This is a genomic window from Flavobacterium sp. FlaQc-52, from assembly GCF_044007495.1.
Taxonomy (GTDB): Bacteria; Bacteroidota; Bacteroidia; order Flavobacteriales; family Flavobacteriaceae; genus Flavobacterium; species Flavobacterium cupriresistens.
This window is the reverse complement of the sequence record NZ_JBIPCV010000014.1, coordinates 114,969-165,952: the sequence shown is the minus strand read 5'-3', so window position 1 is coordinate 165,952 and position 50,984 is coordinate 114,969. Positions and strand designations below refer to the sequence as shown.

Here is a 50,984-nt window from a genome sequence, read left to right as displayed (position 1 = left end):
AATCTCGCTTTCCTTTTCTTCATAAAAAGGCGTTTCCTTTTTTTAAATTGACATAACGCTATGTGTCAAATTGTGATATGTTATGTATTCTTCTTAGCGCATTTTAAATCCTATATTTCTATGTGTTAAATTTTTTAGCACGCAGATTAAGCGGATTTATAGCGTTACGTTTTATGCCTTTTTACAGTTGCTTTTAGGTATATTTTAACTTCGCCGAACCGAATCTATTAAAGCAACAAACCTACTTTCCTCTTCCATTCCTCATAAAACGGAGGGTTGGTCAACATTAAATTTCCTTCTTTATCTAAAAATACCTGAACGGTTTCTCCGGTGCAGGCAATTTCGCCTTTGGCATCAATTATTTTAAAACGATAAATCATTTTGGCGGCAGGAGTGTCTACTACCGTTGTTTCTATTGTTACCACATCGCCATAACGAAGCGATAATTTATGTTCGCATTTTGATTTTACAATTGGAGTCGTATAACCCGTGTTACCAATATCCAAATACGTAAGCCCATGTTGACGACCAAATGCTTCTCTTCCGTCTTCAAAATAGGTAATATAATTGCCGTGCCAAACGATTCCAAGCGGATCAGTTTCGTTAAAACGAATTCTGATTTCATGTGAAACGGTTAGGGCAGAAGCCTCCTTAAACTGTTCTTTTCTTTTTGTCATAGAATAATGCAATCGAGGTTGTGATGATAAAAAACAAAAACAATAAACTTATTTTTGGAATGATTTCTAATAGAGTTACGTTGCGTAATAAAACATCGTAAAAGGCTTCCAGTCCCCAATTCATAGGAGACGATTTGGCAATAAACTGCATGATTTTGGGCATTGCAAAAACAGGAACCCAAACCCCGCCAATGGCAGCTAAAATGATAACACTTGTTGCGCCAAAAGGAGCCGACTGTTCCTGAGTGCTGGCAACAGTGCCTAACAAAATTCCGAATCCGATGGCTGCAAAACCGGAGAATAGGGCAACAACACTCATTAATAGTAAATGGCCTTCAACATTTAACGGAGGCAGACCGATATGCGGAAATAAGAAAATAGCAACAGCCACCATCATATAAAACTGAATCATGCAAATAGCAGAGTAAGTGATCGTTTTGCCTATGATAACAACCAAATTAGAAACCGGATTGGTTAACAATCGCACAAAGGTTCCCTGTGATTTTTCTTTTACAATATTAATAGACAACGGAATTACAATAAAAAATATTGCAAAAAGAGTCCAGGCAGGAACGTTATGTTGTACTGAATTTGGACGAACTTCTTTGTTGTTGATTTTCGGAATTATTTCCTTGAAAGTAATGAAACTCTTTTGCTCAAATTTAGCACTCCCTTCTCCCAGTTGACTTTGAAAAGTAGTGTAAATAGATTGAGTTTCGATTTGTGAAATCATCTTGTCAATCGAACTCATCACCGCATTCTTGAAACTCATCTGAACCGCCGGATCAAAATACAATTTGACTTCTTTCTCTTTGATGACTGTTGCAGTTTGCGGAGCAGCCACACTGTCTGTTAAACCAATACTGCTTACAATATTTTGTACGTTCTGATCAATTTTGGCCTGTAGATCGGTGCTTAATTTTGCCGGAATTACAATGGCCAATTGGTATTTTCCTTTGTATACATTTTCTCTGGCAATGTCTTCGGTAATAGGTTTGTTGTCGATTTGAGTTACAACGGTAAACAGATTGCTCTTTTCTAAATTGTCAAAAACGGTTTTAGACACAGCTCCTTTATCTTTGTCTACGAGTAAGATCTGAATTTTAGTATCGCTAACCGCTTTAAACGTGCTGTCTTGTATTAAGGTTACCGTGATGACAAGGACCAATGGCATGATAAACAAAATAATCAAACCACCTAAATCTCGTTTAAGAAGTAAAAATTCTTTTACAACCGACATCCAAATTTTATATAGCATCTCTTAAGTTTTTACCGGTTAATGAAATAAAAACTTCTTCGAGATTTCTGGCTTCAGCAGTTGAAGCGATCAGGCTTGATGGGGTGCCTTGCGCGTAAATTTTACCTTGATCTACAATAGCAATCTGGGTACAGAAATCTTCTGCTTCGGCGAGATGATGGGAGGTATAAATAATCGTTGTTCCGTTTTGATTCAGGAATTTCAAATAATCGATTATGGCATTTTTAGATTGAACGTCAACACCAACGGTTGGTTCATCCAAAAACAAAACTTTTGGATTGTGCAGAATTCCCGCAATCAGATTGACTCTTCGTTTCATTCCGCCCGAAAAGGTTTCGATGCGTTTGTCTGCAAATTTTAGAAGCCCCAAAAGATCTAAAGTTTCAACCACTTTGTCTTTGAGATGTGACCCTTTCAAACCATACATACTTCCAAAATAATGCAGATTTTCTCTGGCAGTTAAGGTGGGGTATAAAGCGTATTCCTGAGGAACTACACCAATAATTTTTTTAATTTTTGAGGCATGATTTGCATAGTTCAGCTCCTGAATGGTAAAATGACCTGATGTTGGTTTTACCAATCCGCAAAGCATGGAAATCAAAGTTGTTTTTCCGGCACCATTTGGACCTAATAATCCAAAAATCTGACCTTCGTTTATGTTCAACGAAAAATCATTCAAAGAATACAATTCTGCATCTTTGTACTTTTTCGAGAGGGATTCTATTTTAATTATGGGATGCAAAATAGTTTAGCTGATTGCTTTTTTTAGTTTTTTGAAAAATACTTCTTCTCTGTTGGCAATGTCCAAAAGTTCATCGGCAATGGTATTGTAGGCGTCTTCTTTGGCGCTTCTGTTTTTATAAATTCGGGAAGCTTCTACGGCAAAATCACGCCAGGAATCTCCAATCTGAGTCATTTCTTTAGAAAGTACTTTCAACTCTTCATTGTTTAAAATAACCGAAGCTTCTTGTAAAAATGCGGCATAAATAAAACGGAAACCACCGCCTCCGGTACCAATCTCTTCCTGCATTCGTACCATTTGCGCCAGATAATGATTAGCTTTTTTAGTACCGTGTTTTACAGGCCATTTTCTAATTTGTCTGGACACAAATTTAATACCGCGTACCCCGACAATTGGCATTGGTGCCAACATATCACGGCACGTATTCTTGATTCCCTTAAGGATAGCACTTTTAAGATCTACCTCTTTTGGAATCTGAATCGGATAGTACATTTGACCTCTTGGAGCAAAAGCGCCTTTGGCAAAACGTACTTTGTCTAATTCGTCATGTGTTAGCGTCGTAACGGTTTCCATTACAGGATCGCTAATTAGATAATCGGTTTCGGTTTTTCCGTAAACGACTAAATTATGAGCGTTAAAATGAAAACGATATTCGTCAGGAAAGTAACTCAAATGATAAACACCAACTTGTAATCCGGTTGGAATATTATTTTTTAAGTTCGCCTCTAAAGCCGCATTTGCGTTGGCAACGGAGGAGAATTTTTGTCTTTTTATTTTTAAATTTAGACGGCTTGCCAGTTTATTAAAAATTTGCCCAGGTAAAGTTCTGTAACTTATGGCTGGCGCATGATTTACTTTTATAAAAGGAAGATATACAAAGAAAAGTCCGGAGCCAATACCAAAAACCATCGGTTCGCTGATGTTCAGTCCGTTATTTTTTAACAAATTCGAAGCTACTCCATTCTCACAATGAGCAGATTGATGATGTGTAAAATTAGTTTGCATTAGTCTGTTTTGCTATTTTTTAGTTCGGCTATTGAAATGTCAAAAGCGTCGGCATATTTCTGTAAAAGGGTATCGCTTAATTTTGCAAAAACGGCTGGTTTAAAATGTCTTTTTACACGCCATTTCCACATTCCGACATAACTGGCAAGGATCGTGAGGTCCATTTTGTTCAATTCCATATAATAACAAATCGGACTGGCTTTTCCGGCTTCCACCTGTTGTTTTGCTTCGGCAATTCTTTCGTTAATATCATCAATAGAATTAGAAAGGGCAATTGTTTTGGGCTCCCAACCTGTGCTTAAAGTCGTAGTGTAATTACCGTTTTCATCGGTGGCATACAGTAATTCTTTCAGGTTATTTTGGGTTAAATTACCTTTGTCTTGTGGTACTTTTTCTTTTTCCATGACCGTTTGGTTTTCGATTGAAATGATTATAATACAGTCGAAATTGTTTTTTGAATGAACAAATTAATTTCGCATTCTAAAAGTATTTTGTCTTCAACTAAGCTTTCGCAGCTCATTGTGCATAAAGTGTAATCGTCGCCTTCAAACTTGGAAACCAGATTTGCTCTGGTAACAATGCTCTGTCCAACGTGTGGTAACGAATGGATTTTCAGGTTTTTTATGGCGCTGATAAAACCAATTACATTTACGTTTTCGTTTTCTGAACCGTCATCGGCAAAAAAATATTTTTTCCCTACAATAGACGAACAGGTTTGTGCTGTATTTTCGATTAAACCGGCTTCAATAAAAGTATTGTTCGCCACAAAGATATTGTCTTCTTTGATCAAAAATACGGTTTCTACAAAACTGGCATTTACATCCAGAATTAAATCGACCATAAGCATAGGTGCCCGGTGTGGTAAATAATTTTGAATGTCTACTGCAGTTCTCATACCAGTATTATTTTGCCAGGACCGTTTTCATCTGTCCGTTGGCGATTTCTTCGTTGTTCAGAGTTGTTACGATTTCGACCAAAGTGATTCCTGCAAATTCCTGTATAATGGTTACAGTCGATTGAATCGTATCATTGATTTTAGGTAACTTTTTAATTTGAATTTCTTTGATGGAACCAATATAACCCGTTGGAGCTTTTTGGTTTTTCAAGAAAAAATCATATCCGGTATGCAAGGCTACAGATTGCGCCATGTGCTCAATTAAACCTGCTTCCAGAAAAGTATTTTGATTAAAAAAGATATTGTCGTCTGTAATATTTAAACCCGAAACCAATGTGTTTTCGGTAAACGAATACATTTTATCTACCATTACAAAAGGAAACTTTTGTGGTAATAAATTCTCGACAGCTTCTTTTTCTAAAAGTAAAGTTGTGTTCATTAGCAAACGGTTAAATAAGCATATGCAAAGGAGAATCTTCCGCTTTCGGGAACAGATAAAAGAATGCGGTCTCCTTTTTTCAGGCTTCCGGAATTCATTAATTCTTCCAAAGCCAGATAAATAGAGGCTGAGCCCACATTTCCTACTCTGGAAAGATTCATAAACCATTTCTCATCCGCCATTCCGATTCCTCTTTCTGTAAGTCCTTTTTTTAATCCTTCGACAAAAAAGTTAGAAGAAACATGAGGAATAAAATAATCAATATGGTCAGCGGTAATGTTGTTCTTGTCCATGGCGTCTTTCATACTCTCGGCTCCTTTAGAAAGAATGAATTCATCCAGTAATTTCACATCCTGTTTGATGGCAAAAACAGATTCGTTTAACCATTCTTCAGGCGCGTAATCACTCCATGATTTGATTTCACCAGTTTCTAATTTATCCCCTCCGGCATACATGCAGGTCTCTAATTCGTATGCGTACGAAAAAGCTTCCATCCATTCTATCTTTAGTGAAATTGGGCCTTGAGGTTTATTTTCTAATAGAAAAGCACCAGCTCCGTCAGACAACATCCAGCGTAAAAAATCTTTTTTGAAGGCAATAATAGGTTGTTCTTCCAGATTTTTCAGATTGGTTGTTTCGTGATTGTATTTTTGAGCTAAAAGCCAGGTAGATACTTTTTCTGATCCTGTGCAGATAGCATTTTTTGAATTTCCTGATTTTACCGAAAGAAAACCGAATTTTAAGGAATTCATTCCGGCACAGCAAACACCCGTTGACGAGTTTAATTCTACCGATTTGTTTTTTAGTAAACCATGTACCATTGCCGCATGTGAAGGAAGAAAAAGATCCGGTGTTGAGGTTCCGCAAGAAAGTACTTCCACATCTTGAGCCGTAAAGTTCTCGTCAAACAGTTGTACAATAGCGTTTTGAGTTAATTCGGCATTGCTGTGTGTACTTTTTCCTGTTTTGTCAACTGCGTAATATCGGCTTGTAATTTTATTATTGCGCAAAATAATACGTCTTGCTTTTGAAGCGGTATCGTTGATAAGGCCTAAAAAGCTTTCCATTTCGTCATTTGAAACGGCATCATTTGGCAAATATTTTGCAGCTTTGGTAATATATACTTCAAACATAATCTAATTTCGTCTTCTAAACTCCCTGATAATATTGAGTTTCTTTTTTTATGGTATTTAACTTAACGGGATAGGTAATAAGGTGCAATATATATACTATTGGCGAGATTAACCAGATAGCAAGGAATAAATAAACATTAAATAGCTTTAGCAGCATTTTTCTGTTTTTTTGATTCTTATAAATCAGGTTTGACCATTTATTGAAAATTTTATTGGCTGTTTTGTCAACGGTTACCAGGTACGGACTTATTTTGACTGCGCCAATAGCTACCAATTTAGGTTGTAAATCGGCTAGATTGTTCTGGTTAAACCCAGAAAGCATAAGCGTTCCGAACTTATCTGATTCCTTAATATCTTTATCGGAAACTCCCGGTAACGGGAATATACCCAAGTATTTTTTCTTTACTCCGGAGAACATCCATTCTACAATAGTGATTACACTGATTAGATTTCCAACACGGTCCACCAAAGCTACATTTCCGACCAATTTTGCATTGGCTTCCTGTAACAATACTTTGATTTTTTCCTGAGCCATGATCCACATATTTCGGGAACCACTGATGGTTATTACGGGGGTGTTGTTTAGTAATTTTTTGGCCGCATCACTTTTCAAAAATGAATTTATCGGAATTGAAGGGGATAAATACCAGACTTGATAATGAAACAATACTAAGTCAAATTTGGTGTTTAAAATTTCTTCCGGTACCGGTTTTAATGCGGTTGGAATTTGTAGAAAAGTTTCGGGGAAAGCATCAAAAAAGGAATTTTTATCCCAAGGAAAGGGGAATGGCTTTTCTAACTGTATTTCATGAAATGTTACCTTTATCTCTGCTGAATTTAAGAATGGTTTTGCGATATTTTGTGCAATCTCTTCCAATTGTCCAGATTGGGAATAGTAGATAACAAGAACATTTTTCATTTTGGTTTTGTCTTTGGTTCTCGCAAAAGTAGTTAATTTTTTGGAATGAATTTTCGGATTTTATCGGATCGTTTGGTATGCACCCATTCCGGCCATGTTGAAGCATCTTCAGCATCATAAATTCGTACTTTCTGATCGACATCTTTCAGTAATAAATCATCCGATTTACATTCTAAGATTAATGCCGCGGCTGCGATTCCGGAATACGTGGCACCACTAACACCGTGTGATAACGTACAGGCTCCGCAAAGAAACAAATTAGCGATCTCGGTTTTATTTTTATAGCTAAAGGGCCCCACCTGATTCAGTGTTTTTTCCGTTCCGTAAACATTTCCTTTTGTCGAATTAATGTAGAATTCGTTGGTTTTTGGCGTTCCTAATTCGGCCTGAATAATATGTTGTTTTGCATTCGGGATTATTTTTTCGACATTATTCATCAGTTTATTGGTGACTTTTTCTTTGAAGATTTTGTAAGCTTCATTGTGATAGTCTTCTAAACCGTTAAAATCCTCTAAATGCTCATAATTGACATAGGTAACAATTTCGAAATTATGATACCTTCCGTTAAAACTTGCCGGATCTTTGAGTGTGGTACAGCTTATAAAAACGGCAGGGAATGAATCTCCTTCTGCAATGTCATTGTTCATTAAATCTTCAAAATTGGCATCGTCATTTTCATCTTTCATCATCCAGATATTTCCCGAATCAATTTTAAATTGAGTAACATCAATATCTAAGGTCAGAAATAGAATCAATGAGGTGACGGAGTATTTTGTTTTATCAAGTTTCTTGAGAAGCGAGTTGCTGAGGTGCTCCTTGTCAATTAAATTTAAATAGGTAATAGAAGGATCAGCATTCGAAATAATATTTTTTGCCCATAGCTTTTCACCATTTTCCAGTTCGATGCCAACGGCTTTTTTATCTTCGATTATAATTTTATGGACGTTTTGCTGTACGCGGATTTCACCGCCATGTCTTTTTATTCCGTTTGTCATTGCTTTTACGATACCGCCACCACCGCCCATCGGATAGTAACCGCCATCAAAATAATGACTCATTACGGAACAATGTACCGGAAAACAAGCCCGGTTTGGCGGAAGCCCGTGATCTCCACATTGAATATTAAGAACTGCTTTTAACATCGGATCTTTGACATGCCATCCGACTACTTTTTTTAAAGGGAATAATGCGAATTTTCCAAAATGTTTGGTGCGAAAGGGCACCGTTATTTTTTGCCACCAGCCTTGTAATTTCGGAATTAATTGAAGTTCCGTACTTACTTTTTCGACTAAGGAAAGATATTCATTTATGTTTTTTTCTTCAGAAGGGAAATGGGAGGAAAGGGTTTCTTTAAGATTGTCAATTCCTGCCGGGAGATTAAAAGTTTTATCGCCGATTAAACAATGTTCGTAGGCTTTTTTATTCATTCGAAAAAAAACCAGATCATTGGCAATTCCCAGACCACGATACAGTTCATTGGTAGAGGCTCCTTCCTCAAGAAGTCCGACATAATGTACACCGGGGCTAAAACGTTGTCCGTTTAGCGTGAAACTGTGACTCCAGCCACCCGGAACATAATGTTGTTCGAGAATCAAAACTTTTTGTCCGGCTCTTGCCAAACAAATACCAGTTGCTAAACCTCCAACTCCGGAACCAATGATAATCGCGTCGTATTCTTTCATGTTTTGTTTTAAGATTTCTTAAAAGTAGGAAAGAATGCCAATTATAAGTGGAATGATGCTGTCTTTTATTGTTTATTTTTCAGAGCGCTTCCAAAAATCAAAATAATTAAACCATTGCAAAGGGTATTGCTGTATAATTGTTTCGACACTTTGTACGTATTCTTTGAGTAGTGCTTTTTCGTCACGATGTTTTACAGTAGCTTCTCTGGCGTATAAATGATAATGCAGATTGGGTTCCTTCATTACATAAACAAAAACCACCGGAACTCGTAAACGGGAAGCAATTAAAAAAGGACCGGCAGGGAAGTTGGCCTCTTGTCCAAGTATTTTTTCGTAAAGTGATTTGGTGCCTTCAAAATAGCGATCACCGGTAAAACAAACCAATTCGTTATTTGCCAAAGCCGCATTGATCTCAAAAATATGAGACAAATCGTCTTTGATGATAATAAATTTTACGGTTGGTTTTTGAGTAACCGTTTCCAGATATTTTTTAATATGGGAATGTTCCAAATCTGTAGTGACCAAATTAATCTGGAAATTAAGATCGATATCGCCCAGAAAGTGTTCGGCGATTTCAAAATTTCCAACATGAGCACTAATCAGTACACCCCCTTTTTTCTCGGCTAAAAGTTGCTTCAGAATTTCTATTCCATCAAACTCATAGGTGAATTTATTCCGCATTCCTGCAGAAATAGCCACCTTATCAATAATGGTTTGTCCAAAAGTATAGTAACTTTTGAAGACCATTTTTTTAGATTTGAAATAGGAATAGTCGAGCCGTTCTTTAAAATAATAAGAGATGGCCCGATTGCTTTTCTTTAGAAACAGAAAATAGTAGGAGGCAACAAAATAAAGTAAGAGATAGGCCGATTTAATCCCCGCTTTTTGTATTAAAAAAACGAATATTTTATAGCCTAAAACGGTGCCTTTTGATTTGCCGTCCCATTGACTCATTAAAGGGCTTTCGCTTTTAATTTGGCTTCGATAAGATCGTAGAAATTTTGAAAAGTAGCGATTCCGACGAAATCAGCTTCTACTAGTTTTACACCAAAATTAGATTCAATAGAAACCACTAAATCTACATAATCTAAACTATCCAGACCAAGTGTATCTTTTAAATTAGCGTCTGGTTCAATGTCATCACTATCAACCTCAAATTCATCAACCAAAAAACTATTAATTTTTTCTATTATTTCTTCTTTATTCATCACTTCATTTAAACTTTTTAACTACCAACGCAGAGTTGGTTCCTCCAAACCCGAAGGAATTGGACAAAAATATATCAAATTTTTTGTTTAACGTAGTTTTAACTAAATTTAATTTTGAAGCATCTTCGTCAGGATTTTCTAAATTGATGTTTGGAGCAATAAAATCGTGCTGCATCATTAGAATAGAGTAAATTACCTCGCTTGCTCCTGCCATCCAGCATTCATGACCCGTCATGGACTTGGTTGAGCTAATGTAGGGATTTTCTTCTCCGAAAACTTCAAAGATTGCTTTGGCTTCATTTTCATCTCCAACCGGAGTTGAAGTGGCATGTGCATTTATGTAGTCAATATCTGACGATTTTAATTTTGCATCGTCAAGAGCACGTTGCATCGCTGTTGATGGGCCTTCGACATTTGGGGTAGAAATGTGTCCTCCGTTTGAAGAAAATCCATAACCGGCAACTTCTGCAATAATAGTTGCTCCACGGGCGATGGCAGATTCATAACTTTCTAAAATTAAAGTGGCACCTCCACCACTCGGAATTAAGCCATCGCGACCGGAATCAAAAGGTCTTGACGCTTTTGTCGGATCATTTTCACGGGAAGAAAAAACACCTAAACCATCAAAACTGCTCATGGCGTATTTGTTGATTTCTTGCGCTCCTCCGGTGATAATAATATCCTGAAAACCACTTTTTATTAAAAAATAGGCTAGTCCAATAGAGTGAGACCCACTGGCACAGGCGGCACTTATGGTAAGATTGATTCCTCTCAATTTAAAAATAGTAGATAAATTCATTGTTACCGTAGAATTCATCGATTTAAAAATGGCTCCGGAGCCAATTAAAGCGGTGTCTTTTTTCTCTCTGATAATATCGGTGGCATCAATAATGGCTTTAGAAACACTGTCGTTTCCGTACATGATTCCCACTTCACGAGTGTCAAAAAAAGCATCGTCTATTTGGGCATTTTTTAAGGCTTCAATAGTGGCCATATAGGCATATTCGGTTTCTTCACCGATGCTCATACGTTGTCTGCGCGACAGTAAGTTTTTCAGATCGGCTTTAGGAACCATTCCTGTTAAGGCCGATTGAAAACCAAATTCTTTTCTTTCAGGGTCAAACTGAATGCCTGATTTTCCATTGTATAGGGACTCTTTTACTTCATCTAAAGAAGTTCCGATACAAGAATAAATTCCCATTCCAGTAATTACAACTCTCTTATTCATCGTCTTTCAAAGTAATTTTTTAAGAATAAATTCCTCCGTTTATATTGATAATTTCTCCTGTAATGTAGCTCGCTTTTTTTGAAATCAAAAAGCTTACCAAATCTGCTACTTCTTCGGCTTCGCCAAAACGATTTACCGGAATTAGCTTCAGTAATTCTTTTTCGTCTAACTGACTGGTCATATCGGTTCTGATAAAACCCGGTGCTACTGCATTTACAGTAATGTTTCTTTTGGCAACTTCCTGAGCCAAAGCTTTGGTTGCCGCAACAATTGCTCCTTTTGCAGCCGAATAATTGGTTTGTCCGGCAGTTCCTTTTACTCCCGAAACCGAAACTATATTTACGATTCGGCCGTATTTGTTACGCAACATTTTCTGAATGAAAAACTGAGTAACATTAAAAAATCCGTTTACACTGGTGTTCACAACTCCGTTCCAGTCTTGTGGAGTCATCCACATAAAAAGACCGTCTTTTGTTATTCCGGCGTTGTTTACTATTGCTTCAACAATTGCTTCAGGATTGGCTTCCTGCCATTTTGTTAAAATGTCTTGTACTTGTTCAAAATCAGAAACATCAAAGCCTAGAATTTCGCCCGTAGCTCCTAATTTTTGTATTTCCTGAAGTGTTTCTTCGGCAGCCGTTTTATTAGAATGATAATTAATCAAAATATGATAATTGGCTTCAACGGCTAATTTTTTACAAATAGCGCTTCCAATTCCTCTTGATCCGCCTGTTACTAATACACATTTCATTTAAGTAATTTTTATTTTTTATAGGTCGATGTTATCGCTTTTTTTTATTTACCGGCTTTGCGGCTGGTTTTGTTGCTGGTTTTGGTTTTTCAGCTGCGATTTCAGTTACCTCTTTTTTTTCTGTTGTATTTGAAAATAGTTCAGCGTTTTCAAACCATTGGTTGCCTAAGACAGTTCCGTCCGGTTTTAGAAAGCCCCATTTTCCTTCATTTTTTACTCTTGCAAAACCATCAATAAATCCTTTGTCCTGTTTAACAAAAAGGGAAATAATGATTCCGTTTGAGGTAATAGCATATTGGGTTGGAATGACTAATTTTCCGCTTTCATTGATGAATCCCCAGTTTTTTTCTTTTACCGGAGCGAGTCCATTTGAACTGAAAACTTCTGCATCAGCATAGGTTGGCGGAATAATGAATTCTGCTTTTGGATTAATGTATCCCCATTTTGATCCTACCGCAACAGGAGCTAAATTTTTTGAGAATGCTTTTGCTTTATCGTAAATAGGCAAAATGGCCCAATTTCCTTTTAAGTCAATGAATCCGATTTTTCCGTTCTTTTTAGCATAAGTTAAATCTTGTGTGTCAAAGTCCCAGATTTTTTCGGCACCCTCAACCGGAGTAAAATTTCCGCCACTTACGATTCCGAAAGTTTTATCTTTTCTTGCCCAGGTTGTGTTTTTAAAATAATTGCCTATTTCGTCGTAGGCAGGTTCTATTAATTCCTTGCCGGCAGTATTAATAATGCCCCATTTTTTATTGCTCTCAACTCTTGCATAACCATTTTCAAAAGGTTTGATCTGATCGTATTTTGGTTCTAAAACAACCACCATTTTTGAATTGATCAATCCTACTTTATCATTTTGTCTGATAAAAGCAACTCCGTCATTAAAATCAAATAATTTCTCTGTAGCGGGTGCTTGTTGAATCTCTCCTTTTGTATTGATGTAAACCCAATCCTTCTCTTTTTGTACGATTGCAATTCCGCTGTTAAAATCTTTAACCCCTTTATAATCGGCAGGAATTACCCAGGTTCCTTTAGTATCTATAAATCCCCATTTTCCGTCTTTTTCTACTGCGGCCAGGCCTTCAGAGAAACTCTTTGCAGCTTTGTACTGGGGTTCGATGCGCAGTGTTCCGTCCTTGGAAAGATATCCAATTTTTGAACTTTTCTTGACTAAAGCCAATTCCTGACTATTAACAAACTGAATAAATAATAACGATAAAAAAAAGAGTGACTTTTTCATAGGTTTAAGATTCAAGATTAATAATATGGTATGCGGTTTAACTCTCGATAAGGTAATCTTTTACTTTTTGAACAAAAGGATACATTACCTGATCCTCTTTAAATTCCGGAATAATATTTCGAACATCATCGTACCATTTTTTAGTAACAGATGAAATTTTATCTTTTTGCCCCAGGTAATCGATCGCCTGTACGATTGTAATCATTTCGATACTCAATACTTCAAAAGCATTTTCGATTACTTTTGAGGTAATTACAGCAGCATTTGTTCCCATACTCACAATGTCCTGATTGTCGTTGTTGTTCGGGATACTGTGAACATACATTGGGTTGGATAACATCTGACTTTCGGCAGTTGTTGAGGTAGCGGTAAACTGCACACCCTGCATTCCGAAATTAAATCCTAATGTTCCTAAATTTACGAATGGAGGAAGAATTTCGTTGATTTTTGAATTTAACAAATAATTCAACTGACGCTCTGCCAACATGGTTAATTTGGTAATTACGATTTTTAATTTATCCATTTCAAGCGAAATATAATCGCCGTGAAAATTACCACCGTGGTATACGTGTTTGTTTTTTACATCGATAATCGGATTGTCGTTTGCCGAATTGAATTCGTCTTCCAAAATCGAAGCGACATTATTTATAGTCTCTAAAACCGGACCAAGAATTTGAGGAACACATCTTAAAGAGTAATATTCCTGTACTTTTTCTTTAAAAATTTCTTCGGTATTTTCTCCGGAATATAAATGATCTTCTCTTTTGCGGATCAAAGTACTGTCCGAAAGATTTTCTCTCATTCTTTTGGCTACTTCCTGTTGTCCTTTATGACGTTTGGTCTGATTTAATTCTTCAGAAAAATGGTCGTCGTAGGCCTGAACTAATTCGTTTATCGCACAAGAACATTTTAAAGACCAATCTAACAATTTAGAAGCGTGGTGTACATTTACAACTCCAATTCCGGTCATTACCGAAGTTCCGTTGATCAAAGCAAGTCCTTCTCTGATTTCTACCTGGATTGGTTTTAGACCTTCAATTTCGAAAACTTCCTGAGTTGGTCTGCGGTCTCCTTTATAAAAAACTTCTCCTTCTCCAATTAAAACTAAAGCCAGATGAGACAATTGTACTAAATCTCCACTGGCACCAACACCACCGTGTTCGAAAATTAATGGGGTAATATCTCGGTTAATAAGTTCTGCCATTAAGTGAATTACAGAAGAATGAACTCCGGAATTTCCTAATGAGAGTGTATTTAATCGGGCTAAAATAGCTGCTTTTGCACACACAGGACTCAAAGGTTTTCCGGTTCCTGAAGAGTGGCTTCGGATTAAATTATATTGCAATTGAATCTGATCGGATTCTTTGATTCGGTATTGGGCCATTGGTCCAAAGCCTGTATTTACACCGTATATTACTTTGTTTCCTGAAAATTCTTTTAGGAAATTAAAGCTTTCATTTATTCTATTTAAAACAACATCGCTAACAACAACTTTATTATTTCCAAAGATAATAGACTCAAATTCTGCTAAACTTAAATATTCATTAATTGTATTCATTAAACCGGTTTTGATTGTGCTAATTTAATTTTATTTATCAAAATAAATGTGGTTATTTTGATGATGGCAAATGTAAGTTAATAAATCATAACATTTCTAATATGACAAAGGAGTTTGTAGATGTTTTAATCATAGGCGCAGGACCTTCAGGATGCGTTTCGGCATCGTATCTTCATAATAATGGCGTTAAGATAAAAGTGGTGGAAAAAACAAGATTCCCAAGACTTGTTGTCGGGGAGAGTCTTATTCCGCGTGTTATGGATCATTTTGCAGAGGCAGAGCTTTTTGAAAGCCTTGACAAAATGAATTTTGAAAAGAAACTAGGGGCTCGTTTTATAAGAGGTGAAGAAATTTGTGTTTTTGATTTCAGTAAAAAATTTGGTGAAGGCTGGGATTGGACCTGGCAAGTGCCAAGAGCTGATTTTGACAACACCATGGCGCAGGAAGTAATTAGAAAAGGAATTGATCTGGAATTTGAATCGGAAGTTTTGGAGGTTTCTTTTGAAGGGAAAAATTCTAAAACAATTGTAAAAGATAAGGATGGAAATTTAAAAGAAATCCATGCTAAATTCATTATCGATTCCAGTGGATACGGACGTGTTTTGCCAAGGCTTTTAGATCTTGATACACCGTCAAAGTTAGATCCTCATTCTTCGATATTTTCACATGTAAAAGATATAAACAGACCGGAGGGCGAGGAAGGAACTTTAATTTCGTTTGATATTTTAGAAACCGAAGTTTGGTTATGGGTGATTCCTTTTTCTAACGGAAATACGAGTTTAGGAGTTGTAGGTCCAACCGATTTTATTAATGCTTTGTCAGAGAACAAAGACAATGCGGAGGCTTTACGAAACGCCATTCAGCTTTCGGACTATTACATACAAAGATTTAAAGGCACTGAATTTTTGTTCGAGCCTGTGAAGTTAGAGAATTACTCCAGAGCCGTAAAAAAAATGTACGGTGATGGTTTTGCGTTGACGGGAAACAGTTCGGAATTTTTAGATCCGGTTTTCTCTTCAGGAGTTGCTTTTGCGACAGAATCGGGAATGTTGGCGGCCAAATTGTATCTCAAAGAATCGAAAGGAATTGAGGTTAATTGGGAAGTGGAGTTTACAGAATATATGAAACGCGGGATTGGTGTTTTTACCACTTACGTGAAAGAATGGTACACCGGAAACCTACAGACTTTATTTTTTCATCAGCCCGAGAATCCGGATGTGAAAGAAAAAATTTGTTCTGTTCTGGCAGGTTATGTCTGGAATGAAGAAAATCCTTTTGTAAAGAAACACGACAATGTGATCAAGAACATGGCGTATCTTTTGGATCGGGAAAAAGAAAGTAAATAATTTTTATGATACTGTAATATAAGAAGAGGAGGCCATTGGCATCCTCTTTTTTTGTTTGGAGAGCTTATACTTTTTCAGCACCCTTCTTTTTCAGTCTATATTTCCCAACTTTTTGCTTTGATGATCTCGCAAAGGCGCAGAGTCGCTAAGTTCTTTTTCTGCTTTTTCATTAAAACTTTGCGATTTTGCGACTCTGCGAGATTTTTACTTCCTCACAACTGTTGAACTTGATCCTTATTTTTCAAAAAGGTAAAAAGGAGTCATAAAAAAAGGGATACCATTATAGTTTCCCTTTTGTGTTTTTTTCTGAAGATAGTACAGATTCGAAATCTTATCTGTATGCTTTTTTCAATAACATTTTAGACAATGATTTTGCAGTTTTGGCATAACCTTCTCCAATTCTGGATTCGTTACTATAGTTGTTTCCCCATTGGTCTCCCGGAGCTTCGTCACTGGTGATTTCAAGTAAAACTTTTGATTTATTTGCGGTTTCAACAAATCTTAAATTGGTAGTCACTTTTGCATGTTGTTTCATGATACCGGCATCCCAACCCGGATAAACCCAAATAGTTTGTACAATTAAGGTATAAGGTGTATTTAATCCTTCTTGAAAATTAACGTCTTTTTTATCTTTTACTAAAACAACATTGGCGATCTCTAAAAATTTTGGATTCCAGATTAATTCTTTCGCAGAAACCCATTTCTTTTTCCAGATAGTACCTGTTCCTTTTGTTTTTTCATTTAGATCTGCCTCTCTTTCTGCAACATACTGCGCTTCAGATTTTTTTTCTTTCATCATAGTGAAATTACTATAATCAAATTCAACGTTAATTTCTTTCTGATCTTTTAAAAAATCAAAATTTCCCTGTAACACGTTCATGTCTTGAGAAAAGGCCATTCCTGAGATAAGGAATAAGGCAAGTATTAGTTTTTTCATAAAAAGGGTATTGTTAAAGCGCCAAATGTAAATAATATTTTACTAAAATAATAAGGTAATGTAAATAAAAAAAGAGATGCAAAAAACATCTCTTTTATCTTCTTCAACAAGCCATTGTTTGCAACGGATTGTTTTTTAGTTTTTTAATATTTTGTTGGAAATCTTTTTACCGTTTTCAAGTTTTACAGCTACTATGTACCACCCGGTTTGAAGTGCGGAAAGGTTGATTTTATTTTTATGTTTCACCGTAATCACATTTTTACCATTCATATCAAAAACATAGACCACTTCTACTTTTTCATTTGTATCAATGTTTAGTTCTTCTTTAACAGGGTTCGGGTAAATAATCAGAGGAGAATTAAATTTTACATCATCATTTATATCCGCAGTATTTAGCGTGCGATTGCCGGAAGTCTGATTGATGTAATAATCCTGTAATTTCTGAATCCAGAAATGATCATCTGTAAGGGTGGTTCCCGGATTTCCGATTCCATCCGTACTAGCTCCTACACCTGCTCCCATTAAGACCAGTTTAGTTCCGCTATTTTTTACCTCTGCGAAATGATTTCCGAAAGTTACTTTTTTGGTTGCAGAATTAACCTGAAGTTTGGGATCAGCATGTTTATTCTGGCTGAAATAGTTATAGCGATTCGTGTCATTTGAGAAATTTACGGTATCCCCAAAGAAAAAAGTAGTAGCAGAATCTTCATAGTGCTGGCTGGTATTATTTAAAATTTGGAAAGGACCTGCTGTTCGTTCATTTAGAGTTTCTGAACCATTGATATGTCCTACGGGGATTTGCCAGAGGACAACATGTTTGCCGGAGGCTTCGTAAAGTTTTTGAACAAAATTCAGGTAATTCATCCAGTGGTCATTATTCCAGAACCAGGTATAAGAGAAGGGGTCAGAGGGATCACCTGTGTTTCCGGCACCCATGGCATCAAGACCATATTTATCAATAGAAATAAAGTCTGCGTTATTAGACATAATTCCCATACCATTGGTGTATTGAAAAATATCTACAGCGGTTTGTTTAATTTTGTTCAATTGGGGAGTAAAGGTGCCGGTATCGGTTTCTCTGATAATTCCTTTTGGACCTGCCACCCCGGATTTTGCCCAAAGATTGAGCTGCCATCCAAATTCCATGTTCAGGTTTTCGTCTGTTCTTTTTTTGTTGAGTTCGTAATTTATTCTTTCTACCAAGGTTTTTAAAGTACCTGCATTTTGAGATATGCTTGTTGCATTGACAGCTGTTGAAGTAGTGACAGGTTCGTTATTCTGCTGCATGTACCCCAGAAAATCAGGCTCTAATACTACTCCAAAAAATTCGTCTCCCAGTTCCGCTTTAACCTGATTCAGAAAAAGGTTGAGATTATTGAAATAAGCGGTCATATAAGAAGCATCTTTTACGTGTGCTAAATCTAACGAGTAAGACTCGCTTCCGTCGGGAATGTTATAGAAAATAAAGAAAGGAATAAGTCCCATTTTTAAAGAATTCCTTGCAAATTTTATTGCTCTGTCCGGCTGCCAGGTATTCCATCCCGATATCGGTCCACCATTGATATAGATGTATCTTACATCCATTCTATTGTTTTTTAGTAGATTACTGTTATCCATCCCGTTGTTGTAAAAAGCGACATCATCGGTAGTGTCTTCAGATACAGATCCTACAGAAACATAGTCAGGATATCTTAGCGGGGTTCCATTTGTATTATCTATTCTTAAACCAAGATGATAGATAGTCCCATCTGAAGTTGTGATTTGAAGGCCGGATCTGCCTGCTTTTTTAGGCGTAATTTTTAAAGTATTTCCGGTAATAGTGTAATCAAAGATCGTAATATCTCTTCTTTTTAATGAAGTGATATTCTTATCAAACACGAATGTTTTAGGTGTTCCATTAATTGCTTTTATTTGATTGGGAAGTGAGGCAAAGGAAACATTTTGTGTGGCAGGATTTACAATGTTAAGCTGTAAATTGGTTGTTGCAATGGTACCATTGTTGTCTGTAGCCGCTATTTGTAGTGAATTATTGCCATAATTCTGAGGTGTCCAATTAAAGGTATAAGTGTTTTGTGGATTAGTAGTCACATTAGAATTAGTTCCGGCGGTGAGATCCTTAAACTGAATGCTGCTAATAGAGCTTCCGGACGAAGGCTGAATAGTAAAGTTAATACTTATAGGAGAAAAATTTAGTTGTGAATACGAAGTAGTGTTCGCTGGACTGGTAATAGTTACAACAGCAGGAGCAGTAATGGCAATTTTAACAATTGTGTTTACTACGGTGCTCACTCCGATTGAATTTATGGAGGTGTATCGAATGTTGTAATCTCCATAAGCGGTTGGGGTCCAGTTGTAGGATATCGTGTTTCCGGATACACCCATATTGTAAGACGTATAGGTAGATTCTGTTGTCTTTTTTATTTCGACCTTATTTTGTGTTGCTGAAAAGCCATACAAAGTAAGGGCAGCTGTAAGGTTGATCGCAGATAAGGTACTTTTTATAATAATTTGTCCATCTGCGTAAGTTGGAGAAATCGCTATGGGTATGATACACACGCCAATAAAGGTATAGGCAGAAGACTGATCCGGAACTTCTGTCCCTGCGACCCAATATTTAGCTTTATAGATACCATTGCTGTATCGTACCATGTTGTTTACGTTGTAGTTCGGTGTAGCACTGTTCCAGTCAGAAATAGTGCTGCATGCGGTATAAGCCAGAGATGGATTATTAATGATTAATTGTTCGTCACAGCTTCCTATTGCAGACCAAGTAGTGCTTGACCCGGGAGTTGTTCCGGGTCCTTGAGACCAAGAGTTGTTTTTATACACAACATTATTGTATCGGACATAAGAATTACTGGAGTATTGCGTAGCGGAATACCAAGTCGGAATTCCACAAGAGTTGCCCAACTGTGCTTTTGCTAAAGTTGGAATAAAGCAGATAAAAAAAGAGAAGAATAAAAGTTTTAAATTTTTCAGCATAGTAAAAATATTTATTTCGTTATACATTCCGTTAATTCTAATTTCTTAGAGATATGTATCGCTCACTTCTAAAATCAATATTGTGAAACTTAAAAGGAAACGATGCGAATATCAAATATAGTAAGAAATTACTTTATCTAAACATGGAATAATGTAAGTGAAATATTTGAATTACAAGGGTTTTGTTTTTTGCTTCGAAAAAAAACAAAGAATTTGGCACTGAATATTTTGTGAGAAATAGTGTAAAATAAGGCTGTGGCCTACATAATTAAAAACCCGACAGCTTCTTAAAACTTGTCGGGTTTAATTAATTTTAACACATTGAGGCATAGTCAATAAAGCCAAAAAAAGAGGTTTTGTCCTAAATAAATAACATAATGTTATAAAATTGTGATTTTCTTGAAACGTTTTTTAAAAACAAACCCGACAGGTTTTTAAAGCCTGTCAGGTTTAATTTTTTTTTCGAAAAGGAAATAATATAACTACCAGAATTTCACATATAAAGCAATAATGGTCAATAGCGTTATTATGATTAATACCGTTGTTTGCGGTTTAACTTTAAACATTTCCGAGTCCAATTCAAAAGCCTTAGGATTTACTTTTGGTCCAGCAAAACTGATTAGAATCATGGCCAATGTTGTAAAGAAGAAAGACAATCCCATACAAATATGAAACGGAATTTCATAAGCTCCCTTTCCGTTCTTGTAAGCGGTGTATAACAAGGTTTCATTTCCGAATAACATTGGAGCATATTCATTGAATAGTACTGACAATAAAAATCCTAAAATTACGCCTATCACAGCTGCTGTACCAGTAGTTCTTTTCCAGAACATACCAAGAATGAACATTGCAAATACGCCGGGGCTAATAAATCCGGTATATTTTTGAATATAAGTAAAGCCGCCTACACCTCCAATTCCCAAAAGATCATTCCATGTAAACAGAACCGCCAGAAGCATTGCGGCAAAAACGGCAATTCGGCCAATATTTACCTGCTGTTTCTCACCAGCCTCTTTTTGGATGTATTTTTTATGAATGTCTAAAGTATAGATCGTAGAGATACTGTTTACTTTTCCGGCCAGTGAAGCTACAATAGCAGCAGTCAGCGCAGCAACAGAAAGTCCTCGGAGCCCTGTTGGAAGGAAAGTTAATACGGCAGAATAAGCACCGTCTTTTCCACCTACTAGTTGAGGTAAGTGTCCGTTTTGATATAAAACATAAGCAGCAATTCCGGGTAACATTACAATTAGTGGCATTAATAATTTTAAGATACCGGCAAATAAAATTCCAGTACGGGCAGTTTGTAAATCAGCACCCAAAGCCCTTTGCGTGATGTATTGGTTGCAACCCCAGTAATTTAAATTGATAATCCAGATTCCGGCTATGTACGACATTAAACCCGGAAAGGTTAAGTATTTATCGATATCATGTTGAGAGGTTACGGCCGTTACGGAGGTGTCATGTGGTTTAGGGATGATCATTTTGAAATGCTCCGGAGCTTCTCTCATTAGGACTTTAAAACCTTCAATTGCATTTTCTCCAAAGCCAAAATAATGTCCAACCGTTGTCAAAGCAATATAAGAGGTCACCAAACCACCAATAATTAAAACAGCGACCTGAATAACATCGGTATACGCGACCACTTTCATTCCTCCTAATGAAATAACCAAAGCAAACAAGGCCAGGCCAATCATAATTACGTGTAAATATTCTCCACCGGCAAGACCGTTGATGGCAACGGCGCCGAGATATAAAATAGAGGTTAAGTTCACAAAAACATACAGAAACAACCAAAAGACAGCCATGATTAAGGCAGTCGATTCATTATAACGTGTTTTTAAGAATTGAGGCATGGTGTAAATCTTATTTTTAAGATATACAGGAATAAACCAAACAGCTACAATAATTAAGGCAATAGCAGCAATCCATTCGTAAGCCGCAACGGCGATTCCCAAAAAGAAACCTTCACCGCTCATTCCGATAAATTGCTCTGCAGAAATATTGGAAGCAATTAGGGAGGCACCAATTGCCCACCAGGTTAAATTACCCTCTGCCAGAAAGTAAGCCTTTGCATCTTGTTCGTCTTTTTTGCGTTTGCGGTAAATCGTATAACCGTAGGAAGCCACTACGATAAAGTAGATAATAAAAACCGCATAATCAGCGATAGCAAGGTTTTGGTTCATTGGTTTTGGTATTTAAAATGGTTAGTAAAGGGTATGCTTGTGGTTTTTTTGGTTTGGGGTAAAAAGGTGTTTTTAATGTTTTTTTTGGTTAAAAGACGAGCAAGATTTAAAGGTGGAATAAAAATTAAATCTTGCTCATTTAATGTGTTTGTTTTTTTGATTTATGTAGGGGCAATTGGAACTTGATATTTAATTTGCTTTTACTTTAGCAGTTTTATAATGTACATCTGATAATTGTCTTAAGACTTCTGCACTTTTTTCTGGAGTACTATCTCTTTGTGATTCTCCTAACATTTCATAGCCGACCATAAATTTCTTGACTGAAGCAGATCGTAATAAAGGCGGATAAAAATGCATATGAAAATGCCATTCCGAATGTTCTAATCCATCTGTTGGAGATTGGTGAATTCCCGAAGAATAAGGAAAAGAAGTGTTGAATAAATTATCGTACTTAGCGGTTAGTTGCTTTAATATTTTAGCAAAAGAACCCGTTTCGTCTGTGGTTAAATCAGTGATTTTTCCAAAAGAGCGTTTACTGATAATCATAGTTTCATAAGGCCAGATGGCCCAAAAAGGAACCAGTGCCACAAAGTGATCATTCTCGATTACAATACGTTCTCCGGATCTTAATTCTGCTTTAAGATAATCGGCCAGTAGTGTTGTTCCGTTTTTATCAAAGTAAGCTTTTTGATTGTTTTGTGTTTTTTCAACCTGAGTCGGTAAGGAGGATTGCGCCCAAATCTGACCATGTGGATGTGGATTACTACAGCCCATTATAGCTCCTTTGTTTTCGAAAATTTGAACGTAGTTGATGTACTTTATGTTTCCTAACTCCGTATATTCTTTTTTCCAGGTGGTAATGATATTTTCAATTTCGTCAATATCCATTTCCGGTAGGGTAAGATCATGTCTTGGAGAAAAGCAAACTACTCGTGAAATACCACGTTCCGGCTGTGCCTTAAAAAAAGTGTGTTTAATGTCTTCCTCAAACATAATTTCATCCTGCTTCATTGCGGCGAAATCATTTTCAAAAACAAAACTGTTGTCGTATTTCGGATTGTGCATTCCGTTGGCCCGGGCATTACCAGGACAGAGGTAACAAGTTGGGTCATGTTTGGGCAAGACTTCAGTAGAAATAGTTTCGTTTTGGCCTTGCCAGGGACGTTTTGCACGATGGGGTGAGACCAAAACCCATTCGTTAATTAGTGGATTGAAACGTCTGTGCGGATCTTCGGTAATGTCAAAGTTTTTCATTGTGATTGTAGTGGGATTAAATGAGAATTGTTCCGTTTGAAATTTTTACATCATAAAATTTTAATTCAATCCCAAATGTATTTAAATAAAGATTCGAAAACTTGTTTTTGACCTCATTTTCGCTACCTTTTTTAATTAAATTTAGAGTGCAACCACCAAAGCCGCCACCCATTAATCGGGAACCAATTATCGTATCATCTGCTTTTGCTGTAGCTACAAGCATGTCTAACTCAGTACAACTAACTTCATACTCTTGAGATAAACCGTTATGAGTTTCGAAAAGTAACGCTCCTAAAAGTTCGATATTTCCATTGTCTAATGCCTCGCAAGCTTTTTGTACCCGATTTATTTCTTTTACAACAAAATGAACTCTTTTAAATATAATGGGATTCATTTTATCCTGAAGGCTCAAAAGTTGTTGCTCACTACAATCTTTAAAACTTTTTATGTCGGGAAAATGACTTTTAATAAAAGAGAACCCTTCTTCGCACTCCATTCTTCTGGTATTATATTCAGAAGTAAAGAGAGAATGTTTTACATTGCTGTCCATCAGCATCAGAGAATAATCTTTGAAATTGGCGTCATGATATTCAAATTCTAAAGTGTTACAGTCTAATTTGATTACTTTATTTTCAATTCCATGAACACTTGAAAACTGATCCATGATTCCGCAATTGATCCCTACCCAATGTTCGGCTTTCTGACCCATTAGTGCGATATCAACTTTTTTGATGGTAAGGTCAAAAAGTGCTGCAACTCCGAAAATCATTCCACATTCCAATGCCGCTGAAGAAGACAATCCTGAACCCACGGGAATAGTACTGCTGAAAACACAGTTGAAACCTTCAAAAGAAAATCCATTATCCTGTAGTTGTTTTAGTACTCCGCGGATGTAATTGGTCCAGGTAACTTCACTTAATTGAATCTCTTTTGTTAAATCAACCTCGAATTCTTCATTTAAATCGAGAGCAATTATTTTAGATGTAGTGCTGTTGTTTTTTGCAAAAGTGAAACAAATTACTTTGTCAATTGCAGCCGGTAAAACATAACCATCGTTGTAGTCAATATGTTCCCCAATAATGTTGATCCTTCCCGGGGAAAGTACTGTTTTCTGTGGTGAGTTGCCAAAAGACTTCTCAAAAAAAGCGGTGGTATTTTGTATTAAAGTGTCACTCATTATTTTGTAAGTATAAAAGGAATGTCCGGTCGTTTTTTCAGAAATTTTTAATTTAAATTTTCAAATCGATAAACCGTTCTCTGCCGGTATTCTTCCCCTTTTCTTAAAACCGAATTCGGAAAGTGTTTGTGATTTGGCGCATCCGGAAAATTTTGCGTTTCAAAACAAATTCCGCTTGACGAATGATAAGCTACGTTTTCTTTTCCTTTTAGTTGGTTAAAACAATTTCCTCCAATATAAACATGAACAATCGGCTGATCGGTATAAACGCTCATTTGCAAATTGTTTTTTGAACTGATTAATTTTGCAATAACGTCCGTTTCAGAATGCACCACAAAAGAGGTATCAATCGGGAATGGGCATCTTTTTGGTGTTCTGAAGTCAAATTCATGATCCTCAAGTGTAATTAATTGTCCCGTTGGGATATTGTGATCGTTTGTTTCTACTATTTGAACCGATTCGATATACAATTCCTGATCTAAAACAGATGAATCGGCACCGTTGAGGTTAAAATAACTGTGATTCGTCAGATTGATAATTGTATCGTCGGTCGTTGTTGCTTTGTATTCTAACTTTAATTCGTTTTCTTCTGTCAGGGTATAAGTCAGATAAACCTGAAGCTCTCCCGGGAAATTCTCGTCTGAATCTTCGCTTAAAAGACTAAACGTTATCGCAGAATCTTTACCCGAAGTTGTATTGGTGACCTCCCAGACTTTTCTTCCAAAACCAAAATTGCCACCATGTAAAGTAGTACCATTATTGTTGTCCGGAAGTTCAAAAGTTTTATCGTTTAGCGTAAAAGAAGCCTTGTTGATTCTTCCTGCATATCGACCAACAGTGGTTCCGAAATAGGGCGGGGTTGGCAAAGCATAAGATTCTAAATAAGATTCCAGCGTATCAAATCCCAAAACGACGTCGGTCAATTTCCCGTTCGAAAGCGGAACTTGTAACGAGGTAACCGTCGCTCCATAATTGATAATCTGAACTTTCATTCCGTTTTTGTTGGCCAACTCAAAAGAATAAATTTCTTCATTATTTGGCATTAAACCAAATAATTTGGAACCGGATAGATTCTGAGGAGCGGCTATATGTTTTGTTTTCATATAATTTTTTATCAAAAATGGAATTCAAAAGTAAAAACATTTGAAAAACTTACATACCAGTACCTACCAGTTTTTTGTATATTGCGCAAAAAAATATTTTCTATGAACGTAATTTCTGTCCAAAACAATCTTGGTCTTCCAAAATACAAGCAAATAATTCTTTCAATTGAGAAGGCAATTGAAGAGGAGAAATTAGTAAAAGGAGACAGGTTGCCATCGGTAAATAAAGTTTGTCTGGCTTTTTCGTTGTCGCGAGATACCGTTTTACAAGGGTATGATGAACTCAAAAAAAGAGGTATTATTTATGCCATACCAGGCAAAGGATATTATGTAAAAAGTGTTGAAACAACTATAAAACATAAAGTATTTTTACTTTTTGATGAATTGAATATTTTTAAGGAAGACATTTATAATTCGTTTCTGAAAAATATCGGGAAGAATGTTCAGGTAGATATTTTCTTTCATCATTTTAATGTTCAGGTATTTCAAAAACTCATAAACGACAGCAACGGGAATTACACCAAATACATTATTATGCCAACCGACCTAACCGATTTGGTGGATGCTATAAAAACCCTACCAGTAAACGAGGTAATTATACTGGATCAGACCAATCCGGATTTAAAAGTTTATCCTGCCATTTATCAAAATCATAAAAAGGATATTTTTGAAGGGTTGTTAAAAGGAAAAACACGATTAAGTAAATACAGGAAATTGATTTTGATTTTTCCGGGATCCAAAGAACCATTGGGAATGAAATTAGGGTTTGAAGATTTTTGTACGCAGTATCATTTTGAATACGAAATTATAAGAGAATTTACAGACAGAGAAATCACAATTGGAGATCTTTATATCATTCCGAATGATCGTGATCTGGTAAAGGTAATTGAGGATGCAGGAAATCAGAATCTAAAATTAGGAAGTGATTTTGGTATTATTTCGTATAATGAAACCCCCTTAAAGAAAATCGTAGCCAACGGAATTACCACAATTTCAACCCATTTTGAGGCTATGGGAGAAATTTTAGCCGAAATGGTTTTAAAGGGAAGTAAAGATCAGATCGAAAACAAGTCTTCTCTAATTATGCGAAATTCGCTGTAAAGCTTTATTTTTTAAGGTAAAAAAAACACCCCTGAAAAAATTATTTTGTCAGGGGTGTGTATGTGATCGTCTACTTTTTTACAAGTTCAGTGCAAAATTATTCAATAATTTTTCTTCGTATTTCTCTTTGTTGAAAGTATAGAGATAAGAACCTTTACGGGAAGACTGCATGTCTTTTTCGTCTAATTTGTTTAGAATCTCTAAAGAATTAATCTTACTGATAAAGTTTCGTTTGTCTAATTCTTTACTCAGAATTGCTTCGTATAACTCCTGTAATTGACGCATGGTGAATTTTTCAGGCAGTAATTCAAATCCAATTGGTTTTATAGAGGTTTTGTATTGCAATCTGCCAATAGCATGCTGTAACATATCGTCGTGGTCAAAAATTAATTTCGGAATATCATTGATGCTAAACCATTTGGCATGGTAATTCTGAATTAGTTCTGCGTTATGATTTTCGATATTGATCAAAGCATAATAAGAAACGGAAATAGTTCGATCAACAGGATCACGATCAATTTCGCTGTAAGCATACAATTGCTCCATATAAATGTCGTTTAGACCTGTAGAAGTGTTTAAGATTCTGACAGCAGCACTATCCAGCGATTCATCTCGTCTTAAAAAACCGCCAATCAAAGACCATTTTCCTTTTTCCGGCTCAATATCCCTTTTTATTAAGAGTATTTTCAACCCCTCGTGGTCAAATCCAAAAATAATACAATCTACTGCTAATAAAACCTTATCGGCAGTGCTATAGTTGTTTAGCATAGTCTAATTTTTGCTGGTAAAGATATAAACTTCCTAATGGGTTTCATGCTTTATAATGTTGTTTTTACATTTAATAGCTATAGTTCTGAAAATAGGTCTTTACTATTTTGTTTTTTGGTCCGAAATCTGATTCCAGTTTCCCTAATAAGTTTCAAATTTAATATAAAGTTATCTATTTGCATAAAATTTCTTGCGAAGCACTTTTAAGTACTTTTATGTTTTATTTTTGAAATCGGCAAGTAAGATGATCTGATGAAGTAATGAAACAAAAGAAACCGCTATTTTTTTGATTTTAAACTAACTGCGGATCTTGCAACAGGCAGAACTAATTTTGATAAAAACTGAATGAGAATAAATTTTATAATGGAAAGTGTTTTGCCGGTATTATTTATACTGCCTCTGATGCTTTTTCTGCTCAAAGACAAATCTCAAGTTAAAACGATCGTACTTTTTACTGTTATTTTTATTTTATACCAGTTAATTCTTAAAGCTCCAAAGGAATTTGTTGCACTACAAGTAATAAAAGGACAATGGAATTGGACGGGAAAGCTGCTGGGGATACTTTTTGGACTTTTGATATATACGGTATTAAAAAACAAATTAAAACCATTTGATTTTTTACGATTTAAGCAGGATTCAAAGGCCTTTTCGAAAACAATATGGGCTGCGGTTTTGATGGTTTGCACTTCTTTTTTCTCGTATTTCGATAGTCCGAAAGAATTGGATTGGGAGACCTTATTCTATCAATTATCAATGCCGGGTCTGGATGAAGAGATAATGTTCAGAGCTATTTTGTTGGGTCTGTTATTAATTTCATTAAAAGACAAAATTAAAATTGGCAAATGGAGTTTGGGAAATCCAGGTGTTTTAATTATCGGAATTTTGTTTGGACTTGTACATGCACTTCATTTTAAAAGTACTATTGAATTCGAAATATATGTTTTCATCTGTACCTTTTTGTCCGGTTATATTTGGAGTTGGATAACAGTTGAAAGTAAAAGTATCTTACTACCCGTTATCTCCCACAATCTGACCAATTTTTTGCAGAATTTACTAAGAATGGTGAAATGAAAAAGTACCGAACTATTATATTAGCGCAAAGTAGCGCTATTCGTAGCAGAAATAAACAACTACATTTGAAATAAAAATATGGCATTCAAACATCTTTTTAAAGCAACGGCAAAATGGTCATCAAAACAAAATCCGGAATTAACTTCCCGATTTTACAGCAAAAGCCATACAATTTCATTGGAAGGAAAACCGATTTTAGAGGTGTCGGCAGCAAAAGCTTTCAAGGGTGATCCGTCCTTATACAATCCCGAAGATTTACTGTTGAGTAGTTTGGTTTCCTGCCACATGATGTCTTACCTGTATGTCTGCTCCCAAAACGGAATTGAAGTTTTAGCATATTCCGACAATGCCGAAGCAACGCTAGAAGTAAATCCTGATGGCAGTGGTCGTTTTACAGAAGTTCGTTTAAATCCAAAAGTAACGATTGCCAATTCAGATAAAGCTGAAGTAGCGGTAGCATTGCATAAAAAAGCCAACCAATTGTGTTTCATTGCCAATTCCTGCAATTTTCCGGTTGTGCATCATGCAAGTTGTGAGGTAATTTAAAAAGAAAGGACACAGTTGAAGTAGCTTCAGATTGGCTTAACTATTTCTTTTTTCGCTCCAACGTACACAAAATAAAAAAATCTAAGTCCTCAAAACTTGGAATTTGGAATTTCAATTTTTTTTTAAATTTTATCCCTGTAGTCTTTAGTCAAAATGTAAATAGAAAAAACAAAGACAATACTATAAAGAATGGCCAGACCATTGTGTTCAAATTTTAATTTCTCAAAGTCGAACTGCTTATACAAAGTACTTCCCAGAATGATTGCTACAATTAAAAAAATAAAGTTTAGTGATTTCTTAGTTTTCATGTTTTATTGGTTTAGGAGGATTTCAATTAAAAAGGAAGGAAAGGTAGAAGCGATCATTCCTAACTTGAGTTACTTGTAAATTTAGAAAAAAACAGTAAAATCAAGAAGTAATACGATAATAATTAATAAAGAATCAACTGATGCAGAATATTTTAAGTTGACTTCAAATACAAATCCTAAAACCAAAGCTGACAGGTTTTTGAAACCTGTCAGCTTTAATTCGCAAAAACATATAAAACGTTTCTCTAAGATTGGAATTTGGAATTTCAAAATTTGGAATTTACTCCATTTAATTCATTTTCTGAATTTTCAAAACTTCCTAAAACCAAAAAAACCTCTTCGAAAGAAGAGGTTTTTGTACCCTTTACCGTTGAATTGTCGAATTTATTTATTGAAGATTTGAAGAAACTATCTTTTGCTTATTTGAAATTAAATAAAAACTTTCCATGAGCGGGATAGAAATTCTAACTAATTTTTAGTCGATTTTTATAAGGTTGTAATTTTGTCAACTCTTAATCTTTGCTAATATTTCTCAATAACCTATTCAGCTTTTGGTTTTCGATAAATGTTTAGGATGTAAAAAGAGTTAGTAAACTAGACATCAACAGTCTGTTTTCTTTTTTTCTGTTAAATCGAGTTGCATCAATTCTATTTCAGGAATCATAATATTTCCTTTGCCGTTTTCAAATACTTCTAAATATGGATAGTTCAGCGGTCTTATGTAACTGTTAGGAAATGGATATTCTTTTAAAACCTTTTGCATTTGATAAAAAACTTCAACTCCACTTATAAACGGATTAGCGTATGAGAATACGTCATTAATTATTTTTTGAAATCCTTTCAAATCGATTTCAGAATCATCAATTGAACGAAAATATATTAAATCTGTACTTGAATATAATGGATTATTTCTAATTTCATCATCAAATAATCTGGTGTCAGCATCAATAGAATAATCTAATCTATATAACCACGCTAAATTTTTCAAAATACTATGAATAGGAATCTGAAAATTATTAATGTTAATTCCTTTTGCATAGGATACGAAAACGTTTAATCGGAATTTCTTTTTTATTTTTTTCATGCTTTTTCTCCTATTATATCGTTAATAACCTCAGGTAACGAAGTAAGTAATTCTGAATATCGTTCCAAAATAATATTTGTGTTTTTAGTCATATATTCGACTTCTATTTTAATACCCGCAATGTCATTTAAACAAGCAGTAATACTTTTAGCTAGTGGAAGAGTTTTTTCTTCAAATCGATAATTTGACAAGTGTGTAATACTGGGTATAAAAAAATTATCTCTTAAATTAAATGGATTGTATGCGCCATCTTCTATATGAGGTACAATTTGAGCAGTATATAAAGTGCTTAATAGTGCAGTTCTTTCATCTTCAAAAATATTTACACCCTCTTTTTCATAATTCAAATTATACATTCCGTATTCTCTGAGAAACTCTTGTAAATGATTATTAAAAGCTTGAACATATCCTGATGTGCCACTCAGATATGATTTGAATTTCTCGCTAATCAAATTATGTTGGTGTTCCATTATTGCAACATGACCGTGAGTGTAATTTGATATGCTCACTACTTTTTTATATGCTTTTTCTTTTTCTTCCTTACTATCAAAAATTCTTTTATGTAATGGTTTAGCATTTTTAATTTCAATGTATTTTATAAGTTCATTTTTATCCAATGATTTAAACACATCACCATTTAAATTAGTCATCGCTTTTATTTGGGGAATAACAAATTCTGTCAGACTTAATCTATCTCTAAACTCAGTTAAATCTGTCATTTGCTGACTTAACGGAACTTCTGTACTTCTTAGTTCAACTACCCATCTTTCGCCGTTTCTAATGGTTGTACTTCTTTTATTAACCCAGTCAATTAATCGATTTATACCAATACCGAGAAACAAAGTAAGAATTGGCAAAGCGTATTTTGCCCAGTCAGTACCAGTACTTTCTTCTTTCGCTAAAATGATTTGAGTATTCTTCTGCAAATCTAAAGGAACTGAAATTGGTTTAGTAGATATTGTTGTTTTTAGAGTATCAATTTTTAATGGAGTGTAAACAGCTTTTTGAGCGGTATCTTTTGACTGCGCACAAATCACTGTAGAATAAGCCAATAAGAATAGTAGATATTTCTTCATAAAATTCTATTTGATACAATAATACAATATTTTAAAATATCATTTTCAGATGTTTATAATTATTGGGAAATCTGTGATGATTTTGATATAAAAAAGTCTGTAATTCTAGAAAGACAATTTATTACAGACTTTTTAAGTATTCTTTACCATTGTATTGTCGAATTTATTTATTGAAGATTTAAAGAAATTACCTTATGCTTTTATAAAGTTAACAAGTATAAGTGTGATAGACAGGGAAGTCATATTGTTGGTCTTTGAAATTGTAAAACCTAAATAATTATATTTGATAAAAAATGAATATTATGGTAATTGTTATTGACAGTACAGAATACAGACAAGACCGAAGTTTAAATAAAACCGACCTTGCTTATATAAAAGATTTGGGAAGTAAGGAACTTATAAAATTGCATATTCCATGGTTCGTGTACAAAGAATCTACAACTCATAGTGTTTTAGAGATAGAAACAGAACTCAGTAAAATTAAAAATACTCTTGCTTCTTTAGATAAGCGCGGAATAGCTCCTATTGATTCGAAGATAGCTAAAGATATTTCAAAAAGTGTTGAAAATTTTAGAAAAGGAATTAAAGATTCAAATAAAAAACTATGGGATGATTTTATTAAAGATGCGAAAGCTAAATTACATAAGTTTGATGAAAAACATAGTACTTCTGTTTTTGAATCTTATTTTAATGGAGGGAAACCGTTTAAAAGTCTTAAAAGTAGAATGGATATTCCAGATGCATTTATTTACATTACGATAAAAAAATTAGCTAAAAAAGAAATAGTTCATTTAATTTCTGGAGACAAAAATCTTAGAGATAAATGCAATGGAGAAAATAATATAATAACATACGAAAATTTTAATATTTTTTACAATTCTAAGTATTATTTAGCAATTCTCCCAAAATATCAAAAGCTTTTAGAATCAGAAAAGATTGAGTTCGCTACAAAATTATTGATTGATTACAAGTATGTTATTGAAGAGGCAGTTATGACATATACGAATAGCGTTGATTTTCTTGAATTATATGAGACTCCTTTGCACTCAGATGGAGGTGAAGCAACTATTCGAGCAATAGATGAACCAGAAGTCATAATAGAAGAGAATGAAATTGAGTTTTTGAATAATCAATTTCATGTACCGATAATAGTTAAAGCAGTTGCTTCGGTGGATTATTCAATTTACAAAGCAGATTATTGGCTTTATGATAATTTACCACGATATTCAGAAGATTTAAATGACTATTATTTTTTAATAGAAGATACGTTTCCTGTTGTTATGAAAAAAACAATAATTATCAGTATAGATGATTTTGATGAAGATACAGAGCCATTAGTAGAAATAAATGAATTTGATGAGATTGAATTAGATATTAAGAGTGAAATTAATACAAATGGTGATGACTTTTCTCAATCTTTGGATTTTTAATAATTGTATGATTAATTTAATTTTAAGTATTTGACAAATGGCTTGCTAAAATCAGCATCTGGAAAAAAAGGGTTTGATGCGGTCTTATTTTCTAAAGAAATTATATGCTTGGAGATGTCTTCTCCGAAAAGGAAACTGGCTTTTTCAGCTATAGGTATTAAATCTAAGATATCTAATGGCGAAGTTTCAGAATTGTTAGTTGAAATCCAAATCCTAGATATATTAGTATAAAATTCATATCTTATATTGAATAAATCATCTTGCCGTTTTTCTTTGCAAGACTAAATTGTAGCCATGTAAATAAAGCACCAAAAAGTACAACAAATGATGTTAACAATGTTAGGTATGTATTTTCCATTTCATTAAATTATTTTTTTGTCTCTTCCTTCCAGCAAGTTAAGCATACCCATATCTCTTCGTCTCCTAAATCTTCATCTTCAAGTAGGTATTTCACATTGCCTTTGCAACCTTCTTGAATACAATCCTCTCTTATAACTCCAAAATCCGTTCGACAAATAATGCAAGACATGTCTGTTGAATTTGGTTGATTAGGGTTTAGAAATGCCCATTTACTATCTGGTCTTAGAATTCCTTCTTCAGTTATTTCTTCAGCTTTTTCAATACAAAATGGACATAAATATTCTCTTGCAGTTATGTTAACAGAAAAATGTTTTTTTAATTCTCCTTTTCCCAAGAAAGCATCTAGATATTCCATTCTCATATATTGATTACAGTCTTGCCATTCAACATGAGAATCTTCATGGTCAAATCCAGGGTGTTCATAAAACTTATTCAATACAGAATCCCAAAAGCTATCTTTTCCTAGCAGATAAGTAAATGAATTTAAAATTAATTTTAATACATATTCTGGAGCTAGATTTTCTTTGCCTAATCCATGAACAATCTTATTACGCTTAATTCTTATATCTTCATAGTGGGTTGGAAAATCATCATGTATTTCTTTTAAATTAACACAAGCATAGAATGTTTTTAATAAGACATCTCCACCAATTGTATTGAAATCAGAAAAAGACTCATCTCCGCTACTTGGTAAAGTTTTCCAATCACTTCTTTTTCTATCAATTAAAAGTAGTGGAGATTTTTTGCAAATTTCAGATTTTAGTAACCCTTCAATTCCTTGATGAATTAGTACAAGAGAAGTTCTTAAAACAATCTGATTATAATTCCAAATTTTATCACGAGGAGTTTCGGGACTTAATGTATTATCTACAGTGCAAATATTATCATAGGCTTGAAGTAAACATTCGATGCCCACATTTTGATATTCACTTGAATTAGGTATATCTTTTATCACTTGATAAGATGTTTTTTAATTGCCTACAATATAAACATATTCTTGATAAAATTTTATTAATTTTAGAACCTAATTAATTTCAAAGAATGATAAAAACTGAATTCGGAACATTTGATGGAGACAAATGGGAATATATTTGTCAAATTTGTTTTAAGCAGAATTTTAGAGAAGAAGTTTATATCGAAGTTAAAGCAACGCCTGGTGATTATGGAGTAGAAGGCTTTACTCGAACTGGTAAAGTTTTTCAATGTTATTGCCCTGATGAAACATATTCAAGCTCTGATTTATATGAAAAACACAGAGATAAAATAACTAAAGATTTGAAAAAACTTAAAACATATGAGAAACAGTTAAAGACTTTTTTAGGAGATACTAAAATCAACAAATGGTATTTTGTTACTCCTCTGCATAGCAAGAATGACATAGTTGCACATTGTACATCAAAGAGAGATGAAGTTAAATCTTGGCAATTGTCTATTGTTGATAATGAAAATTTTGAAATTATTTTTGAGGATATTAATTTTCTTCACCCACACCTAGCACTAGCTTTAGATTCTACTAATCAAAAAATTAATTTATCTCCAAATGATAAAATTACTGATGGAGAAAAGTTAAAATGGAAAGGTAGTGAAATATCATTGGTTGAAAATGCGCAGAGGAAACATTTATCAAGGTTTGACAGCAGTGCAAATAATGTTGATGAAAGAGTAGATATATTAACTGAAAAAACAATTGCATCTTTTTTAGGCGGGAATATATTATTGAGGACGTGGGAAAACCAATATCCTACCGAATATGAAAAATTTTTAGCAATTGTTAGTTTAGTTGAAAATGAGGTAGTCGAAAAATGTATGTTTCCCGTGGAAGATAAAAACCAGTTATATTTTAGCTTTAGAGATTTAGTTACTGATAAACTTAATATTACGTTTCCAAAATTAGAACAGGAAATGATTATCAATCTAACAAATCAAGTAATGGCAGACTGGATTTTGAGATGTCCAATAAATTTTGAATAATTATGAGTGATTTTGAAATTAAAAGTTTGAAATTTTCTAAAAAGCCAATTTCTATTCCTGCAGATTATAGACCAATGTATAAAATTGCCCAAATTGTAATGATTTTAAGCCTTACTTGTACTGGAAATAAGTCTAGTTTATTGAAATTGCACCTATTGAGCTGGGCTTTAAAAAATGATAAAAATAAAGATGAAGTATTAGAGCTGATTAAGAATAATTATGTTGAAGAAATGACAGTGTGGGGTATAGAACCTGCACTCAATAGAGCATTATTATTTTGTGTAGCAGAAGAGATTTGTAAAATTGAAGGAGGTAAGTATTTATTGATTGAAAAAGGGAAAGAATTTTTTAAACTGATTAAAAAAAACGATGTTTTTCATGAAGAATTAGAGTTTTTGAATTTTGTTGGGAAAAGAAAAATAACAGATAATAGAATAGAATCTATTTCAAATAAATGGTCATTATTCAATGTTGAAAATTAATAAAATTAAGTTTGAAATAAATACAATATCAGGATTGTATGGTTCACAATATCAGTTTACGGAAGGATTGAATATTGTTAGAGCTAATAATACAAGTGGTAAAAGTAGTCTCTTTCAGGCAATAACATATTGTTTAGGTTTTGAAGAGATTATTGGAGGAAAGAATGAAAAGACTATGCAGTCGGTTTTTAGAGACCAAGTAGAATTTCCCGAAGGTTCTTTCCATCAAGTAATCCAGTCCTTCGTTTATCTTGAAATTGAAAATGAGAAACAAGATGTTATTACTGTTAAGCGAAGTGTAGCAAGTAATTCAGGTAGGAAACCACAACTTGTAGATGTTTATTTTGGTAACTATATTGATGAAAGTGAAGGTAATGTTGTTGATTTTAAACCAATGTACATTCATGACAAGGGTGGTGCAACGGATGAAATTTATGGATTTCATTTATTTTTGGAAAACTTTTTAAATTGGAATCTTCCAAATGTTTTAACTAATTCTGGAGATTCAAGAAAGCTTTATATCCAGCAAATAGCTTCGTCTTTTATGATTGAGCAAAAATCAGGCTGGTCTGATTTTTTTGCAACAATGCCATATTATAGTTTAACAAATAAGGAAGCTAGAGCAATCGAATTTTTATTAAAATTAGATGTTACAGAAAATAAAAAGAGAAAACAAAGAATTGCTTTTACAAAAAGATTAATTGAAGAAAAATGGATATCATTAAATAATCAATTCGTTAGGCATGCTGAAAAAGGAGGAGGAAAAATAATTGGCATTGAACAAAAACCTATTATTATAAACGATTATGGTAAAATTAATGTTTTGCTGACTAAAGATGAAGTTGATTATTCAATCTCAGATTACATTGATTTACAAATAGAAGAATTAAAAGCAACTGAAAATAAATCTATTTATTCTGTGGGTCAGAATATTTCCAGTGATGAATCTCAATTAGAGAAATTAAATCTTTTTATAAATAAACTGTCGTTAAATTTTGAATTATTATCAACGGAATTAAATTTTGATGTAGATAAACTTCGTAGCTATAGGAGTCAGTTAGATTTACTTAAGGATGATTTGCGAAAAAACAAGGGAGCTTTAAAAGTTAAAAATCTCGGCTCAGATTTTAATTTAAAAATTGCTAATAATAACTGTCCAACTTGTAATCAAGATTTAAAAGATTCGTTATTACCTTTGGAAGTAGAACAAATTCCAATGCGCTTGGATGAAAATATTGATTTTATCGATGCTCAAATAAAAATGATTTCAGTTTATATTGATGGTCAGAAGAGAACAATCAAAGAGAAAGAAAAAAAGATGGATGCTTATAGAGCAAAGTTATCAGAAGCCAGAGCCAATGTAAGACAAATTAAAAAAGAATTAATTTCTGATGAAAGACTTCCATCGATTATTGAAATTGAAAATCGGCTTAACCTAAAAAAAAGAATAGAGTTTTATAGTAAATATCTAGAAGATTTTAATCTTTTAGTAGAAGATTTAAAACAAATTTCTAAAGAATGGGAAAAAATTATCTCAGATGAAAATGGATTACCTAGAAATTATTTTTCAACTCTGGACAATGAAAAATTAAACTTCTTAGAACAAAATTTTAAAATTTTGCTTAAGGAATTTAGCTATACGAGTCAACAAAGTGATGTAATTCATTTGTCTAGAGAAAACTATTTGCCTGTTATACGTAAACCATTTGGTGATGAAACAAAAGATTATGATATAAGATTTGATTCGTCAGGGAGTGATTTTATTAGATGTATTTGGGCTTATACATTTAGCTTGTTGAATGCCTCTATAAAATTCAATGGAAATCATCCAAAATTGATTATGATGGATGAGCCGAAGCAACAGGATGCCGCAATAGAAAGTTTTCATAAATTTTTAAAAAAAATATCACAGCATAAGGAATCTCAGATATTAATTTTTGCTTCTTTTGAAAATTCTGACGAAGCATTCGCTACAGCAACTAAAGATGTGGATTTTAATTTAATTTATATTGATGGGAAACTAATTCAGCCAATTTATAAAAATTAAGGAGAACAAGTCTTAAAAAAACATTAGGAAAAAATAAAAAACTATTCAGAAATGAATAGTTTTTTATTTTTATCAGCTCAGATTATCGCTAAATTTCTCTTTGCTACATTTGGTTTGGACTCCGCTAAGTTTTATTTTTTTCGACTTTACAAATTCATTCTAAAATCAAAATTTGTCAGTTTAATTAATTATTTAAAATCATATGACAAGTATTGTAGACTATTTTTATTTCATTTTTGTAAGTGTTACTTCTTTGTAATCTTTTATTACTATCGAGTCGCCCCCATGATAGCTTAGTGAACCGTTAATCTCGCCTTGCTCATATTTTAAACTTATTGGGTCAATAAATGTGTATATGACATAATTATATTTATCATGAAATAATCCATCTCTACTTTTAGGATAACCTTTGAATAATTCTTTATTGTAATTTGGTTTCATAGAACGAATAAGTGCTTTTTCAGCGTCTAAAAAAATTTTTTCTTGACTAGGGAAATTTTCTCCTAATAAAGAAGATTTCATTTCTTTCACACATGCATTTTTACCAAATACCTGAAACTGTAGATTGTCATTAAATTTAAAGCATAAGAGAACAATTTCATGGGCAGGTAAATCCTTATAAGTAATTGGGTTTTCTAGTGAAAGAATATCTTGGAAAGTACTATGACCTGTAAGTCTTTTTAAAATACTTTGTTTAGTTGCTTTACCAACATAATGTACTTTATATTTAAGAAATGACATATAATCTCCTTTGATTTCACATTTAATATGTCCTTTCCACCAATTTTGTAAAAGTTTTTCAGGGGAGAACCATAAAATAAATTCTGCTTTATCTTTTGTTTGCTTTGCAAGAGAGAAACCGTGTAAATTTCCAAAAGGAGGTTCTTTTTTTATTTTTTCTTTATCTAAAAAATTGAAAGCTATTGCTATATTTCCATTAAAAGTTCCACTAATGGCATTTTGCATAAATGGCAATTTTCCTTTTATTATATTTGGGTTTCCTTTTTGGTGAATCTCAAAACTTACACTAAAATCTCGATGGCTAGGAACTACATTTTCAAAAGTTATAATTGGTCTTTGTCCAATAACGTAAAGACTTGCCTCTTCTAAAGCTCTCTCAATGTGAGGGTCTTGCTTAACAATTGCAAATTCATAACCTGTTAATGGAGCGTATGCTAATTCAAGTTTATTAACTATACTTTTTCTATTCATTAATGCATCTAATTTTAGTTATATTATTTCAATTTACATGAACTACTTTAAAATGGCGTTTGAAAAATATTGCGAACTTTTGATAGCCACAAAATAAATTATTCGATTGTTTTAGTATTAACGGGGAACATGCATAGATATCTCGTTAATCTTTTCTATTGTCAATTAACAATATCGCATTTACATTATCTAAATTTCTGAATTCATTTTGAAAGTCATAATCTAATTTTAAATCATTTTCTTTTTTAAGTCTAAGTAAGGCAGTAATATAATTAGGAAATTTATTAGTTACCCCATCTGAGCTATCCTCGTTTTGTGACGGAAAATAATTTTCTAAAAAATCTAAAAAATTTTTATTGGTTGAAAATTTACTAAGAGGACAGCAAAACCAACAAGAAAATGGTGTCGATTTGGAGATTAAATGTGCAGAATCGATTACTCTTTTTGGTACTGAAAAAATATCATTATAAATCAAGTTAGCATCAGCTAAGTAAATACCTTCATCAATAACATTTTTTCCGCATTGACTCATATGATTTTCATTATTATAGAATGCATAAAGTGGACGAAAATCACCTTTATTAGCGTCTTCTATTAACTTATCGATTTGTAAACCGTAAGTGTTTGATTGGGAGATACTTGAGTATAAATCTTTTCCTGCCCTCAATCTTTTAGCTTGAACTCGAGCCTTAAAATAAATCGTATTGGAAAGTATCCATAATTCAAAATCAGCTCCAGTAAATTTTGCTTCTTGATGTCTATTAAACTGCAAATATTGTATTCTTCCGTCTAATTCACTTGCTCGATATAGACCCCAGTCTGTTATAGATTCTTCTCCAACCTCATTTTGTTTAGAAATCCACTGAAATACTTCTGTTGCGTAAGTTTTGATAGATTGGCAAATCATAAATTTTTATATTTAATTTCTTATTAGTTTTTGCACTAAATATTAAAGTGTTTTTACCTCAATATTAAAGTGTTTTTACCTCACACAGTTTGCAACTTACAATGAAAGGATAATAATGGCAATAAACATGAAAATTAGTAGAGTTAGTATGAATACTTATACTAATTTATAGTTATTTCTCTAATTCTTTCCGATAAAAATCTTTCAGTAAATGCGGTATTCCAATTATCATAGTTCCGTAATAGTTGAATAACATCATTGTCAACAAGTGGAACAATTAAACCACGACCATCTCGAAAAGAATCTCTACATCTATTCATAAACAATTGAAAATTATCTATTTGTCTGCATATGATAAAGCCTACTTGTCCCCTATTTATCGAAAAGCGACCACCAATTTGGTCAAGTTCAGGATTTACAATATCTCGACTGTAATTTTTACATTCGATAAATATGTAGGGACATGGGATTCTGTGATTTTCAGAGAGTCGATAAAAAATACCATTTTTGGATGCATTGTCAAAAGTGATGTCAATCCTTTTTCTTCCTTCGTGAATCTCTCTTTCTTTGACAGGGTTTATTAAGTGAGGGTAAAATACGAGTTCTAATATTCCAATAATTATGTTATGAAAATCTGATGCAGAATCTGTTCCTGATGGAATGGCTTGTAATCTATCAATTAAATCTTGTTTGATTTGCGTAATATCAATGTCTGTAATCTCAATATTTGTTAAAGAATTTATATCAGTCACATCCTTAAATTGTTCTAAGACTTCTGGATGTTGTAAAGTAAAACGTCTCAAGAAATCTTTAGATTGTGGATTTATTTCTTTAAGGCTTTTTTTAGTTACAAAATTTGCACCATTATTTTTTCTTTGAACTAGTGCTGTTTGCAACCTTAAATTTTCGTTTTGTAAATATTCTAAAACAAAGTGATTGTAATATTTGTCAGGTGTATAACCTTTACAAAAGGAAACTATTCCTTTAGGAATCAATAGGATTTTTCTATCATTTATAACTAGCATATCTGTATGCTCAATTTCCCATTCATCCGTTCGTCTATTCCAATAATAATCTGAGGAAATACCTGCGGTTAATGGGATGTTATGAAGGTTGCATTGGTTTTGAGTATAATTTATTAAATGTAAAGTAATTATGTTTGTTGTCATATCTGATAATTTATCTTTTCCAAAATTATCAACAAATAAAATATTGTCCTCTATGTCCTGAATTAATCCTGTTTGAATTGCTCTACTTCTTAATAAACTATCATAAATTTTGTCAGTATCTTGATTTCCAACACCACGTCCTCTCGGATTTCCCACTGACATACCCAAGCAAGTAGAATTAGGTTCGTGGAGATGGTCAAACAGTTCTTTTGCTTCATCTTCATTTCCGTTTCTGATTAAATCTATTACACGTTGAAAAAAACTTCTTAGGGTTAGTGTAGCATCAACTGACCAATTATCTTGTTTTTTTCCCAAAAAGAAAGGGTCTAAAAATAGAGGTAAATCTTCGTTGGTATCGATATTGACAAAGTCAAGCTCAGCTTGAGATTTATTAAGATTAAAAATTTCACTAATTTTCATAATTTAATCGGTTTATGTTGATTTTGCTGAAAATTGCTGTCAACTTATTTATTGATGTAAAAAATGGTAATTTATAAAACTGAATTTTTGGTAGATTTGCACTAGCTGATGCTAATATAGATAAATTTTACTACAAATTTAAAGTTGTCTTATCATTCATGAAATTCTTTTTGGTTTCCAAATAAGTAAAAGATATTATCAGTTGAAAGTTGTGAAAAGATGAATAAATTCCGTAATGAGGGAACGATTATTACAAAATCTAACACGTTTACTAATCTAGTTTTATAGATTTAATAAAATCTTTCTACATTTATAAAATGATTAAGACAATTATTGTAGACGATGAGTATAACGCTAGAGAATTTTTACAAAAGCTTTTGACTCGCTATTTTCCAAATAAATTTTTAGTTATTGACAAATGTGAAAATGTCGATGAAGCAATCTTATCTATTGAAAAAAATTTAATCCAGAATTAGTTTTCCTTGATGTTCAAATGCCTAATAAAAATGGCTTCCAACTTTTTAAAGAGTTGAATAAAGTAAAATTTGAAGTGATTTTCACTACTGCGCATTCTGAATTTGCAATTGATGCTATCAAATGCAGTGCTTTAGATTATTTACTAAAACCAATCAATTATATTGATTTGCTGGAAACTATAGAAAAATATGAAGAAAAGTAGTACAAGGCATCTCAAGGGAAAAACTGAAGTTGCTTTTAGAAAATATTGACACAGGAGTCTCTGAGTATAACAGGGTAGCTTTGCCAAAGGAAACTGGATTCGAGTTGCTTAAAACGAATGCAATTCTATAATTGTGAAGCAAAATAGTAACTATTGTAAAATCGTTTGCTTAGACGGCAGAAATATTAGCTTATCTAAAACTTTGAAATATATTGAGGAGCTACTTCCAAGTTCAATTTTTCAAAGGATTCATAAATCATATTTGGGAAATATTAAGATTGTCGCAGCACTCAATTGAATTAATTTGTCAATCAAAGCTTTGGCTAGAAATATTAAATTTTCAAAACTTCCTAAAACCAAAAAAACCTCTTCGAAAGAAGAGGTTTTTGTACCCGGAGCCGGAGTCGAACCGGCACGGTTTCCCACAGGTGTTTGAGACCAGCGCGTCTACCAATTCCGCCATCCGGGCTTAGCAGACGAAAAAACAATCAAAAAAGTGATTATTTTAACGCAATAGAATAAGTAATTATGATGTCATAACTGTGCCTATTCCTTTAACACGGTGCAAATGTAAAAAATAATTTTAAATGAACTACTAAAAATACTTAAATTTTTCCTTTCAGTGTCCAATAAATTTTCTAAATTTGCACCTCGTTAAAACGATGCACACACAACTAACTACACCCGAGGCATTTATGCAGGTCTTGCTTTACTGAAAATGATAAAGCCGAATCGTGCAGAGTGCAGCGGAGCAAAAACAAAAAATTATAATGTCGCACCTAGAACCAGAAGCTAAAATTTTTGCTTGTTCACAAAGTGTTTATCTTGCAGAAAAAATTGCAGAACAATACGGAATTCCGTTAGGGAAAGTAACGATGTCAACATACAGTGATGGAGAATTTCAACCATCGTATGAAGAATCAATTAGAGGATTACGTGTTTTTATCGTTTGTTCGACATTTCCAACAGCCGATAATTTGATGGAATTGTTACTAATGATTGATGCAGCAAAACGTGCATCAGCAAGACACATTACAGCTGTTATGCCTTATTTTGGTTGGGCAAGACAGGATAGAAAAGACAAACCAAGAGTTCCGATTGGAGCAAAATTAGTAGCTAATTTATTAGATGCTGCCGGAGCGACAAGAGTAATGACAATGGATTTACACGCAGATCAAATCCAGGGGTTTTTCGAAAAACCGGTAGACCATTTATTTGCCTCTACCATCTTTTTACCATACGTAGAAAGTTTAAAGTTAGAAAATCTAACTATTGCATCTCCGGATATGGGAGGTTCAAAAAGAGCATATGCTTACTCTAAGTTTTTAGAATCAGATGTAGTAATCTGTTACAAACAAAGAAAAGCAGCTAACGTTATCGACACTATGGAACTGATTGGTGAAGTAAAAGGACGTAACGTAATACTAGTAGACGACATGATCGATACGGGTGGAACATTAGCGAAAGCAGCAGATTTAATGATCGAAAAAGGAGCATTAAGCGTTAGGGCAATTTGTACACACGCTATATTATCAGGTGACGCCTACGATAAAATTGAAAATTCGAAATTAAGCGAATTAATAGTTACCGATTCTATTCCGTTAAAGAGAGAATCAAAGAAAATAAGAGTAGTGAGTTGTGCACCTCTTTTTGCTGAAGTTATGCACATGGTGCACCACAACAATTCCATTAGTGGGAAATTTATCATGTAAGTATTGGCAGTAGGCTATAAGCAAACTCAAAATAATATCATGACAAAAAGCCTAAAGCGTATTGCTTAAAGCTTATAATAATAAATATTTATTAATAACTATATTTTTTTTACAATGAAATCGATTACAATTAAAGGATCAGAAAGAGAAAGCGTGGGCAAAGTGTCAACTAAAGCCTTACGTAATGCTGGAGCGGTTCCTTGCGTGTTATACGGAGGAAATCAAGCAGTACACTTCTCAGCAGACGCTGCAGCGTTCAAAAACTTGGTTTACACTCCAAATGCACACACAGTTGTGATTGAGCTTGGAAAAGGAAAATCATTCAATGCAATTTTGCAAGATATCCAAGTTCACCCAGTATCAGACAAAATTTTACACATTGACTTCTTTCAATTATTTGATGACAAAGAAATCACTATGGAAGTTCCTGTGAAAATCGTTGGTACATCTAAAGGTGTTCTTGCAGGTGGTGTTTTACGTTTAAACACTCGTAAATTAAAAGTTAAAGCTTTACCTAAAGATCTTCCTGATTTTGTTGAAGCTGACATTACTCCACTTGAAATGGGTAACAAATTATACGTTACTAAAGTTGGTTCACCAGAATACAAAGTTATGCACCCGGACAACACTGTTGTTGCTCAGGTAAGAATTTCTCGTGCTGCTATGAAAGCTGCTCAAGAAGCTGCAAAAGCTGCAAAAGCACCTGCAAAAGGAAAGAAAAAATAATTTTTTTTCAATTCAAATACAAAAGCATCAGTTGCAAAACTGGTGCTTTTTTTTGTTCTAAAGATTCTGAGTTGCTAAGCTTTTTAGTGAGTAAGTTATTGAAATGATTTGATTTTAAATCCTTACGTTCATTACGGTTAAAGGCTTTTCTTGGAGATCAATTATCTTTCTAGCAACACTCTCTCTCATACTATTGTCCCCCTGAGCGAAGTCGAAGGGCTTGTTAGGTGAAAAGGGCTTCGACTTCGCTCAGCCTGACAGTGGGGAATTTTCAAGAGGCTCTGCAAAAAAAACTAACATCGTTTGCAATTAAACCCAAAGTAGAGAAATTATCTAATTGTCACATTATCTAATTACCACATTCTCCAATTGCCACATTCCCAAATTAACCCTATTTTTGTATCATGATAAAATGGATACAAAACCTGTTTTCATCAGCAAAAACAGAAGAGAATATAGATTATATGAAGAAATATTTAATCGTGGGATTAGGCAACATAGGGGCTGAATACGTAAACACAAGACATAATATCGGATTTAAAGTTTTAGATTTTTTAGCTAAAAAAGAAGGACTTTCTTTTGAAACAGTAAAACTTGGCGCTCTTGCCGAATACAAATTTAAAGGAAGAACTTTTTTTCTTTTAAAGCCTAACACTTACATGAATCTAAGCGGGAAGGCTGTGAAACATTGGATGGATAAAGAAAATATTCCATTAGAGAATATTTTAGTTATTACAGATGATTTGAATCTTTCTTTTGGAACGATCCGGATCAAGCCAAAAGGCAGTGACGGCGGACATAACGGACTAAAAAACATTAATCTGGTTCTGAATACTCAAAATTATACCCGTTTTAGATTTGGTATCAGTGACCAATTTAAAAAAGGACAACAAGTAGATTATGTTTTAGGAGATTGGGACGAAGAGGAAAAAGCAAAATTACAGGAGCGTCTGGAAATGTCTTCAGAAATTATTAAATCATTTGGAACTGCCGGTTTGGAGAATACAATGACTTCTTTTAACGGAAAGTAAAGATTTACAGGTGTTTATGTCCTTAAATGCCGAATTATCAATTAATTAAATTGAATTATAACGAAATAGTATTTTCTATTCCAAAGTTAAATGTTTAATTTTGGGATAAATTATTATAAACCATAAAATCGCAATACCATGGCTTTTGAATTACCACAATTACCTTATGCATATGATGCATTAGAACCACATATTGATGCTCGTACAATGGAAATTCACCATTCAAAACATCATAATGCTTACACAACAAATCTTAATGCAGCAATCGCGGGAACAGATTTAGAAGGAAAAACAATCGAAAATATCTTAATCAATTTAGATAAATCAAACGCTGCTGTTCGTAATAATGGTGGTGGTTTCTATAATCACAATTTATTCTGGACTGTAATGACTCCAAACGGTGGTGGATTGCCAACAGGTGATTTATTAGCTGCAATCGAATCTTCTTTTGGAACTTTTGAAGAATTCAAAGCAAAATTCGCTAAAGCTGGTGCAACACAATTTGGTTCAGGATGGGCTTGGTTATGTGTACACAAAGGTGGGAAATTAGATGTTTGCGGAACTCCAAACCAAGACAACCCGTTAATGCCGGAAGTTGGTTGCGGTGGAACACCAATCTTAGGAATGGATGTTTGGGAACACGCTTATTACTTACACTACCAAAACAGAAGACCGGATTATATTGAAGCTTTCTTCAGTGTAATTAACTGGACAGAAGTAGCAAGAAGATTTGCATTAGACAAATAGTCTTTTTCGCAGGATATAAAACCCGATTAATTCGTAAAGAGTTAATCGGGTTTTTTTATGCCCTTTTTTTTGGATCGTATACCGAAGCAGTAAAATCTTCCTGTGTAGATCTGTTTCTTTTTTTGTGTCACTTGCTCTTTTGTGTCCTTTCGAGCGAAGTCGAGAAATCACACCAGAAATTCCGCATACAAAAACACCAATCTTTGATGATTTACGAGTGTAATTTATTTCGTCTATTCGCTTTCGCTCGAGTCTCCCTCGTCGAAAGGATAAGATTGCGGGAAATTTGGTTTGAAAAACGTATAATTCAATTGTTCTTGAATGTGATGTTTTTTGTGTTTCTTAGAGTTGTCCTACTGTAGAAAACAAGAGCATAAGTGAGTTAAGACGTATGAAACAGATTGATTAAGTAAGAGCCTTCTTTTGTTGATAATAAAGCAAGATAGAAGATGAAGTTAGGGGAGGATCATTCCAGTTTGACTCCCAGTCATTTTTGGAATTTGGAATTTAAAAAATTTGGAATTTAAAATTAAGTGCCTTTGTTCCAATAAAAAAGGTGGAATTGCTTCCACCTTTTTTGCCCCAAATCTACCATATACTTAACCTACTAATGTTATGGTATAGTAAAAGTAGGATAGTGATGCGGTACCGCCAAATATTTTAGACGAAGTGCAAATATATTCGATGAAATACGTAATTTCTTACCTCAGTTAATTCCTTGACTTTATTCCAATAAAAAAGGTGGAATTACTTCCACCCTTTTTGCCCCAAATCTACCATAAACTTAACCTACTAATGTTATGGTAGTTCAAAAGTATCGTAGCAGATCGATTTTGCCAAACATTTAGGATTAAAGGCAAAAAAAACCGATGAAATGCACAAATTAACCTTTTGTTAATATTTTTCTAATAAGCTCTTGCGTCTTTTCCTTCATAAAAATTCATGAAAGCTCGGTTTACAACACGATTTCCACCCGGTGTAGGGTAGTCTCCGGTGAAGTACCAGTCTCCAAGATTTTTTGGACAGGCAATATGTAAGTCTTCTACTTTTTGGAATATAATTTTTACTTCAGCATTGATTTCCGGAGAGCTCAACATCTCTGCAATTTTGTCTGAAACCTCTTCCGGAGTAAACGGATCGTAAATAGCGGTTACGTAGTTTACAACATCAGTGTCTGCGAAGTTTTCCTGTGCTTTACATTTAGTGTAAACCTCGTCTACTATATGGTATAAGTTTCTTTCTTTTAATAAAGCCAATGCTGCTCTAAAAGCAACAAGACCTTCCAGTTTTGCCATATCAATTCCGTAACAATCCGGGTAACGAATTTGCGGTGCTGATGAAACGATTACGATACGTTTAGGATTTAAACGATCCATCATTTTGATGATACTCATTTTAAGGGTAGTTCCGCGAACGATACTGTCGTCAATAATAACTAAGTTGTCTGTTGGTTTAATTACTCCGTAAGTAACGTCATAAACGTGTGCAACCAAGTCATCACGACTGCTGTCTTCTGTGATGAAGGTTCTAAGTTTAGCATCTTTAATTGCTACTTTCTCCGTACGAATTTTTACAGCTAATAATTCCTGTAAAGTTTCAGTCGTAAGTGTATTGCGATTTTCTAAGATGTAATTGTTTTTACGCTGATTCAGGAAATCCTGAGCCGCTTCAACTAAACCGTAAAAAGAAGTTTCAGCCGTATTCGGAATATATGAGAAAACAGTATTGTCTGTATCGCTGTCAATTGATTTAAGAACGGCAGGTAAAATTAGTTTTCCTAAATTTTTACGTTCTTGGTAAATTTCAGCATCACTTCCTCTTGAAAAATAGATTCTTTCAAATGAACAAGCTTTTTTTACTGTTGGTTCCAAAATTTGCTCCATCGAAACTTTTCCGCTTTTTTTGATAATCAAAGCGCTTCCCGGTTCAATTTCCTGAACACTTTCAAACGGTACATTAAATACAGTCTGAATAACCGGACGCTCAGAAGCCACAACTACCACTTCATCATCCTGATAGAAATAAGCAGGGCGAATTCCGGCCGGGTCTCTAAAAACAAAAGCGTCACCATGACCCAATAATCCAGCCATTGCGTAACCACCATCTAAGTTTTTAGCAGAGCGGGTTAATATTTTTGCGATATCCAAACGTTCTGCGATAACAGGAGAAGCTTCTCTTTTAGAATAACCCTCTTGTTTGCAGTCTTGGTACAATTGCATTACTTCTTTGTCCAAAAAGTGACCAATTTTTTCCATTACCGTAACGGTATCGGCCATTTCTTTTGGATGTTGTCCAAGTTCAACTAAGTTTTCGAAAAGTTCTTTAACATTAGTCATATTAAAGTTACCTGCCAAAATCAGGTTACGGTGCATCCAGTTACTTTGACGTAAAAATGGATGAACGCTTTCGATGCTGTTTTTACCGAAAGTTCCGTAACGAACGTGTCCTAAGAATAATTCTCCTATATAAGGTATTTCGGCTTTTAGTTTTTCGATGTTGTCAGCAAGTTCAGGACGCGCAGTCATCTCTTCGTTGATGCGTTCGTTGATTTGCTTAAAAACGTCTTGTATAGGTGATGCGTGATTCGAACGGACTCTGCTGATATAACGTTGTCCAGGTTCAACATCAAGTTTGATACTGGCAAAACCTGCACCATCCTGACCACGGTTGTGCTGTTTTTCCATCATCAGATACATTTTTTGTATCCCGTAAAAAGCAGTACCGTATTTTTCTTTGTAATATTCAAGCGGTTTAAGTAGTCTAACTAGGGCTATACCACATTCGTGTTTTAAAGCGTCGCTCATTTTTTTTGTATTTTGTGTTGTTGTAAGTTGTGTATGTTAACCAAATAAAAAAGCCCCGTTTTATCGAGGCTCTTAGGCATTATATTTCTATGTCAAACTGAGTTAACGATTTAAATTGTTGTAATCGAATCGCTACTTCAGCTTTGCTTAATGTTTCCATCCTTTCGGTTCCAAATTTCTCTACACAGAATGAAGCTAAATTTGAACCATAAATAATTGCATTTTTCATGTTGTTAAACGAAATGTTTTCACTTTGTGCAATGAATCCTGAAAAACCACCTGCAAAAGTATCTCCTGCTCCTGTCGGATCAAAAACATCTTCTAATGGTAATGCCGGTGCAAAGAATACTTCTCTGTTGTGGAATAAAAGTGCGCCGTGTTCTCCTTTTTTGATCACCACATATTTTGGTCCCAATTCCTGGATTTTAGCTGCCGCTTTTACTAATGAATATTCTCCTGAAAGTTGTCTGGCCTCTTCATCATTGATTGTAATCACGTCTACACGTTTGATTGCTTCAAGTAATTCCGGTAAAGCACAATCCATCCAGAAATTCATAGTGTCTAAAACTACTAATTTTGGTTTTTTCTCTAACTGATCTAAAACACTGCTTTGTACTAAAGGATGTAAGTTTCCTAACATCACGATATCTGCATCTTTAAAGTTCTGAGGAACCTTTGGTTGAAAGTCAGCTAAAACGTTTAGTTCCGTAACAAGCGTATCTCTTGAATTTAAATCATTGTGGTACAAACCGCTCCAGAAAAAGGTTTTTCCTCCTTTTACAATTTCAATACCTGAAATATCAATATTTTTTGAAGTTAATAAATCTAAGTGTTCTTGAGGGAAATCGTCTCCAACTACAGAAACAATAGCCGATTGCAGGTTGAAAAAAGACGCTGATAAACCAATGTAAGTTGCAGCACCACCTAATATTTTATCTGTTTTTCCGAAAGGAGTTTCAATCGCGTCGAAAGCAACCGTTCCAACAATCAATAGTTTATTCATTTTATGAATTTCGAATTAGGGTGCAAAGATACTTCATAAGTTGCAATATTGCAACGGTTTACACTCTCAAAATTTTCATAAAAAAACAAGGCTGTATTTAGGATTAAAAGCCTTGTAAATGAGTAAATTATGTTTGAAACTTTAGATGGATCAGGATACGTTTTTTTTCTTTGAAAAACAATTCATTTATGGAACTAAAGTTTAAAATATTTTTTGATTGATGATTGAAAAAACGAATTCTACAACTGATACTTTTTATTAAAATAATTTTTTAAAACACCAATTTGAATCAAAAGCATAAACGGAACGACCAAAAAGGCGTAAATTATATTCGTTGAAATATGAATTCCCGAAAATAAATCAGATACTTTTTCAACATACAATTCGTTTATTTTCAAATCAGTAGTATTGCCGGATGCAATGGCGTAAACAGTCAAAGCAACTAATGCTCCTATAATAAGAATCCAGGTTTGCTTCGAAATTAAAGGTTTGTAGGTTTTAATTTTGCTTTTTTCTACAATTAAAACCTGAGACATTATTTTTGAAGTAAAGTCAATTGATGGTGATTCTAAACTGCTTTCAGCCATCATTTTTTCAATAAGATTTTCTA

48 protein-coding genes and 1 tRNA gene (1 of these 49 only partly in view) are annotated in these 50,984 nt (G+C 34.0%); 15 read left to right on the top strand and 34 right to left on the bottom strand.

Annotated elements, in window-relative coordinates:
• Window positions 1–227: 227 nt before the first annotated feature.
• The 16 genes from ACHRV5_RS20300 to hutH all read right to left on the bottom strand — a co-directional run bounded on the left by ACHRV5_RS20300 (window position 228) and on the right by hutH (window position 14,738).
• Window positions 228–677, bottom strand: a complete 450-nt coding sequence (locus ACHRV5_RS20300) for a thioesterase family protein (protein WP_047774722.1) — start codon at window positions 675–677, stop codon at window positions 228–230.
• Complete coding sequence (locus ACHRV5_RS20295) at window positions 652–1,935, bottom strand: ABC transporter permease (protein ID WP_047774723.1); 1,284 nt, start codon at window positions 1,933–1,935, stop codon at window positions 652–654. Before ACHRV5_RS20295 ends, ACHRV5_RS20300 begins: the two co-directional genes overlap by 26 nt.
• Complete coding sequence (locus tag ACHRV5_RS20290) at window positions 1,925–2,677, bottom strand: ABC transporter ATP-binding protein (RefSeq protein ID WP_117610275.1); 753 nt, start codon at window positions 2,675–2,677, stop codon at window positions 1,925–1,927. Before ACHRV5_RS20290 ends, ACHRV5_RS20295 begins: the two co-directional genes overlap by 11 nt.
• Window positions 2,678–2,683: 6 nt before the next feature.
• Window positions 2,684–3,682 (bottom strand): BtrH N-terminal domain-containing protein, encoded by a 999-nt coding sequence (locus tag ACHRV5_RS20285; RefSeq protein ID WP_395427961.1) that lies wholly within the window; start codon window positions 3,680–3,682, stop codon window positions 2,684–2,686.
• Window positions 3,682–4,086 (bottom strand): hypothetical protein, encoded by a 405-nt coding sequence (locus ACHRV5_RS20280; RefSeq protein ID WP_395427960.1) that lies wholly within the window; start codon window positions 4,084–4,086, stop codon window positions 3,682–3,684. Before ACHRV5_RS20280 ends, ACHRV5_RS20285 begins: the two co-directional genes overlap by 1 nt.
• 26 nt (window positions 4,087–4,112) lie before the next feature.
• On the bottom strand, window positions 4,113–4,577 hold the full coding sequence (locus ACHRV5_RS20275) for an ABC transporter permease (protein WP_395427959.1): 465 nt from the start codon (window positions 4,575–4,577) through the stop codon (window positions 4,113–4,115).
• A 7-nt stretch (window positions 4,578–4,584) separates the two neighbouring features.
• Entirely contained in the window at window positions 4,585–5,016 is a 432-nt protein-coding gene (locus tag ACHRV5_RS20270; protein WP_047774729.1) for a hypothetical protein, read from the bottom strand.
• A complete protein-coding gene (locus ACHRV5_RS20265; RefSeq protein WP_395427958.1) occupies window positions 5,016–6,149 on the bottom strand; it encodes a beta-ketoacyl-ACP synthase III in 1,134 nt (377 codons plus the stop codon). Before ACHRV5_RS20265 ends, ACHRV5_RS20270 begins: the two co-directional genes overlap by 1 nt.
• 16 nt (window positions 6,150–6,165) lie before the next feature.
• Window positions 6,166–7,068 (bottom strand): dialkylrecorsinol condensing enzyme DarA, encoded by a 903-nt coding sequence (locus tag ACHRV5_RS20260; RefSeq protein ID WP_230004164.1) that lies wholly within the window; start codon window positions 7,066–7,068, stop codon window positions 6,166–6,168.
• A 32-nt stretch (window positions 7,069–7,100) separates the two neighbouring features.
• Window positions 7,101–8,750, bottom strand: a complete 1,650-nt coding sequence (locus ACHRV5_RS20255) for a phytoene desaturase family protein (RefSeq protein WP_395427957.1) — start codon at window positions 8,748–8,750, stop codon at window positions 7,101–7,103.
• Between the two features lie 72 nt (window positions 8,751–8,822).
• The gene (locus ACHRV5_RS20250) at window positions 8,823–9,704 is read right to left on the bottom strand and encodes a lipid A biosynthesis acyltransferase (protein ID WP_395427956.1); all 882 of its coding nucleotides are present in this window, start codon (window positions 9,702–9,704) and stop codon (window positions 8,823–8,825) included.
• Window positions 9,704–9,958 (bottom strand): acyl carrier protein, encoded by a 255-nt coding sequence (locus tag ACHRV5_RS20245; RefSeq protein ID WP_047774738.1) that lies wholly within the window; start codon window positions 9,956–9,958, stop codon window positions 9,704–9,706. The genes ACHRV5_RS20250 and ACHRV5_RS20245 overlap by 1 nt, the downstream gene beginning before the upstream one ends.
• A 4-nt stretch (window positions 9,959–9,962) precedes the next feature.
• Window positions 9,963–11,186 carry a beta-ketoacyl synthase gene (locus ACHRV5_RS20240; protein ID WP_047774741.1) on the bottom strand — a complete coding sequence of 408 codons (1,224 nt, stop codon included), beginning with the start codon at window positions 11,184–11,186 and terminating at the stop codon, window positions 9,963–9,965.
• Window positions 11,187–11,205: 19 nt separating this feature from the next.
• Window positions 11,206–11,937, bottom strand: coding sequence for a 3-oxoacyl-ACP reductase FabG (gene fabG, locus ACHRV5_RS20235; RefSeq protein ID WP_047774742.1), 732 nt, complete (start codon window positions 11,935–11,937; stop codon window positions 11,206–11,208).
• A 31-nt stretch (window positions 11,938–11,968) separates the two neighbouring features.
• Window positions 11,969–13,180, bottom strand: coding sequence for a WG repeat-containing protein (locus tag ACHRV5_RS20230; RefSeq protein WP_047774743.1), 1,212 nt, complete (start codon window positions 13,178–13,180; stop codon window positions 11,969–11,971).
• Window positions 13,181–13,217: 37 nt separating this feature from the next.
• Window positions 13,218–14,738 (bottom strand): histidine ammonia-lyase, encoded by a 1,521-nt coding sequence (gene hutH, locus ACHRV5_RS20225; RefSeq protein WP_047774745.1) that lies wholly within the window; start codon window positions 14,736–14,738, stop codon window positions 13,218–13,220.
• Window positions 14,739–14,839: 101 nt separating this feature from the next.
• Between hutH and ACHRV5_RS20220 the strand changes: the two genes are divergently transcribed.
• A complete protein-coding gene (locus tag ACHRV5_RS20220; RefSeq protein WP_047774747.1) occupies window positions 14,840–16,084 on the top strand; it encodes an NAD(P)/FAD-dependent oxidoreductase in 1,245 nt (414 codons plus the stop codon).
• A gap of 331 nt (window positions 16,085–16,415) precedes the next feature.
• Here ACHRV5_RS20220 and ACHRV5_RS20215 read toward each other — a convergent pair whose 3' ends face one another.
• The 6 genes from ACHRV5_RS20215 to ACHRV5_RS20190 form a co-directional block, all read right to left on the bottom strand.
• Window positions 16,416–17,021: a hypothetical protein gene (locus tag ACHRV5_RS20215; protein WP_047774748.1), complete on the bottom strand. Its 606-nt coding sequence runs from the start codon at window positions 17,019–17,021 to the stop codon at window positions 16,416–16,418.
• A gap of 135 nt (window positions 17,022–17,156) precedes the next feature.
• The gene (locus ACHRV5_RS20210) at window positions 17,157–20,003 is read right to left on the bottom strand and encodes a T9SS type A sorting domain-containing protein (protein ID WP_395427954.1); all 2,847 of its coding nucleotides are present in this window, start codon (window positions 20,001–20,003) and stop codon (window positions 17,157–17,159) included.
• Between the two features lie 482 nt (window positions 20,004–20,485).
• Window positions 20,486–22,186, bottom strand: a complete 1,701-nt coding sequence (locus ACHRV5_RS20205; protein ID WP_230004175.1) for a sodium/sugar symporter — start codon at window positions 22,184–22,186, stop codon at window positions 20,486–20,488.
• Window positions 22,187–22,375: 189 nt separating this feature from the next.
• Window positions 22,376–23,440 carry a UDP-glucose--hexose-1-phosphate uridylyltransferase gene (locus ACHRV5_RS20200; protein WP_395427953.1) on the bottom strand — a complete coding sequence of 355 codons (1,065 nt, stop codon included), beginning with the start codon at window positions 23,438–23,440 and terminating at the stop codon, window positions 22,376–22,378.
• A 16-nt stretch (window positions 23,441–23,456) separates the two neighbouring features.
• Window positions 23,457–24,617 (bottom strand): galactokinase, encoded by a 1,161-nt coding sequence (gene galK, locus ACHRV5_RS20195; RefSeq protein WP_395427952.1) that lies wholly within the window; start codon window positions 24,615–24,617, stop codon window positions 23,457–23,459.
• A 47-nt stretch (window positions 24,618–24,664) separates the two neighbouring features.
• On the bottom strand, window positions 24,665–25,720 hold the full coding sequence (locus ACHRV5_RS20190) for an aldose epimerase family protein (RefSeq protein WP_395427951.1): 1,056 nt from the start codon (window positions 25,718–25,720) through the stop codon (window positions 24,665–24,667).
• 102 nt (window positions 25,721–25,822) lie between these two features.
• Here ACHRV5_RS20190 and ACHRV5_RS20185 point away from each other — a divergent pair, with 102 nt between their 5' ends.
• Window positions 25,823–26,821, top strand: coding sequence for a GntR family transcriptional regulator (locus tag ACHRV5_RS20185; RefSeq protein ID WP_395427950.1), 999 nt, complete (start codon window positions 25,823–25,825; stop codon window positions 26,819–26,821).
• A gap of 78 nt (window positions 26,822–26,899) precedes the next feature.
• Here ACHRV5_RS20185 and ACHRV5_RS20180 read toward each other — a convergent pair whose 3' ends face one another.
• A complete protein-coding gene (locus ACHRV5_RS20180) occupies window positions 26,900–27,589 on the bottom strand; it encodes an NUDIX domain-containing protein (protein ID WP_047774761.1) in 690 nt (229 codons plus the stop codon).
• A gap of 345 nt (window positions 27,590–27,934) precedes the next feature.
• Here ACHRV5_RS20180 and ACHRV5_RS20175 point away from each other — a divergent pair, with 345 nt between their 5' ends.
• Window positions 27,935–28,660 (top strand): CPBP family intramembrane glutamic endopeptidase, encoded by a 726-nt coding sequence (locus ACHRV5_RS20175; RefSeq protein ID WP_395427949.1) that lies wholly within the window; start codon window positions 27,935–27,937, stop codon window positions 28,658–28,660.
• A 78-nt stretch (window positions 28,661–28,738) separates the two neighbouring features.
• Entirely contained in the window at window positions 28,739–29,206 is a 468-nt protein-coding gene (locus ACHRV5_RS20170; protein ID WP_395427948.1) for an OsmC family protein, read from the top strand.
• Window positions 29,207–29,328: 122 nt separating this feature from the next.
• On the opposite strand, the gene ACHRV5_RS20165 is transcribed toward ACHRV5_RS20170, so the two are convergent.
• From ACHRV5_RS20165 to ACHRV5_RS20155, 3 genes are all read right to left on the bottom strand, one after another.
• Complete coding sequence (locus tag ACHRV5_RS20165) at window positions 29,329–29,514, bottom strand: hypothetical protein (protein WP_395427947.1); 186 nt, start codon at window positions 29,512–29,514, stop codon at window positions 29,329–29,331.
• Between the two features lie 601 nt (window positions 29,515–30,115).
• Window positions 30,116–30,598 carry a hypothetical protein gene (locus ACHRV5_RS20160; protein ID WP_395427946.1) on the bottom strand — a complete coding sequence of 161 codons (483 nt, stop codon included), beginning with the start codon at window positions 30,596–30,598 and terminating at the stop codon, window positions 30,116–30,118.
• The gene (locus ACHRV5_RS20155; protein ID WP_395427945.1) at window positions 30,595–31,674 is read right to left on the bottom strand and encodes a hypothetical protein; all 1,080 of its coding nucleotides are present in this window, start codon (window positions 31,672–31,674) and stop codon (window positions 30,595–30,597) included. Before ACHRV5_RS20155 ends, ACHRV5_RS20160 begins: the two co-directional genes overlap by 4 nt.
• A gap of 302 nt (window positions 31,675–31,976) precedes the next feature.
• On the opposite strand from ACHRV5_RS20155, the gene ACHRV5_RS20150 reads away from it, so the two are divergent.
• Complete coding sequence (locus ACHRV5_RS20150; RefSeq protein ID WP_395427944.1) at window positions 31,977–33,104, top strand: PIN domain-containing protein; 1,128 nt, start codon at window positions 31,977–31,979, stop codon at window positions 33,102–33,104.
• A 367-nt stretch (window positions 33,105–33,471) separates the two neighbouring features.
• Here ACHRV5_RS20150 and ACHRV5_RS20145 read toward each other — a convergent pair whose 3' ends face one another.
• Complete coding sequence (locus tag ACHRV5_RS20145) at window positions 33,472–34,419, bottom strand: hypothetical protein (protein WP_395427943.1); 948 nt, start codon at window positions 34,417–34,419, stop codon at window positions 33,472–33,474.
• 86 nt (window positions 34,420–34,505) lie between these two features.
• Between ACHRV5_RS20145 and ACHRV5_RS20140 the strand changes: the two genes are divergently transcribed.
• Genes ACHRV5_RS20140 through ACHRV5_RS20130 form a run of 3 tightly spaced genes read left to right on the top strand, consistent with a single transcriptional unit; the run spans window position 34,506 to window position 37,964 of the window.
• A complete protein-coding gene (locus ACHRV5_RS20140; protein WP_395427942.1) occupies window positions 34,506–35,435 on the top strand; it encodes a hypothetical protein in 930 nt (309 codons plus the stop codon).
• A gap of 2 nt (window positions 35,436–35,437) precedes the next feature.
• Complete coding sequence (locus ACHRV5_RS20135) at window positions 35,438–35,917, top strand: hypothetical protein (RefSeq protein ID WP_395427941.1); 480 nt, start codon at window positions 35,438–35,440, stop codon at window positions 35,915–35,917.
• Window positions 35,904–37,964, top strand: coding sequence for an AAA family ATPase (locus ACHRV5_RS20130; protein ID WP_395427940.1), 2,061 nt, complete (start codon window positions 35,904–35,906; stop codon window positions 37,962–37,964). Before ACHRV5_RS20135 ends, ACHRV5_RS20130 begins: the two co-directional genes overlap by 14 nt.
• A 225-nt stretch (window positions 37,965–38,189) precedes the next feature.
• On the opposite strand, the gene ACHRV5_RS20125 is transcribed toward ACHRV5_RS20130, so the two are convergent.
• The 3 genes from ACHRV5_RS20125 to ACHRV5_RS20115 all read right to left on the bottom strand — a co-directional run bounded on the left by ACHRV5_RS20125 (window position 38,190) and on the right by ACHRV5_RS20115 (window position 41,672).
• On the bottom strand, window positions 38,190–39,176 hold the full coding sequence (locus ACHRV5_RS20125) for a hypothetical protein (RefSeq protein ID WP_395427939.1): 987 nt from the start codon (window positions 39,174–39,176) through the stop codon (window positions 38,190–38,192).
• Window positions 39,177–39,321: 145 nt separating this feature from the next.
• Window positions 39,322–40,083, bottom strand: coding sequence for a DUF6615 family protein (locus ACHRV5_RS20120; protein ID WP_395427938.1), 762 nt, complete (start codon window positions 40,081–40,083; stop codon window positions 39,322–39,324).
• A gap of 161 nt (window positions 40,084–40,244) precedes the next feature.
• Complete coding sequence (locus ACHRV5_RS20115; RefSeq protein WP_395427937.1) at window positions 40,245–41,672, bottom strand: hypothetical protein; 1,428 nt, start codon at window positions 41,670–41,672, stop codon at window positions 40,245–40,247.
• 317 nt (window positions 41,673–41,989) lie between these two features.
• Between ACHRV5_RS20115 and ACHRV5_RS20110 the strand changes: the two genes are divergently transcribed.
• From ACHRV5_RS20110 to ACHRV5_RS20100, 3 genes are all read left to right on the top strand, one after another.
• The gene (locus tag ACHRV5_RS20110; protein ID WP_395427936.1) at window positions 41,990–42,148 is read left to right on the top strand and encodes a hypothetical protein; all 159 of its coding nucleotides are present in this window, start codon (window positions 41,990–41,992) and stop codon (window positions 42,146–42,148) included.
• Between the two features lie 17 nt (window positions 42,149–42,165).
• A complete protein-coding gene (locus ACHRV5_RS20105) occupies window positions 42,166–42,351 on the top strand; it encodes a LytR/AlgR family response regulator transcription factor (protein ID WP_395427935.1) in 186 nt (61 codons plus the stop codon).
• A 133-nt stretch (window positions 42,352–42,484) separates the two neighbouring features.
• Window positions 42,485–42,649 (top strand): LytTR family transcriptional regulator DNA-binding domain-containing protein, encoded by a 165-nt coding sequence (locus ACHRV5_RS20100; protein ID WP_395427934.1) that lies wholly within the window; start codon window positions 42,485–42,487, stop codon window positions 42,647–42,649.
• 91 nt (window positions 42,650–42,740) lie between these two features.
• Here the strand turns inward: ACHRV5_RS20100 and ACHRV5_RS20095 are convergent.
• Window positions 42,741–42,820, bottom strand: a tRNA-Leu gene (locus tag ACHRV5_RS20095).
• A gap of 301 nt (window positions 42,821–43,121) precedes the next feature.
• Here ACHRV5_RS20095 and ACHRV5_RS20090 point away from each other — a divergent pair.
• The 4 genes from ACHRV5_RS20090 (at window position 43,122) to ACHRV5_RS20075 (ending at window position 46,567) form a co-directional block, all read left to right on the top strand.
• Entirely contained in the window at window positions 43,122–44,063 is a 942-nt protein-coding gene (locus ACHRV5_RS20090; RefSeq protein ID WP_047774973.1) for a ribose-phosphate pyrophosphokinase, read from the top strand.
• Between the two features lie 114 nt (window positions 44,064–44,177).
• Window positions 44,178–44,789 (top strand): 50S ribosomal protein L25/general stress protein Ctc, encoded by a 612-nt coding sequence (locus ACHRV5_RS20085; protein WP_047774772.1) that lies wholly within the window; start codon window positions 44,178–44,180, stop codon window positions 44,787–44,789.
• A gap of 404 nt (window positions 44,790–45,193) precedes the next feature.
• On the top strand, window positions 45,194–45,820 hold the full coding sequence (gene pth, locus ACHRV5_RS20080) for an aminoacyl-tRNA hydrolase (protein WP_047774773.1): 627 nt from the start codon (window positions 45,194–45,196) through the stop codon (window positions 45,818–45,820).
• Between the two features lie 138 nt (window positions 45,821–45,958).
• Entirely contained in the window at window positions 45,959–46,567 is a 609-nt protein-coding gene (locus ACHRV5_RS20075; RefSeq protein WP_047774775.1) for a superoxide dismutase, read from the top strand.
• Window positions 46,568–47,472: 905 nt separating this feature from the next.
• Here ACHRV5_RS20075 and ACHRV5_RS20070 read toward each other — a convergent pair.
• From ACHRV5_RS20070 to ACHRV5_RS20060, 3 genes are all read right to left on the bottom strand, one after another.
• A complete protein-coding gene (locus ACHRV5_RS20070; protein ID WP_230004193.1) occupies window positions 47,473–49,371 on the bottom strand; it encodes an amidophosphoribosyltransferase in 1,899 nt (632 codons plus the stop codon).
• Window positions 49,372–49,450: 79 nt separating this feature from the next.
• A complete protein-coding gene (locus ACHRV5_RS20065) occupies window positions 49,451–50,374 on the bottom strand; it encodes a PfkB family carbohydrate kinase (protein ID WP_395427933.1) in 924 nt (307 codons plus the stop codon).
• A 239-nt stretch (window positions 50,375–50,613) separates the two neighbouring features.
• Window positions 50,614–50,984: the 3' portion of a hypothetical protein gene (locus ACHRV5_RS20060; protein ID WP_395427932.1), read on the bottom strand. The gene runs 22 nt beyond the window's last position; 371 of the gene's 393 nt are visible here — the last part of the coding sequence; its start codon lies off the right edge, out of view — the gene reads right to left on this strand; the stop codon is at window positions 50,614–50,616.

Excerpts from the sequence above, each read along its gene's own strand:
- ACHRV5_RS20300 (WP_047774722.1), bottom strand. The coding sequence starts at position 677 with ATGACAAAAAGAAAAGAACAGTTTAAGGAGGCTTCTGCCCTAACCGTT.
- ACHRV5_RS20295 (WP_047774723.1), bottom strand. The coding sequence starts at position 1,935 with ATGCTATATAAAATTTGGATGTCGGTTGTAAAAGAATTTTTACTTCTT.
- ACHRV5_RS20285 (WP_395427961.1), bottom strand. The coding sequence starts at position 3,682 with ATGCAAACTAATTTTACACATCATCAATCTGCTCATTGTGAGAATGGA.
- ACHRV5_RS20280 (WP_395427960.1), bottom strand. The coding sequence starts at position 4,086 with ATGGAAAAAGAAAAAGTACCACAAGACAAAGGTAATTTAACCCAAAAT.
- ACHRV5_RS20275 (WP_395427959.1), bottom strand. The coding sequence starts at position 4,577 with ATGAGAACTGCAGTAGACATTCAAAATTATTTACCACACCGGGCACCT.
- ACHRV5_RS20270 (WP_047774729.1), bottom strand. The coding sequence starts at position 5,016 with ATGAACACAACTTTACTTTTAGAAAAAGAAGCTGTCGAGAATTTATTA.
- ACHRV5_RS20265 (WP_395427958.1), bottom strand. The coding sequence starts at position 6,149 with ATGTTTGAAGTATATATTACCAAAGCTGCAAAATATTTGCCAAATGAT.
- ACHRV5_RS20260 (WP_230004164.1), bottom strand. The coding sequence starts at position 7,068 with ATGAAAAATGTTCTTGTTATCTACTATTCCCAATCTGGACAATTGGAA.
- ACHRV5_RS20255 (WP_395427957.1), bottom strand. The coding sequence starts at position 8,750 with ATGAAAGAATACGACGCGATTATCATTGGTTCCGGAGTTGGAGGTTTA.
- ACHRV5_RS20250 (WP_395427956.1), bottom strand. The coding sequence starts at position 9,704 with ATGAGTCAATGGGACGGCAAATCAAAAGGCACCGTTTTAGGCTATAAA.
- ACHRV5_RS20245 (WP_047774738.1), bottom strand. The coding sequence starts at position 9,958 with ATGAATAAAGAAGAAATAATAGAAAAAATTAATAGTTTTTTGGTTGAT.
- ACHRV5_RS20240 (WP_047774741.1), bottom strand. The coding sequence starts at position 11,186 with ATGAATAAGAGAGTTGTAATTACTGGAATGGGAATTTATTCTTGTATC.
- fabG (WP_047774742.1), bottom strand. The coding sequence starts at position 11,937 with ATGAAATGTGTATTAGTAACAGGCGGATCAAGAGGAATTGGAAGCGCT.
- ACHRV5_RS20230 (WP_047774743.1), bottom strand. The coding sequence starts at position 13,180 with ATGAAAAAGTCACTCTTTTTTTTATCGTTATTATTTATTCAGTTTGTT.
- hutH (WP_047774745.1), bottom strand. The coding sequence starts at position 14,738 with ATGAATACAATTAATGAATATTTAAGTTTAGCAGAATTTGAGTCTATT.
- ACHRV5_RS20220 (WP_047774747.1), top strand. The coding sequence starts at position 14,840 with ATGACAAAGGAGTTTGTAGATGTTTTAATCATAGGCGCAGGACCTTCA.
- ACHRV5_RS20215 (WP_047774748.1), bottom strand. The coding sequence starts at position 17,021 with ATGAAAAAACTAATACTTGCCTTATTCCTTATCTCAGGAATGGCCTTT.
- ACHRV5_RS20210 (WP_395427954.1), bottom strand. The coding sequence starts at position 20,003 with ATGCTGAAAAATTTAAAACTTTTATTCTTCTCTTTTTTTATCTGCTTT.
- ACHRV5_RS20205 (WP_230004175.1), bottom strand. The coding sequence starts at position 22,186 with ATGAACCAAAACCTTGCTATCGCTGATTATGCGGTTTTTATTATCTAC.
- ACHRV5_RS20200 (WP_395427953.1), bottom strand. The coding sequence starts at position 23,440 with ATGAAAAACTTTGACATTACCGAAGATCCGCACAGACGTTTCAATCCA.
- galK (WP_395427952.1), bottom strand. The coding sequence starts at position 24,617 with ATGAGTGACACTTTAATACAAAATACCACCGCTTTTTTTGAGAAGTCT.
- ACHRV5_RS20190 (WP_395427951.1), bottom strand. The coding sequence starts at position 25,720 with ATGAAAACAAAACATATAGCCGCTCCTCAGAATCTATCCGGTTCCAAA.
- ACHRV5_RS20185 (WP_395427950.1), top strand. The coding sequence starts at position 25,823 with ATGAACGTAATTTCTGTCCAAAACAATCTTGGTCTTCCAAAATACAAG.
- ACHRV5_RS20180 (WP_047774761.1), bottom strand. The coding sequence starts at position 27,589 with ATGCTAAACAACTATAGCACTGCCGATAAGGTTTTATTAGCAGTAGAT.
- ACHRV5_RS20175 (WP_395427949.1), top strand. The coding sequence starts at position 27,935 with ATGAGAATAAATTTTATAATGGAAAGTGTTTTGCCGGTATTATTTATA.
- ACHRV5_RS20170 (WP_395427948.1), top strand. The coding sequence starts at position 28,739 with ATGGCATTCAAACATCTTTTTAAAGCAACGGCAAAATGGTCATCAAAA.
- ACHRV5_RS20165 (WP_395427947.1), bottom strand. The coding sequence starts at position 29,514 with ATGAAAACTAAGAAATCACTAAACTTTATTTTTTTAATTGTAGCAATC.
- ACHRV5_RS20160 (WP_395427946.1), bottom strand. The coding sequence starts at position 30,598 with ATGAAAAAAATAAAAAAGAAATTCCGATTAAACGTTTTCGTATCCTAT.
- ACHRV5_RS20155 (WP_395427945.1), bottom strand. The coding sequence starts at position 31,674 with ATGAAGAAATATCTACTATTCTTATTGGCTTATTCTACAGTGATTTGT.
- ACHRV5_RS20150 (WP_395427944.1), top strand. The coding sequence starts at position 31,977 with ATGGTAATTGTTATTGACAGTACAGAATACAGACAAGACCGAAGTTTA.
- ACHRV5_RS20140 (WP_395427942.1), top strand. The coding sequence starts at position 34,506 with ATGATAAAAACTGAATTCGGAACATTTGATGGAGACAAATGGGAATAT.
- ACHRV5_RS20135 (WP_395427941.1), top strand. The coding sequence starts at position 35,438 with ATGAGTGATTTTGAAATTAAAAGTTTGAAATTTTCTAAAAAGCCAATT.
- ACHRV5_RS20130 (WP_395427940.1), top strand. The coding sequence starts at position 35,904 with ATGTTGAAAATTAATAAAATTAAGTTTGAAATAAATACAATATCAGGA.
- ACHRV5_RS20125 (WP_395427939.1), bottom strand. The coding sequence starts at position 39,176 with ATGAATAGAAAAAGTATAGTTAATAAACTTGAATTAGCATACGCTCCA.
- ACHRV5_RS20120 (WP_395427938.1), bottom strand. The coding sequence starts at position 40,083 with ATGATTTGCCAATCTATCAAAACTTACGCAACAGAAGTATTTCAGTGG.
- ACHRV5_RS20115 (WP_395427937.1), bottom strand. The coding sequence starts at position 41,672 with ATGAAAATTAGTGAAATTTTTAATCTTAATAAATCTCAAGCTGAGCTT.
- ACHRV5_RS20110 (WP_395427936.1), top strand. The coding sequence starts at position 41,990 with ATGATTAAGACAATTATTGTAGACGATGAGTATAACGCTAGAGAATTT.
- ACHRV5_RS20105 (WP_395427935.1), top strand. The coding sequence starts at position 42,166 with ATGCCTAATAAAAATGGCTTCCAACTTTTTAAAGAGTTGAATAAAGTA.
- ACHRV5_RS20090 (WP_047774973.1), top strand. The coding sequence starts at position 43,122 with ATGTCGCACCTAGAACCAGAAGCTAAAATTTTTGCTTGTTCACAAAGT.
- ACHRV5_RS20085 (WP_047774772.1), top strand. The coding sequence starts at position 44,178 with ATGAAATCGATTACAATTAAAGGATCAGAAAGAGAAAGCGTGGGCAAA.
- pth (WP_047774773.1), top strand. The coding sequence starts at position 45,194 with ATGATAAAATGGATACAAAACCTGTTTTCATCAGCAAAAACAGAAGAG.
- ACHRV5_RS20075 (WP_047774775.1), top strand. The coding sequence starts at position 45,959 with ATGGCTTTTGAATTACCACAATTACCTTATGCATATGATGCATTAGAA.
- ACHRV5_RS20070 (WP_230004193.1), bottom strand. The coding sequence starts at position 49,371 with ATGAGCGACGCTTTAAAACACGAATGTGGTATAGCCCTAGTTAGACTA.
- ACHRV5_RS20065 (WP_395427933.1), bottom strand. The coding sequence starts at position 50,374 with ATGAATAAACTATTGATTGTTGGAACGGTTGCTTTCGACGCGATTGAA.